Consider the following 56,220-nt stretch of genomic DNA (forward strand, 5'->3'; position numbering starts at 1 on the left):
TAAATTCCTACGCAACCGATGCTATGGCTCGGATCTGCAAACTGTAACCAAAATCGGTCAAGCGGTTGCACAGGGGCACTTGGATGCTGGTGTTTTGCCGGTGATGAAACATCTGCCCGGACATGGGTTAGCACAGCTTGATAGCCATCTCGATTTGCCACGAATTGCAGCGGATCGCGGTGCCTTGGACGCCGTTGACTTTGCCGCGTTCAAACCGTTTTCCGATTTGCCGCTAGGCATGACGGCGCATTTGGTCTTTGAGAAAATCGACCCGCAACCGGCGACCACATCGTCAAAAATGATCGACGTTATCCGGACGGATTTGGGTTTTGAAGGCTTCCTGATGACCGACGACATTTCCATGGAAGCCCTCTCCGGGAGCATCGAAGACCGAAGCTCTGCGTCGATTGCGGCTGGCTGTGATGCGGTTTTGCATTGCAACGGCAAACTGGCTGAAATGCAAGCCATCATGGAAAAAGTCGGCGCGATGACACCTCAGGCGCAAACCCGTGCTGATCAGGCTCTGACAGCACGTCAGGTGCCGCTTGATGTTGACATTAAGGCCCTTCACGCAGAGTTTGAGGCGCTTATACCATAAGAGTGCTTTGCTGAAACGGACATGACAGACACAGACAGCCCGGAACTTGCCCTTAACGTCAACGAACGCCTTGCAGCCGAGGCGTTGGTCGTTGACGTGGAAGGGTTTGAAGGCCCGCTGGACATGTTGCTGTCTATGGCGCGGACCCAAAAGGTTGATCTGCGCAAAATCTCGATCCTTGATTTGTCGCGTCAATATTTGGGCTTTGTCGAAAAGGCCAAGGCACTGCGGTTGGAACTGGCTGCTGATTATCTGGTGATGGCGGCGTGGTTGGCGTTTTTGAAATCCCGATTGCTCTTGCCGCCTGACCCGACCGAAGAAGGCCCCTCCGGCGAGGATTTGGCCGCGCATCTGGCGTTTCAATTGGAGCGTTTGCAGGCAATGCGTGATTGTGCGGCGCAGCTTATGGCGCGTGACCAAAAGGGCAGGGATTTCTTTGTGCGTGGCGTGCCTGAGCATCTCGAACGAGTGCGTCGGGTCAAATATACCGCTACGTTGATTGATCTGATGCAGGGCTATGCCCGTATACGAACCAAAGATGAATTTCGCCCGTTTGTCATGGACCGAGACAAGGTGTTTACCATGGAAATGGCGCTGGACCGGATGCGCGGAATGATTGGGTTCTCGGGGCAATGGACCGATATTTTGTCTTACCTTCCAGAAGGTTGGGATGATGACCCGGTCAAGTGGCGCTCGGCAACGGCGGCTACTTTTGCGGCTTCTTTGGAGTTGGTAAAAGAAGGCAAAGCCGAAATCCAGCAATCAGAAAACTTTGCGCCAATTCAATTGCGCCGAAGGGAGATTCCGCGTGAGTGAGGCCCCCGAAGTGACCCCAAACGATAGCCTGTTTGATGCCCCACCGATGGGCGAACAGGAACGTATGGTTGAAGCGATTTTATTCGCCAGTGCAGATCCGGTGACCGTCAAGGAGCTTGAGGATCGGATGCCGCATGGCTGTGATGCTGCGGAGGCATTGGTTTATTTGCGCAAGCGCTATGAGGGGAGGGGTATTCACGTCGTCAAGGTTGGGGATGCTTGGGCCATTCGCACCGCGCCCGACCTTGGTTTTCTCATGCAACGTGAAACTGTCGAAACCCGCAAGCTAAGTCGGGCTGCGATCGAAACCTTGGCGATTATTTCGTACCATCAACCGGTTACCCGCGCCGAGATCGAAGAAATCCGCGGTGTTGGGGTGTCGCGAGGCACGATTGATCAACTGCTCGAGATGGAGTGGATCAGGTTTGGCCGCCGTAGGATGACGCCAGGCCGCCCGGTGACCTTTGTCGTCACGCAGGAGTTTTTGGATCATTTCGGTCTTGAGAGCGCTCGGGATTTGCCTGGGCTGGCCGAGTTGCGCGCGGCAGGTTTGCTTGAAAGTCGCCCCTTGGCGGCGGGCATGCCGCAGATGGGGGACGGCGATCGGGATGCGGAAGAAGAAACCGACGAAGGCCAAAGTGAATTGTTTGAAGACTGACTTCGCCGGAAGATCGGCCCCTATAAATATCTGATAGATATGGTATTAAGGGCAAAAGAGTGGAGGGTATCCGAGCATGAATGCCAACCAAATTGTGACTATGGTCACCCGCATGTTTTTACGTAAAGCAGTGAAGACGGGCGTTGATGCCAGCTTCAAACATGCAGCAAAGCTGACACAAGCGCCCGCTCAAACGAAGCGTGACAACGAGAGAATGTCTTTGGCAGACGAGCCTTCGGAACCTGTTGTTCAAGAGGGGCCAAGCCGCGAAGAGGTGCGAAAAGCGCGGCGAGAAAGGCGCGCGATCCGGGAAAAGCGCCGCGAAAGACGCGCCCGAAAAGGGCAGGATCAAACAGAAATCTAAGTGTCTTAGGCTTTGAAATGCTTGGAGAGTTTCAAGCCTTGCCCTTGATAATTCGAAGCAATACCAGCCCCATAAAGGGTCTGGGGCACTTGGGACATACGCTCATACACCAATCGCCCGACAGTCTGTCCATGTTCGAGCACAAACGGCGCTTCATGGCAGCGCACTTCAAGCACACCGCGGGCCCCTGTTCCTCCGGCGGCGGCATGACCGAAACCGGGATCAAAAAAGCCTGCATAATGGACACGGAATTCGCCGACCATCGCCAAGTAGGGGGCCATTTCAGCTGCGTATTTGGGGGGAATATGAACCGCTTCACGGCTAACTAGGATATAGAACGCGCCGGGATCCAAAACCAATTGGCGGCTATCTGTACGCAGGTCATCCCAAAAATCCGCCGGATCATATTGCCCGATGCGATCGAGATCAATCACACCTGTATGCGGCTTGGCACGATAGCCCACCAGATTGCCTTCGCCGGGTTTCAGATCAACCGAAAAACCGAGTCCCTCACTGATGACTGCCGGTCCGCCCGCCACCAAAACATCAGAGGTGTGCAGGTCGCGAATTTCCTGATCGGTTAAAACGGATTGTCCTTGGCGAAAGCGGATCTGGTTGAGTCGCATGCCGGGCCGAACCAGTACGGAGAAAGATCTTGGGCAAATCTCAGCATAAAGAGGGCCAGTGTACCCAGCTGGAATACGATCAAATTCGACACCACCGTCGGTAATGACCCGCGTCAAAAGGTCGAGACGGCCTGTGGAACTTTTGGCGTTTGCAATCGCCTGGATATCGCCTTCAAGCGCCAACCTTTCCATCAGAGGCACAACATAGACACAGCCCTTCTCGAGCACAGCTCCCTCGGACAGGTCGATCCTGTGCATCTCGAACTCGGCAAGGCGATCTGTGACGCTCTGACCTGCGCCGGTCAGAAAAGACGCACGGACACGGAAAGCAACATGCCCCAATCGCAGGTCAAGGCTTGCCGGTTGTACCTGACCATCGACAAAGGGTTTTTCGGCGGCCAAGGCCCCGTTCTCAATCAGAGTTTCAATTTGCTGGCTGGCCAGAACACCGGTCATAAAACGCCTCCCTTTGACTTGCCGACATGAATAGCAAGCAAGGCATAAAAGGAACAGGCCAGATCAGCGCAGTTGCCTCGACTGTCTCAGCTGATCGTGGCCTTGTTTCCCAACTGGGTTATTTCCAACAGATTGGTTTTGGCCATCGCATCGCCGATGCAAAAGCGCAATGTCGCCTCGCCTTCTTTGTCATGATAGCGGAGCTGGATGTGATGATTGCCGGGGGCCAGATCAACCTGTTTGGTCATCTGTCCGTTGTCCCTGGATGCCTCATTGTCCAACAGAAGGGTGCCGTTAACCAAGACCCGAGCCAGTTTCGGGGCCTGCAAGGTGAAATCGTACGTCCCCCCTCCGGGACTTTGCAGCAAACGGTCGTATTGCGCTGTCAAATCTTGATAGCTGGGCGAGTCAGGCACGCCGGAGTTAAACTGAGTGACTGATTGGAACTCGGATGTCATACTAGCCTCGCACTTCGTCGGTTAAGAACGGGCCATTCATACAGGGACTCCCCCTGTGGAACTGCGAAAACAGCATTGATAGCCCCAAAGCTCAGATATTCTGAGCCACCCTTGTGGCAAATCATAGAAAATGGGTGGTTAACGTCAAGAATTAGCCAGCTAACACACTGTTTCCAAACAGCGCAAATGGTTAACGAAACGGTTTACAGGCCTGTGTCAAGATGTCTGCGTACGACTGCGCAAAGAGGCGAGCTCTTGTTCCTCTTCAGCAAGGAGCTTTCTGAACGCGTCCAGGGTGACAGGCTTGAAAATACTGCGTCCGACCGAAAGACTTCTGGCCGAGGCAATCATTTTTGCCGCCAACAAGGTGACGTCGCTACCGCCTGTGATAAACCTAATTCGCAAGGGGCGATTGATATCAACGATATCATCAATCACTTCGATGCCGTTCATTTCCGGCATATTGATATCAACGAGCGCAAAAGCCGCGCCGTCGTCAGATCTCAACTTTTCCAGCAGTTTCACACCGTTACTGCAAATTGTAACAGTCCAACCTTCTCGAATTGCGACTGTCGCAAGATAGTCCGCAAACTCTTCATTATCATCGGCAATATAGAGATGGCCCATATAGTGCATCGGCAATTTAACTGCCGCCTTTTGCTTTCAATTCCATCGCTTTAATTACCGACGATACAGGGTTTTACCATTCAATCAAGTTTGGGATGCACAACCATTCAAAGTTGAGGCGTTTTTTTTGCTCAGCTCAAAGATTCAGTCCAAACAGGAACGGTTTTGAGACAACAGGCTAGAGGACAATGAATTGCAAGTTCGTCCTCGCCTGGGTGGCGGAAATAGTAGTGAAGTGAAACGCTTTATGCGTTTCAATGGTCGGGCTAGCAGGACTCGAACCTGCGACCTTCCGTCCCCCAGACGGACGCGCTACCAGACTGCGCCATAGCCCGACGTGTCGGAGTTTCATAATGGATTTCATAGCAGGGGCAACCCCCTGCGTGAGAAAAATCCATTTTCCGACCAAGTTACTCTTGGGCGCGTTTTTGTTGAATGGCACGCAAGTCATCACAGTGGGCACGAAGCGCTGTTGTGTGATCAGCCGGGATGGTTTCGATGCGTGCCAAAATACTGAGTAGGGCAGGGCGTGCCAGCGGCTGTTCAACAATCAGATGGTCCGCCACTTGCGAGTCATCTTCTTCCACGAGAGGCACATCGTCGATCGCAATTTCATCTGTCGGGCTTTCCTCAACCCCATCGGCAGCGTGCTCGTCCAGCTCGGGCGCGACTTCAACGGTCTCAGATGGCGACATATCGGCCTCTGGGGCTTCGATGTCTTCAATCGGTTCATATGATTCAGATTCGTCACTGACATCGGGCTCTTGCGCTTCAGTGTCTTGGGCAAGATTTGCTGGTTCTGAAACAGCAGATTGATCGTCCTCTTCGGCGTCGTGTTCCTCAAACTCGGGTTCTTTAACGTCCGGCGCTTGGTCTGTTGTGATTTCAGGAGAAGTTTCCTCTGCCGGATCCGAATCGTTCTCTTCTACGACATTAGAATCGGCAGGTTCTTCAAGGGCATCGGCAGCAGGCTCGCCTGTCTCTTCAGGCTCGGCCTCTTGATCGTCTGGTTCGGACGTCCTGAGTTCCGAAACTCCGTCAGCCTCCAGGGCTGCGTCCAAATTCTCGTCGTCCTCTGCCGGAACGTCAGTTTCATCCTCAAGGATAGCAGGAGGTTCAAGGTCAGGTTCAGCAGCGTCTGAAAGCTCCTGTCCCTGCTCCGCAAACATATCGGCAGTACGCTCTGGTTCAGCCTTTTCCGTGCCGGGAAAGGCGACGACGGAGTCTGGAACGTCAACTTCGACAAACGGTGCGTCTTCGATCACTTCGCCTGACGCCGATGTCCCGTCGTCGTCGACTTGGATCGTGTTCAAAGACGACACATGGCGAACACCTTGTTCGCGCAGCACCTTTTGCACGCCCTTGATGGTCATCCCATCTTCGTGCAGCAACCGTTTGATTCCACCCAGCAATTCCATGTCGGCCGGTCGGTAATACCGTCGCCCGCCAGCCCGTTTTACGGGCTTGATCTGGGTGAATTTACTTTCCCAAAAACGCAATACATGCGCCGGCGTTTCCAACCACTCCGCAACTTCGGAAATGGTGCGAAACGCATCTCGGGACTTCGCCATAAGTCAGGCCTCAGTTCTTGTTACCAGCTGCCACGCGGTCTTTCATCAGGTGCGATGGGCGGAAGGTCAACACGCGGCGCGGTTGAATTGGGACTTCTTCGCCTGTTTTTGGATTGCGGCCAACGCGGGCCGCCTTGTCGCGTACTGAAAACGTACCAAAGGACGAGATTTTGACTTGCTCGCCTTCAACCAATGAATCCGACATATGCAAAAGCACAGCTTCTACCAAATCTGAGCTCTCGTTGCGTGACAGTCCCACTTCGCGAAAGACAGCTTCGCTGAGATCCATACGTGTCAGGGTCTTTTCACCCATGTTCATCCCTCCCGGTTTTCACAGGAGATTAGGCGAGGCACAAAAGCCAAGTCAATATCAATAGGTTGAAAGTGACGCTTTATCAAAGAAGTAAGGCGTTACCAGCGCAAAACGACGGCTCCCCAGGCCAATCCGCCGCCGATTGCCTCAGTAACGATCATGTCACCTTGCTTGATTTGGCCACGTTCTTTGCCCACCGACAGTGCTAGGGGAATCGATGCCGCAGAGGTGTTGCCATGATCTTGGACAGTCACAACGACTTTGTCGTGACCAAGCCCCAGCTTTTTGGCGGTGCCGTTGATGATACGGATATTAGCCTGATGGGGGACGATCCAGTCGATTTCGTCGGCGGTCATGCCGATTTTGCCCATGGCTGTATTGGCGGTCGACGCAAGTTTTTCCACCGCATGACGGAAGACTTCCTTGCCTTGCATACGCAAATGGCCGGTGCTGTGGGTGCTGACGCCGCCATCAACATATAGAATGTCTTTGTGGCGACCGTCCGAATTTAGATCCGTTGCCAGAATCCCGCGATCTTCTTTGGTGCCGGTCGCGTCTTGGGCTTCCAGAAGCAAAGCACCAGCGCCATCGCCAAACAACACGCAGGTGCCACGGTCTGTCCAGTCCATCAGACGTGAAAACGTCTCGGCCCCAATAACCAGCACCCGGTTTGCCTGACCTGATACGATCAAAGCGTTGGCATTGGCCAAAGCATAAACGAACCCGGCGCAAACGGCTTGCACGTCAAACGCAAACCCCTTGGTCATACCAAGCGCGGCCTGAACCATGGTCGCAGCAGAGGGGAAGGTGAGGTCGGCGGTTGACGTCGCCAATACAATGGCATCCACGTCATCAGCCGTTAGCCCAGCATCTGCCAAAGCGGCAGTTGCCGCGCGTGTCGCAAGGTCAGAGGTGGTTTGGCCTTCCGCGGCAAAATGACGGCGTTCAATTCCAGAGCGGGATTTGATCCATTCGTCCGACGTGTCCAAGGTTTTCTCAAATTCCGCATTTTCTACAATGCGGTCTGGCAAATAGTGCCCAACCCCGATCACGGTGGCGCGAATTGTCATGTCTTACTCTTGTCCTGTGTCTCGCGGTTTTCCGCCGCGTCATTTAGGGCCAGCTCAGTGGCAGACGCAACCCGTGCGGCCAGACGATCTGCAAAACCGGCATTGGCAAGCTCATAAGCCAACTTCACGGCAGCAGAAACACCCGTTTCATCTGCAGAACCGTGTGACTTTACAACCGTGCCGTTAAGGCCAAGGAATACGCCGCCATTGACGCGACGCGGGTCGACCTTCTTTTGAAACCGTTTGAGCGGGGACATGGCCATCAATCCGGCGAGACGTGCCAACATTGAATAGGTAAAGGCCCCTTTGAGGTGGTCGCCGATAAGCTTGGCCGTGCCTTCACCGGTTTTCAGCGCGATATTGCCGGTAAAGCCATCGGTGACGATCACGTCACAGCGTTTGCCAGGGATATCTCCACCTTCAACATAGCCAACGAACTCAAATTCGGCACGTTCTGCATTGGCCTCGATCAGGTCATATGCCTCTTTGAGTTCGGGAAACCCTTTGTTTTGCTCGGTCCCGACATTCAAAAGCCCAACCCGTGGGCGTTTGAGGTCAAGCCCGTTGCGCGCATAAGAGGTGCCCATCAAAGCGTATTGCAAAAGATCTTTGGCATCCGCGCGAATATCTGCCCCGACATCTAGCATCACGTTGAACCCCTGAGGGTTACGAGAGGGCCATAGGATGGCAATGGCCGGGCGATTCACCCCCGGCAGTTTGCGTAGGCGGATCATCGACAGCGCCATCAAAGCCCCTGTGTTTCCGCAGCTGACTGCGACAGTGGCTTCTTTGTTTTTAACTGATTCCAGAGCCGACCACATGGAGGTGCCCTTGCCATTTCTCATGACCTGGCTGGGTTTGTCTTCCATGCTGACAACGCCTTGGGCGCTTCGAATCTCACAGCGTCCATCAAGCGCGCGGCGCTTTTGGACAAGCTTTTTAAGCTCCGGCTCTGGACCATGTAGGATAAAGTCCAAAGTCGGATTTTTTTGTGCAGAACGCGCAATACCGGCGACAACAGCCGCCGGTCCTCTGTCACCGCCCATGGCGTCAACAGAAATCACGATCCGGTCAGAGCCAGCCCCGCTTTGCGTTTCACTATGATCCTTCAAAGAGGTCATACAGGCCGGCCTGACAGATTATTATGCTGCGTCTTCGTCCAGCTCGACTTCGTCAGCCTGAGCAATGACTTCGCGTTCTGCGTAATGACCGCAAGACGGGCAAACGTGGTGTGGGCGTTTCAGCTCACCACAGTTGTCACATTCATTGGGGTTTGCAGCAACCAGCGCATCATGCGCACGGCGGTTGTTGCGACGCGATTTGGATACTTTGTTCTGCTGGACAGCCATGTCTCAACCTTCTTTACGTATGAGGGAGGCTGCGGCCTGCCCAGTGTTATCCGATGTCTCCGGCCTCTTAACGCCAAGCGTAGGGCGGACACAAGCGTAGTGTTCTCATGAAGGCGCGAAAATACGCAGTACGCCCGAAAGAGCAAGATGATTCTCAGCTTTCTCCGTCATCTTTCTGCATTTTATTGCGCAACGCCGCCAGTCCAGCAAATGGGCGCATGTCTTCGTCATTCATAGGTGTGACCCCATCGGCGGAAAATTGCGCGGTTTCGATCTCGGCGCCATCAACGCGCGGATAGCTGGGAAGGGCCAGTGACAAGGCTTCGGCAAGAATCGCCTCAAGGTCGATTTCGTCTCCCAATTCTTCGATGTCATCGTCTTCTGACATTTCGGTTTCGGAGCCTTCTTCGGCGGACTTCAACTTGTGAGCAGGAACAAAACTGCGTGTAACATCGGTGTCGATGCGCGTTGTGACCGGCTCAAGCGTAACAATACAAGACTGCACGGCCGTGGCCCCAAGTTTTGCCTTGAGCCGCCAGTCATTGCGGCCTTGTGGGGTGATTTCGCCAATAAAGCGGATTTTACGCAAGGATTGGGCGTTTAGCTCTTGGGCCAAAGCGTTACGAAACTCGGCGTTCGGCTCCAACAAAAACGGTGTCGCCCCGGTTTGCCGAAGCTCAGAAACGGGGATTTGTGGGGCGGTAGGGTGCTTTGGCGGCATCTGGTCGGGTTTTCCTGTGCTTGAATGACGGGCATTCCTTATGTAAGTCGAATAGGAGGCGGAGCTGGCCAAAGCAAGGGGGCGCAATGCAGGGGACTATAGGAACAGCGAAACTCGCGGTTGCGGGGCTGGTGCTTTTGGCACTTGGGGCCTGTACATCGCAGTATCGGTCCCATGGCTACGTGCCTCCCGAGGAAGATTTGCAACAAATCGTTCCAGGGGTGGATACGCGGGCTTCTGTAGAGGATGTGATCGGCGTGCCCGCTGCATCCGGCGTTTTGCGTGACAGCGGTTATTACTACATCGAATCGGAAGTGCGCCATTTTGCTTGGAAACGCCCGACTGTGATCGACCGACAGGTTTTGGCCATCACTTTTGATGAAGCCGGAATTGTTGAGAACTTGGTCACCTATGGGTTGGAAGACGGCAAGGTTGTGCCACTCACGCGTCGGGTTACGGTGTCTGGTGACGGTGACATTGGCTTTATTCGCAAACTATTTGGCAATATCGGTGGGCTGAGCGTCGACCAGTTGGTCGGCGGCTGATCTGACCAGAGACAGTCATGACGCTTGTTCGAGTTGTCATGACATCGTCATTTCAGCGTCCTAACACGGGTCAAACATGAGGCGTAGCAGCGCATGATCCAACTGGCCAAGGGACGATATGTGGCGCGTGAAGCGACATGCGCCTCTGATATTGAGCGTGTGCAACAGCTTCGCGGACTGGCCTTTATGCGCCCCGGTGGCGTGGACGCGGATCAATTCGACGAGATTTGCGATCACATCATGATTGAAGATCACGAGACAGGTCACTTGGTCTGTTGTTTTCGGTTTCTGCCGCTCCCCAATGGTCGTGAAATAGGTCGCAGCTATTCAGCGCAGTATTACGAACTGGCAGGGCTACAAAGTTTTGCTGGGCGCATGGTCGAAATGGGGCGGTTTTGCAGTCATCCTGATTGGGTCGACCCGGACATCCTGCGCGTAGCTTGGGGGGCGATGACCGCCTATGTTGATGCACAAAAGGTTGAATTGCTCTTTGGGTGCGCGTCTTTTGCGGGGACGGATGCCGAAGAATATTACGACGCTTTTGCGATGCTAAGCGAGCGTCATTTGGCACCGCGCCGCTGGTTGCCGCAGATCAAAGCGCCCAAAGTGTTTCGGTTTGCAGACAAGTTGCGGCGAAAACCGGATGCCAAAAAGGCAATGCTTCGCATGCCACCGTTGCTACGGACCTATCTTATGATGGGCGGTTGGGTCAGCGACCACGCTGTGGTGGATGGTCAAATGAATACGCTGCACGTGTTCACCGGCGTTGAAATTTCGGCAATCCCTCCGGCTCGAAAAAGGCTCTTGAGAGCCGTTGCAGGATAGCCGCCACCAAAACCCCTGCATGGGTATTGCAAATTCGGTTATGGAATTTGGGGTGCCGCGTCTTGACGTTATGCCCGACACAGCCTAGCGCTCTGATCATGGCTGTATCTCCACTTCTCCAACTCTCCGCTGTTTCCCTGACCTTTGGGGGGGAACCGGTTTTTGATGACCTGTCTTTAAACGTGCAACCGGGCGATCGCGTCGCTTTGGTTGGTCGGAACGGTTCAGGAAAATCCACTCTTTTGAAGGTAATGGCGGGCATCGTTGAAGCGGATCGCGGTGATCGGGTTGTGCCAATGGGCACCTCGGTGGGTTACATGGAGCAAGACCCGGACTTGTCGGGATATACCACGCTGGGGGATTTCGCTGCTGCAAACCTTGACCCATCCGAGATGTACAAGGTGGAACGCGCCGGCGAAGGGTTGAAATTTGACCCCGCGCGTTTGGTTGAGGTTGCTTCGGGGGGCGAGCGTCGTCGGGCGGCTTTGGCGCGCCTGATGGCTGAGGAACCAGATTTGATGCTTCTGGACGAGCCAACAAACCATTTGGACATTGAAGCGATTGGATGGCTCGAAGACGAATTGAAGTCGACCCGCCGCGCCTTTGTTTTGATCAGCCACGATAGACGTTTCTTAGAAGAACTGACACGTGCGACGCTATGGATCGACCGGGGCCAAGTGCGCCGTCAGGAAAAGGGCTTTGCCGATTTTGAAGCTTGGCGTGACAAAGCCTGGGAAGACGAGGATATGCAGCGCCATAAGCTAGATCGCAAGATCAAGGCAGAAGCGCGTTGGGCTGTTGAGGGCATTAGCGCCCGCCGCACCCGGAACCAAGGCCGGGTGCGTGCGTTGCGTGATCTGCGCAAGGAACGCAGTAGTCAGATCAGGCGGCAGGGGCAGGCGGCGATGGCGCTGTCTGCGGGCCCGAAATCTGGCAAAAAGGTCATTGATGCCAAAGGTATTTCTCATTCCTTTGGTGAAAAAGAGATCGTGCGCAAACTGGATCTCACTGTGCAACGCGGGGATCGCATTGCCTTTGTTGGCCCCAATGGTGTTGGCAAAACCACCTTGATCAAAATCCTGACCGGCGACATCGCTGCGGATGAGGGCACCGTTAAACTTGGGACAAATCTCATCCCGGCGATTTTTGATCAATCTCGCGCCCAGCTTGATGGCGATGTTTCGCTCTGGGATAGTCTGGCGGGGGACAAAGAAATTGGCGTGTCGGGCAAGGCTGATCAGGTTATGGTACGCGGCGAGCCGCGCCATGTTGTTGGCTACCTCAAGGATTTCTTGTTCGACGAGCGCCAAGTGCGCGCGCCGGTTCGGTCGCTGTCGGGTGGTGAAAAAGCCCGGTTGTTGCTCGCCAAGCTTATGGCGCGCGAATCCAACATTCTGGTGCTCGACGAACCGACAAATGATCTGGATGTTGAGACGCTGGATTTGTTGCAAGAGCTTTTGGATGATTACGACGGGACGGTTTTGTTGATCAGCCACGATCGCGATTTTCTGGATCGGGTCGCCACGACCACAGTCGCCATGGAAGGGCGCGGTCAGGCTGTGGTTTATGCCGGTGGCTGGAGCGACTATCAGGCCCAAAAGGCCGGAGCGGGTGATCTTAAAACACCTGAAAAAGCCGCCGAAAAAACCAAACCCAAAAAGGAAAGCAGCCAGCCAGCCTCGCAATCAAACAAGTCGCAGGGGCTGTCTTTTACCGAACGGCATCGTCTTGAGGCGCTGCCAGCGGAGATTGACCGGCTGACGGCTGAGATTGCCAAGCTCGAAGAGTTTATGGCCGATCCAGATTTGTTCCACAAAGAGCCGGTGAAGTTCCAGAAAGCGACCGAGGCCTTGGTTGAAAGGCAAGCGGCCTTGGCGGCTGGGGAAGAAGAGTGGATGGAGCTTGAGGAAAAGGCAGAACAGGAGCGATAACGCCTATGTTTTGCTGCCGTCTGAAAGGCCCAATACCCGTGCCAAGATCGGCATCGTGATGATGGTCATGATAATGCGGGCGACGTGATGCAGGCTGACCAAAGCCGGGCTCGCGGCAAGGCTGAGCGCGATGACGGCCATTTCTGCCAATCCGCCCGGTGCATAGCTCACAAAGAGCGGGATAAACCCGATGCCGGTCAGCGTGTTTAACAACGCTGCAAACAACACGGTCAAAGCAAGCATCGTCGCGACAGACACATGGCTCAGCCATAAGGCGTTTTTCAAGAGGTGACGATCGACTCCTTTGAACCGCAATCCCAAGCTGACACCAATCACCATTTGCGCAGCCGCCACGAGCCAAAACGGCAAATGAATGCTTGTTAGACCGCTGAGGTTTAGTGCCGCCGTGATCAGCAATGGCCCGGTCAACGGAGCGGCGGGCAGGCGAAGTTTGGTTGCGCCCCACATGCCAACCAAGGCGATGGTCAGGATCACAACGATGTCGGCAAGGGTGTTGGGTTGTCCAGCTTGATCAAGGCTTTGACCTGCTGCACTGCCAACCGGGTGGCCCATCCACAGGGATAATCCAAGCGGAACCCAAATGATCACGACAATCACCCGCAAGAACTGTTGAACCACCAAGATTTCGATTCTCGCGCCAGCCGCTTCGCCGAGCAAAACGCTCTCAATGAGCCCACCAGGAGCCGATGCAAAGAGCGCGGTCGCCCGGTCATATCTGCCAAGATATTGAAAAATTGCCATATTTACCGCAAATGCGCACAGGATGTAGACCAAAAGAAGGCCCAGCGTCAGCGGCAACTGAGATGCAAGAGACATGAGCTCAGGGGTGACTTGTGTCCCAACCATCACCCCAATCAGCCCGACAAAGACAGTTCGAACAGGTGTTGGAAAGGCGTAGTCCGTCAAAACGGGCGGCATTTTGACCAAGACGATAAGCCCCGAGCTGAGCAAGGCACCAATCATCCAAGGCATGGGCAATGATAGAAAAGATGCCACCAGCCCACCGAGGAAACCAAGGCCCAAAAGACCAAGCGTTATCGCTGCTGAGCGTGACGAAAAACCAGAAAAGAAAGCCATAGCTTGCCATACGCCCAGCCATCATCAAGAGCAATCGCAAGGGCGGTTTTTGACAGAACAATCCAACTACGCTTGGTGGAGGATGCCGATTGTGACGGCTAAACTTGTGTCGCGACCCGTGCCGCAGCAACCGCGAGATGGGCCGATGCCGCGACACCATCCACCAAGACGACGTCAGTTCTCGTTGATAACGTGCGGTGATGCATGGCCATGCCTGCGCAGCCTAGAATGATCGTTCGACAATTGGTGTCGTGTTTGGCGTCGCGAATGGCACCGGACAGGTGTTCCAGCATGTCTTCGCCCCCATCTTCGATGTCCAAAACGGCCAATCCGCTGGCCCGAACACAGGCGCAGGTGTCATTGAAGCCAGACGCGACAAGATTGGCCTTGATCACCGGCACGGCTTGGGCGACCGAGGTGACAATGCCGAACTGGCCGCCGATCAACGACGCTACAGTAAAGGCGGATTGGCCAATGCCCAGAACCGGGCAGGTTGCGATGGCGCGTGCTTGGGGCAGGGCGGTGTCATCAAAACAGGCGATAACAATGATGTCCGCGCCCATGGTTTGGGCTTTGTTGACAAGGTTTAATACGCCGGGAACAGCCTTCTCCCCGTCGGTTGGTCCTTCGATGGCAGCCGGGCCATCGGTGTTGGTCAATCCGGTGATTTTGGCCTGAGGCACGGCGGTCTTGGCGACGGCAACAACACTGTCAGTCATGGCCTGCGTCGCATTTGGATTGATATAAACAAGGTGCATCAGACGGCCTTTCCGGCGTCCGAGCCAGCGCGGGTCCGGCGTTTGCCCAGGACCCAAACGATCACCAAAAAGACGGCGATAATTGCCAAGGAAAACAGAGTGGTCAGCGTCCCCAGCGCATATATGACAGGGGTGGTGACATTGGTGGTCATGCCGAAAATCTCAAGCGGAAGCGTGTTGTAGCTGCCAGCGGTCAACAGTGTCCGCGCGAATTCGTCATAAGACAGTGTGAAGCCAAACAAGGCGACCCCAATGAGGGACGGCGCAATAATCGGAAGGATCACATGGCGGATGATCTGCCAGGGCGTTGCGCCCTGATCGCGGGCCGCTTCTTCGTAAGATTTATCGAACCGGTTGAAGACCGCGAAGATAATCAACAACCCAAAGGGCAAGGTCCATGTGAGTTGGCTTCCATATCCAGACGTGGCCCAATGCACATCGAACCCCAATTGGTTAAAGATCAGACCAACCCCCAGCGAGATCAAGATCGAGGGGATCACCAGTGAGGTAATGGCCAGATAAAACAACACGGTAGATCCCGCGAATTTCTTGCGAAACGCCAATCCGGCGCTGACAGAAACCACCACGGTTGTGACCATCACCATTAGCCCAAGAGCAAGAGAACGACGGAAAGACCCCCAAATATCTCCAACGGCCTGTTGTTCAAAGAGTTCCCTGAACCAATTCAGCGACACGCCGCGCATGGGAAAGGTCAATCCGCCGGATTCGCCCTGGAAGGACAAAATGCCGATGGTGAGTGTGGGGCCGTACAAGAACATCAAGAAGACGCAAAAGAATGCCGCGAGAAGGTAGAAGGATCTGGGCCGATTTTCCAAGTCAAAGCTCCTTGCGAATATTGACAAAGCGCAACAGCACGCCGATGACGATCAAAACTGTGAAGAGCAAGACAACAGCCGTCGCCGCAGCAGATGGGTATTGCAGCAATGAAATATCGTTTGAAATTAACCGCCCGACATTGGCTTTTTGGCTGCCAGACATAAAACGCACCGTAATGAAGTCGCCCATGACCAAGGTCACCACAAAGATGGTTCCAATCATGATCCCCGGTTTGGTCAGCGGAATAATCACGTGCCAAAGCGTCTGCAAAGCGGTCGCTCCGTTGTCATAGGCGGCCTCAATCAGAGATTTGTCGATCCGCATCATCGTGTTGAATATCGGCACGACCATGAACAATGTGTAGAGATGAACAAAGGCCAGAATGACGGCGAAATCCGAGTAGAGCAGCCATTCCAGCGGTTCATCAATGACGCCCCAAGAAATCAGCGCCTGATTGGCGATCCCGTTGCGGCCCAAAAAGGGAATCCATGAGATCATTCGAATAATATTCGAGGTTAGAAATGGAATGGTGCACAGCAAAAACAGAGCGGTTTGCATGGTCTGGGTGCGGACATGAAACGCCAGGAAATAGGCGACGGTGAAACCGATCGAAAGGGTAAAGACCCAGGTGATAAAGGCGTATTTGAAAGTGGCGAAAAACACTTTGTAGGTGACCGGCGAGCTAAACAAAAACTCATAGTTTTCAAACTGAAACGCCGGGTAGATCGAAAACTCGGTGGCCCCCCAAAAGCTGACGACGACGATCATGCAGATCGGTAGCACAAGAAAGGCGAAGAGCACCGCCATCAAGGGCGCGGCTTGTAAATAAGCGATGATGTCGCGAGATCGGCCCATGCTGTCTTTCTTTTCTTGCTTCATTTCTATGCTGGGGACAAAGGGGCGGGCCAATAGGACCGCCCCGACTTGGATTAAGCTGCGATGAACTCGTTCCACTTGCGAACCATGTATTGGTTCTCGTCCATGACCGAGTTCCAGCAGGCAACGGCACCCATGCGTTCCGTGAAGGACCCGCCATCGCGCACGTCTCCGGCCTTGGCCAGCTGATCACCAGTTGGCGACGTGATCACGTCGGTTGCCGGTTTGCCCTCGAACCAATAGCCCCATTCGTTGTCGGTCATGAATTCTTTGGATGTTTCAGGAACCGCTGAATAATAGCCCTGACGCATCAGGTAGCCGCCGACCCAACCAGACAAATACCAGTTGATGTATTCATAGGCCGCGTCCAGCTCCAATCCAGACAGGTTGGAGGACAGGCCAAGACCGCCGCCCCAAGACCGATACCCCTCTTTGAGAGGCTGATAAACACATGGAATACCGCGCGATTTTACTGCCGTGATGGCCGGTGACCACATGGATTGGATCACAACTTCGCCCGACGCCATCAAGTTGACGGATTCATCGAATGATTTCCAGAAGGCGCGGAACTGGCCGTTTTTCTTGGCCTCAGTAAAGATCGCAAAGGTCTTGTCGATTTCCTCCTTGGTCATGTTGCCTTTGTCGCCATACTGGATTTCACCCATGGCTTCGCAGACCATTGCCATATCCATGATCCCAATGGACGAAATATCGAGGATAGAGGCTTTGCCCTTGAATTCCGGGTTCAAAAGCTCAGTCCAGCTTTCAATTGGCCGGCCGATCAAATCGGGGCGAATGCCCAATGTGTCCGCGTTATAGATTGTCGGGATGAGTGTCATCCAACCGGATTCATTCTGGGCAAAGGTCTTACTGCCTGGGCCATCAACAAAACCGACTGTGTGCGGCGCTGTACCCTGGGCAATGACGCTATCTGGGGTCAACTTACCTGACCGAAAGGTGCCTGCGATCTTATCGTAATTGGCGATTTTCGAGGTGTCCATCGCCTGAAGGTTGCCGGTTGGCCAAACCTTCTTACAAATCCAGTATTCGATATCCGCGATGTCAAAGCTGCCCGGCTGAGTGGCTGCACGCTGTGTGACGCTATCACTGTCGAGCGCGGTCATTTCCAGAGTAAAGCCGAGGTCTTCTTTGACCTTGGTTGCCACGTCATTGAGATTGGACACACCGGTACCGAATTGGCGTAGGGTGATATCTTTGATTTCCTGAGCCCAGACCATCGGCGCGGCCAAACTAGAGGCGGCAACGGCGGCACCACCCTTCAAAACAGCACGACGGCTATAACGCATTTTCGACATTGATTTCATCCCTTTTAGGTTGGTTTGACTACGATTGGAGGCGGTGCAGCCGCCCCTCATCCCAAGCGAGGTTCACAACATCGCCGGGGTTTTTTGGTGATTGGAAAAAGACGGCCTCGGGCACATGGGCAAGTACCTCGTCACCGGTCTCAATGCGGGTCGTCAGGGCGACATGACTGCCTTGGTATTCAACCGTCGTGACAGTTGCGGCCAGCCCTTGATCCCCCAAAAGCACGTCATCCGCCCGTAATGCCACTTTGCGGCCCTCCAGCAAAATGACGTTATGGCCGCCCATAAAACGGGCTACAAATTCGGTCTTGGGTGCCGTCCAAACATCCCGCGCGCTTCCAGCCTGTTCGATAACCGCGTTATTCATGACCACCAGCTCATCCCCAAGTGCAAGCGCTTCGTCCTGGCCGTGGGTGACGTGCAAAAAGATGATGCCAAGTTCGCGTTGCAGTTTTTTCAGTTCGGCCCGCATTCGAATGCGTAAAAATGGGTCCAGAGCGGAGAGCGGCTCATCCAGCAAAAGCACTTTTGGCTGCGTGACCAAGGCGCGTGCCAGTGCGACCCGCTGTTGCTGACCGCCCGATAGCTGGGCGGGCAAGCGATCTGCAAAGCCGGTCATGTCGACCAATTCCAGCAACTCGTTTGCCTTTGCATCGCGGGCGGTTTTGTCTTCGCCCTTCATCCGTAAGGAAAACGCGACGTTGTCGCGTACTGAGAGGTGAGGGAACAGGGCGTAGTTTTGAAACATCATTGCCGTGCCGCGTTTGGCTGGCGGTAAGTAAGAAACGTCGGCTCCCGCCAAAACGATGGCCCCCTCTGTGACGCTTTCATGGCCGGCGATCATTCGAAGGGTCGATGACTTGCCGCAGCCCGACGGCCCCAACAGGCAGACATAGGTGCCGGCCGAAAAGTGGTAATTGATCTGATCCACAGCGAGCGTGTCGCCATATTTCTTTGTCAGATTCACCAGCTGAAGATCGTATCCGCTGTTCATATCCATCCCAACACGCGTCTGAGTTCGCCAAAGTTCGGTTAAAGCTCACGACGGTCCTGGGATCTAAGCCAGTTATTCTGGCGGTTCTCGGGCGGGAAAGTCAGCGTTTGCCGAATCTTTGTGCAAGTGCAGCAAGAATGTCTTCATTTCTGCGCACAAAATTGTACACAATCCTGAAAACAAAAATCTAGGGCCTCATTGGTTGCCTATTCCCCAAGCCGATTCCATTGTGTCTTTAAAGGATGGGACATGACTGAAGTGACCGCGACACCTCTCACGACGCAGCAATTATTTGCTCAGCTGGAACTGGCTATTCATGAGCATCGCCTGACCCCAGGGACAAAACTGGGCGAGGACGAAATTGGCGATATATATGGTGTGAGCCGGACAACCGTTCGTTCTGCATTGCAGGCGCTTTCGCTTCAGCGTTTGGTCGAGCATAAACGCAATCGCGGTGCCTATGTGGCGCAGCCCAGCCTCAGAGAAGCCCGAGAAGTTTTTGAGGCGCGGGCACTTTTGGAACCACGGACTGCGCATTCCGCCGCCGAACGAACCACCGCCGAAGACATCGCCAAGCTTCAGCTTCATATTGATGCCGAACACCAAGCCTTGGCCGCGGGAGATCATGGTCGGGCGCTCTATTTGTCTGGCCAGTTTCATATTGAGATCGCTCGAATTGCTGATCAGGATACGATCGAGGCCTTTATCAAACAGTTGATTTCCCGGTCATCGTTGATTGTTGCGCTCTATTGGCAGCGCCGCGCCGCAATGTGTGAAAGCCATGCGCATGATGCATTGTTATCGGCTCTGGCTGATCAGGATGGCCCACGCGCGGATGAGTTGATGCGCAATCATCTTCTTGATCTCGTGACCTCCTTGGACCTGCGCAACAAGACGTCAGCGCCTTTGTCTCTTAAGGATGCTTTGGTCAAATGAAGGGCGTTAGTTTTGGCAACGCTGAGCTGAGCGAGCTGAAAACCGCCCTTGTTTGGGCGGGGCAAGAAGGCTGGAACCCGGGTCAGGATGACGCCGAAGCGTTCTTTGCCACGGATCCAGATGGAGTCTTTGTCGCGCGCAAGAACGGTGAGATTATCGCGGCGATCAGTGTGGTCAATCACGATGACACCATGGCGTTTCTTGGCCTCTACCTGTGTAAGCCGGACTTTCGTGGCCAAGGTGTGGGTTATGCGCTTTGGCAGCATGGCTTGCGACATGCGGGCGGGCGCAGCATCGGTCTGGATGGAGTTGCAGAGCAGGAAACGAACTATGCCAAATCCGGGTTTGTTCGGGTCGGGGCAACCACGCGGTTTCAAGGCAATATATCCAAGGATGCGGCCGAGGGTGTTCGCTCCTACGACCCAGAGCGCGATTTCGCGTCACTTGCCGCTATGGATCGGCAGAGCATTGGATACGGGCGTTCCCGGTTTCTACAGGCTTGGCTGACAGAAGACGTTCAGACACGTAAAACCGTGGTTCAGATGCACAACGGAAAGATTGCGGGATTCGCAACGATCCGCCTGTGCCAAAACGGTGCCAAAATCGGGCCGGTTACTGCCCAAGATCCGCGCGCCGCACTCTCTCTCATGCGCGCTGCAGCCGCATCGCTTGATGTTTCCGAAGTGATGGTGGACCTGCCCAATTCAGCTGTGCCATTTCGCACATCTTTGGAGATGCTAGGATTCGTCAAAACCTTTGAAACCGCCCGAATGTATCGCGGCAGGCCCGCGCAAACGTCGGAAATTTGTATGGCGGTTGCGACGATGGAACTTGGCTGAAGTCTTGCGTCAATACGCGCGATATCGGATTTTCACGCCGGGGGATGCCACTGATACCAAAGACACTGATACCAACATTCGCTCGTGTCTTTACGTGGTAAGCTGCCGTTTTTCCGGCGTTCGCATATGCGGGGTAGGGGGAAATATTTTATATTTTCAAAGGCTTGATCGCTAGGGCTTTAGTCCCATACATCATCGGTTTACCTGCGACATGAATGCCCTTTGGGCATGTGTCTGTCTCAAACACTTGTTCCTGTTCTTCTTTGATCTTGATTGCCGGATTTGAAGACAGGAATCAAATCTGGCCAACATCAGGCGTATCGCAGAGTTACATTTGCAGAAAGTTGGAGCGGGTAACGAGAATCGAACTCGTAACTAAAGCTTGGGAAGCTGCCGTGATACCTTTTCACCATACCCGCTCGGGTGAAAACCTAGCTACGCGTCGTGGCAAAAAGGGTCAAGAGGCGAGGGCACCCAAAACTGTGATTTTGTGCAAATTTTGGATGCCGTTTCACCATTGAATTGAGAGTATGAGGCCGAGCCTTTACCCCCGCCGCCGTCGACGACGGCGCCCACCCCCAGCGTCTTCATCGCCGCCACCGGTGTTAAAACTGACCTGCGGCAACGCCACCAGTTTCGACAATTCCGGGAATGTATCGGTGGCATGTGGGATCGCACTTGCGGCCACGAAATGCTCTTGGAACCTCGGCTCAATCGCCGTCTCCACTTTGGTAATCTCGCGCACAAGCCGTTCAACGTCTCGCCGGGCAGCCATATTGCAAAGAGCAATGCGCGCGCCGGTTCCAGCGGCATTGCCCGCCGATTGAACCTTGTCCAACGGCACATCGGGGATCATGCCCAAGACCATGGCGTGCAAAGGAGAAATATGTGCGCCAAATGCCCCTGCGAGCTCGATGCGGTCAACTTTGTCAGCCTTGCGTTTGTCCATCAACAAGCGGGCCCCGGCATAAAGTGCGGATTTCGCCAATTGGATTTCGCGAATGTCTTGTTGAGTTACGGTGATGCGCGGGCCACCGTCGGCACTGCCGTCGTGGATCAAATAGACATGGGTGCGTCCTTCGGCTTCGCAGCGCGTCGTGCCAGTTTGCTCGGCTGATCCGATAAGGCCCGAGCTGTCAACAAGCCCGGCAATGCGCATTTCGGCGACGGCTTCGATAATGCCTGACCCGCAAATGCCGGTAACGCCCGTCTGTGCAGTTTGTTCCCAAAATCCGTCATCATCTGACCAAAGATCACAGCCAATGACCTTAAAACGCGGTGTTTTTGACACTGGGTCAATTCGAATGGCTTCGATTGCTCCGGGGGCGGCGCGCTGGCCGGAACTGATTTGCGCACCTTCAAAGGCCGGTCCAGTGGGTGACGAACATGCCAAGACATGGCTGGTGTCCCCCAATAGGATTTCGGCGTTGGTGCCCACATCGACGATCAACACCAAATCATCCGATTTGTTTGGTTCTTCGCTCAGTGCGACGGCGGCGGCGTCGGCACCGACATGGCCGGCAATACATGGCAGGATGTAAATCCTTGCGGCGGCGGGCAGGGCGCTCAGCCCCAATTCAGTGGCCGATAGATTGAGCGGTTCGGACGTGGCGAGCGCAAAGGGGGCTTGCCCCAACTGAACCGGATCAATGCCCAACAAAAGGTGGTGCATGACCGGGTTGCACACAAACACCGTTTCCAGAATGAGAGAGGGGTCGATCTCGGCCTCTTCGGCAATATCCGTGGTCAGGGTGTCGATGGCTTCGCGCACGGCGCGGGTCATTTCCACATCGCCGCCGGGATTCATCATCGCATAGGAAACCCGGCTCATGAGGTCTTCGCCAAAGCGGATTTGCGGGTTCATGATCCCGGAAGAGGTGATGACCTCGCCGGTTTCCAGATGTGTCAGATGCGCGGCAATGGTGGTCGATCCAAGATCAACCGCCAGTCCAAAATGCCCGGTTTCATGCAGCCCAGGCCATGCCGCAATCACCCGTGGTCGTGCGTTTTCCGCCAGCGTGTTCAACGCAACGGTCACCTGCCATTTCCCTTTGCGTAGAACGGTTTGCAGCTGGCTTAGAACCGAGAAATCGATGTCGATCTCTGTGATTTCCCATTGCTCCTTGAGCGCGCGTTCCAGGCGTTCCAGATCCCCTGTCGGTTCGTGCATATCTGGCTCATCGACTTCCACGAAATACAGTCGCGTTGCCGGATCCATCTCGATGACACGGGCGCTTGCGGCCTTGCGCACCACCTGTTTGTGCACTTGGCTTTCTGCTGGCACATCAATCACAATGTCGCCCTGAACCGTGGCCTGACAGCCCAAACGCCGCCCCTGTTTCAGCCCGCGTTTGTCGTCATAGCGCTGCTCAACTGAATTCCAGTCCGACAACGCGCCTTCGGCCACGTTCACACCGTGTTTGGGAAAGTCGCCGTAACTGGGTGTGATCTGACACTTAGAGCAGATCCCGCGCCCACCACAGACCGAGTCCAGATCGACACCAAGTTGACGCGCCGCCGTGAGAACGGGCGTACCAACCGCAAAACGGCCGCGTTTACCCGACGGGGTGAAAATCACGAGGGGGTCTTGGGTCATAACTTTGGTCTTTCTGTTTCGCGCGCGGTCTTGAGGTATTGTCTGAGTGGCAAAATAGCGGCGCATTCAGAAAGGGAAAGCAGATGCACGACCTTGATCTGTTCAAAGGCGTCATATGGCCTTGTTTCAGGGGGAAGTCTTTGGTTGCAAAGCTCAGGACCTCAGCATCAAGCCACCATATCAGTGCGAAAACATCAGGCGATAGACATTGTTGAGATAGGATTGATCTTGAATGTCAAAGGTGGTTTCACCGATTTTTTCAAACCCATTTTTGAGGTAAAAGCCGATTGCCGGGCTGTTTTCGGCATTTGTGGTCAACCAGATGTCCTTAACCTGCAGGCTTTTGGCGTGCTTTATCGCTGCATTCAGCAGCGCTTGGCCTATTGCGCGGCCATGATGGCGCGGCTGGACGTAAAGCGAGCTGATTTCCACAGATCCACAGCCGGAAACCGGAGCTGTCCGATTGCGAGAGATTCGCACATACCCGTCAATCCCAACGGTGTTTTGCGACACTATGATGGTTTCATCGGGCTCTGCCAATACTCGGTTGAAATGTGATGGCGTAAAGGTCTCAAGCGCGTAGTCCGCGAAAAATGCGGAGACACCTTCGCGCAGATATGTGTTTAGCCAAACCTCAATTGACAGTGCTGCGAGGGGCGCGGCATCGGTGCCTTGCGCGGCACGAAGGGTCATGTGTCATCATCCAGCCAGCGCAGAATTTCGCCCCGGTTACCGTCGAGATCGGGGGCGGGGCCCCGCGTGCTTGGGTCTGGGTTGTCGGTCATCTTGATGGGGTTACCGGCCGCCGTATAGGCCGCACGCCCGTTTTTATCGAGCACATCAACGACCATGTTTCGGGCTTTGATTTGCGGGTCTTTCAAGACCTCAGAGACGTTTTGTATTGGTCCCGTCGGAATTCCTGCGGCGGTCAGTTTTGCAATCCAGCCGGCGCGGGTATCGCCCAGCGTGATCGCTTCGATCAGGCGTTTTAACAGGCGCGCGTTTTCGCAACGTGCTGGATTGGTGGAAAATCGCGGATCATCTGACAGCGGCAATTCCAACGCCACACAGAGTTTTTCAAACAGCCGATCATTGCCCGCCGCAATGACAAACAAGCCGTCGCTGGCGTGGAAGGTTTCAAAAGGCGTGATCGACGGATGCCGCGCACCGGAAGGGCCGGGGGCTTCGCCGTTGACCGCGGTCATCGCCACAGCATGTTCTAGCAAGGCCAATTGGCTGTCGAGCATCGACACGTCGATCTTGCGGCCTTTTCCCAACCGATCGCGGTCCAAAAGCGCGGCTAAAATGCCTTGGGCCAAAAACATGCCCGCCACAATATCTCCAATGGATGCGCCAACGCGCACCGGGTCGCGGTCTTTTTCTCCGGTGATAGACATCACGCCGCCACGCGCTTGGACCACCATGTCATACGCGGGGCGTTTGGCGTCAGGTCCGGTATGACCAAAGCCGCTGACGGCCCCATATACCAGTCGCGGAAAAGCTTCGTGCAGGGTATCCCAGCCATAGCCCAACCGCTCCATCACACCGGGGCGATAGTTTTCGACCAAAACATCCGCGCGCGACACCAATTGTTCAAAAATCACCCGGTCGTCGGGATCTTTGAGGTTCAAAGAAATGGATTTTTTGCCGTGATTGATCGTGGCAAAATAGGCAGATTTCCCGTCTTTGAACGGTGGAAAAGCGCGGGTGTCATCACCCGTTCCGGGCTGTTCAACCTTGATAACGTCCGCCCCGAGATCCGCGAGGGTCATCGTGCAATAGGGGCCTGCGAGAACATGAGTCAGGTCCAAGATTATGTACCCGGAAAGAGGGGCTGTCATCGCGCGTCTCCGTGCCGTGATGTTGTGCATTGCATGCGCCTGTTGCCAATTTGGTGCAACCTCCAATTGCCGGACAAGCAAAACCTCGCCAAAAACTGCGGCCCAATACCGGGTCACAAAACTGGATGGTTCCGGTTGTGGACCAGCCCATGGTCGCGCAACGCTTTTATGACATCCACATGACATTCCCACCCTTTGATCCGCTTTCCCCCTTTCCCCCGGATCAATCCCATGCAATAGGGACGTGCCATCCGATATCTGCCCAAGGAGTACCCCCCATGGAGATTCGCGAGGCCCTGACCTTCGACGATGTTCTGCTTGTTCCCAATGCATCCAGCGTGCTGCCCAGCACGGCTGATACGCGCACACAAGTGACCCAATCCATTGCGATGAATATCCCATTGCTCAGCTCTGCGATGGACACGGTGACCGAGGCGCGCATGGCGATTACCATGGCGCAGGCGGGCGGGATTGGGGTGATCCACAAGAACCTGAATGCCGAAGAACAGTCCCGAGAAGTGCGCCGGGTCAAACGGTTTGAATCAGGCATTGTTTATAACCCAGTGACGCTCACCATCGATCAAACGCTGGCCGAGGCCAAGGCGCTTGTTGAGCGCTACAATTTCACCGGCTTCCCGGTGGTGGACAAAGATGGCCGGGTGATGGGGATCCTTACAAACCGCGACATGCGATTTGCTCAAAGCGATGACGTGCCGGTCCATGCGATGATGACATCCGACAATCTGGCGATGTTGCAAGAGCCTGCAGATCTTGAAGAAGCCAAAAGCCTGATGCGCGCCCGACGGATCGAAAAATTGTTGGTGCATGATGGCACTGGAAAACTGACCGGGCTGTTGACACTCAAAGACACTGAAATGGCGGTTTTGAACCCAACGGCTTGCAAAGACGATCTTGGTCGTTTGCGGGTGGCTGCGGCTTCGTCGGTCGGTGATAGTGGTTTCGCCCGGTCCGAGATGTTGATTGATGCGGGTGTCGACATTTTGGTCGTCGACACGGCGCATGGTCATTCCGAAGGCGTGCTTGAGGCGGTGAAACGTATCAAGGCTGAATATGACGTTCAGGTGATTGCGGGCAACGTGGCAACTGGCGCTGCAACCAAAGCTCTTATTGACGCTGGTGCGGATGCGGTCAAAGTGGGCATTGGCCCCGGTTCAATCTGCACCACCCGGATGGTTGCGGGCGTGGGCGTCCCCCAGCTGACGGCGATTGATGATTGTGCGACCGCAGCCGGTGACGTGCCGGTGATCGCGGATGGCGGCATCAAGTTTTCCGGCGATTTCGCCAAGGCCATCGCAGCTGGCGCGTCTTGTGCCATGGTTGGCAGCATGATCGCTGGAACCGACGAAAGCCCCGGCGAAGTGATCTTGTATCAAGGCCGGAGTTTTAAGGCCTATCGCGGGATGGGTTCCTTGGGTGCCATGGCGCGTGGTTCTGCTGATCGCTATTTCCAAAAGGATGCAGCCAGCGACAAACTGGTGCCCGAAGGTATCGAAGGTCAGGTGCCCTACAAAGGCCCGGCCGGGACTGTGATCCACCAACTGGTTGGCGGTCTACGGGCTGCGATGGGGTATACAGGGTGTGCGACGGTTGCGTCGATGCGCAAGGATTGCAGCTTTGTCAAAATCACGGGTGCTGGCTTAAAAGAAAGCCATGTGCATGATGTGCAAATCACCCGCGAAAGCCCAAATTATCGGATAGGTTGATCCTCCGTATTCATTTTTAAACGCCGTAAGCCCGACCGCTTGCGGCGTTTTTTATTGTCTTGATCAATGTCTTGGCTCAATGGCTTGACGCAAAAGGTCGCCGCCTTTCAGACCCGACTTTGGCGTTGGCAAAAATGTTCGGAATCTGGTGCGAAAGTTTGCGCAGGCAGGGGATGGACAACACGATTGGGGGCCGCGTTTACGTTCTTGCTCCGTTCCGCGCCACATGGTCTAAGAGGACAAAAGGAGAGGCAGTTGCGCAGATTCTACGAATTCTTTGCAGGCGGAGGAATGGCGCGCGCCGGGCTTGGCACAGGGTGGGAATGTCTGCTTGCCAATGACTTTGATGCAAAGAAAGGGGCATCTTACGCACGAAACTGGGGCGACGATCATCTTATTGTGGATGATATTCGCAACCTCGCGCCCGACGACATGCCTGAAACCCCCGATTTGGTCTGGGGGAGTTTTCCATGCCAGGATCTGTCTCTGGCGGGGATGGGCGGCGGCCTCAAGGGGGCACGTTCTGGTACGTTTTGGCCTTTTGTGCATCATATTCGGTCTTTGAGGGACGAAAACCGTGCGCCAAGCGTCATCGCTTTGGAAAACGTGCTTGGCACTTTGACCTCTCACAAAGGTAAGGATTTCACCGCCATTTGCCGCGCGTTGCGCGATCTGGGCTATCGCTTTGGTGCAGTGGTCCTAGATGCCGCGCTATTTGTCCCGCAATCGCGCCCGCGCCTGATAATCGTGGCCATGCGAACCGATTTGCCTTTGCCCGCAGGCGTTGCCGGGCAGGGGGCGAAATCGCCCTGGCATACCAAAGCGCTCTGCAATGCGTACGAGTCTTTGCCAAAAGCGCTTCAGAAACACTGGCTCTGGTGGGATATGCCAACACCACCTGAGAGGGTTTTACGATTTGCCGATCTGGTTGAGGACAAGCCGAAATCGACCAAATGGCACAGCAAAACCGAAACGCGCGCTCTGCTTTCCATGATGTCCGAAGTCAATTTGGCCAAGGTTGAAACCGCCAAGGCCTCAGGTGTGCGCATGGTCGGCACGATTTACAAACGGACCCGCATTGAACACGGGATTAAGGTGCAGCGCGCCGAAGTGCGGTTTGACGAAATCGCCGGATGTTTGCGCACGCCCGCGGGTGGCTCATCGCGGCAACTGATCATGGTTGTTGAGAATGACAGCATTCGCTCGCGTTTGATTTCTACCCGTGAAACGGCGCGGTTGATGGGGTTGCCAGAGGATTATCAACTGCCTGAGCGCTATAACGAAGCCTATCATCTTACCGGTGATGGCGTTGCAGTGCCGGTGGTGCGGCACTTGTCTGAGCATCTGTTTGAACGCCTGATCCCGGCAAAACAAAGCGCGTCCGTATGAGCGAAATCCCATGCGAGAAAAACGCGCAATTGCGTCAAAAAATCGTTGAGTTTGCCGAGGTTCTGAAACGCGAGGCGCATCTGCTTGGTGATCACGGATTGGAAGAACAAGACTTTTACCAATCGGGTCTTTTCCGCGGAGCAATTGAGCGAATTCGCGGCCAGTATTCGGCCTCGATGAAAGAGAAACGCGGGTTTGTCGCGCAGGTTCTTGATCATATGCGCTTTGGCGGTTTCATCAAGGATTGGGCCAGTGCCGGGGAAGCCAACCGCCATGATTATGCGGTGACCTTGAACAATGATCGGGTCGCGATCATTGAGCTTAAGGGCTGTTTGGATGGTAACAACACCAACATTTTTGAACGCCCCCCTCATGCGGACGAATTTGTCATTTGGTCGGTATGTTCAAATCCCGGTGCCGACCCGCGCCACAATGTCTGGTCAGGCATTCACACCCGGCTGAGTGCCGAGATGATTGATCGCAACCAGCGGATTGATGGATTGGTTGTCTGGGATTGGATCTGTGGAACGGCGGCGCGCCCCTGTCCCAAATTGACATTGACACCCGAGCGCTTGACAGAGGTGGGCAAATATCGGTTACCGCCGCCTTGTTTTTATTTGTTTCCGGCGACTGTGCCGAGCCCGCGCAATAACCCACGGCCTCGGATCAATGACATTGATGATGTGGGTATCTTGCAGGCCATGCAGACCTGTTTTGGCGGTGACACCAAGGAACTGCATCAGGTTGAAATCGAGGTGGCCCATCAAGGCGCTGACACGGTGCGCACCACCCGTATTCTGCAGGCAGGGCAGGTTCAGAAATCCTCTGACCCGACTCCGATCCGCCGATCCTAACCGGGCGACGCATCAGCCGGTCTCATCCCGGAACTTCACTTTTTTAGGTGCTATGTGACCACACAGGTTTGGGCCTTAAACTGGGGCATCTGTATTGGGTCTGAACAGCTCACTTTCGATCTGCACTCCTGTGACTGTGGGCTGTTGTGAGCGCTTTGGGCTTGCCCCTGCCGCTCTGGCTCGCTTATGGCGAGGGAAACCAAAGCATGAGGCCCCCATGACCCCAGCCGCCCGCCTGCAAGCCGCAGCCGAAATCATTGACCGTATTTCGTCAGGTGTTCCAGCCGAAAAAGCCCTCACCAATTGGGCGCGCAATTCGCGGTTTGCCGGAAGCAAAGACCGCAGGGCCGTGCGCGACCATGTGTTTGACTGTCTGCGAAAATGGCGCAGCACCGCTGCCTTGGGGGGCGGCGAAACGGGGCGCGCGCGGATTCTGGGGCTGTTGCGTGACACAAAGGGGGATCTGGAAACGGCATTTACCGGGCATGGGCATGGGCCTGCTCCTTTGACGGACGAAGAAATGTTGGCTGGCGATACCCCGACGGGGCCCGATGCCTGGGATCTTCCTGATTGGATTGCTGCTCTTTTTGAAGAAGGGCTTGGTGATCAGGCCGAAGCCACGGCCTTGGCGTTGCGTCATCGCGCGCCGGTGTTTTTGCGGATCAACACTTTGAAGGCCAATGTGACCTCGGCCCAAGCCTCTCTGACGGAGGAGGGCATAGAAACCCTTGCTCATGGCTTGTCACCCACTGCATTGCTGGTCGTCGAAGGTGCCCGCAAGATTGCCCAATCAAAGCCCTACCTTGAGGGTCTCGTTGAGTTACAAGATGCTGCGTCGCAGGCGGTTATTGACATGTTGCCCTTGGAAACAGGCATGCGGGTGCTGGACTATTGCGCCGGTGGCGGCGGCAAGACACTGGCTATGGCCGCCAAAGTGAACGGAACAATTGTCGCGCATGATGCGGATACACGGCGGATGAAAGATTTGCCCTCCCGCGCCGAACGCGCCGGAGCATCTGTTAAAACGGTGGCGCAGCCAGAGGGGCATTTCGATCTTGTTCTATGTGATGTGCCTTGTTCTGGGTCGGGGGCATGGCGGCGATCCCCGGAAGGCAAGTGGCGCTTAACGCAGGATGACTTGAAGGCATTGCTGACCGTCCAAGCCGAGATTCTTGAAACAACCAAAGAGCGTGTGACACCCAACGGCGTATTGGCCTATGCCACGTGTTCCGTCCTTCCCGATGAGAATTCAAAACAGGTATCTCAGTTTCTCAACCGCAATCCAAACTGGCGTTTACAGGAGCAAAAACAGTTTTTGCCAGACGATGGCGGGGACGGTTTTTTTGTGGCAACGTTCAAAAAGAGTTGAGTTTTCAAATAGCACTACCTAGGGTTGTTTTGAGTGAGGGTTAACCGGTAATTAACGACGAGAGGGTGATATCCTTCTAAAAGAATCGGCAAGATAGGGGCTGAAATTTGGCTATGACAGCTCAAAATGACGTGCAACGACCTTGGATCATGACACCACGCGGCGGCAGTTTCCTGATGGCTTTTTTGGCAGTGTGTTGTGTGTGCAGTGTGTTCTTCATGGCGCTTCCCCCCTATTTTGATGCTGGCTTATTGGCCGGTGCTGGTGCACTTGGAGCCATGGCTTTGGGCTGGTTTTGCTATGATTTACTCAAACAAGCGCGGTCAAAGCGTCAGGCGGTCATGTTGATCGAGTTGGTCGAAGAAGAGCCGGTTTTTTGCTTTGTCTGTGATCTGGAAGGCAATCTCGTCCACGCCAATTTCGCCGCCCGAGACCGTTTCACAACCGATATCGGTACGTCCTTGGCCGAGGTTTTGCGCGATGTTTTCGCAAGTTCCGAAGGGGTTGTGTATCGCTTGTATCACAAGGTGCAAGCCAATGGGTCCGCGACCGAAGATATCACCAGCCACTCCGAGGGTTTCCGCATTCACGTGCGCAGCGTGCCGCCTGGTATGGTGTTATGGCGCCTTGAACCGGATGCGGCCCACGGAAGCACACCCGCGCATGGGGATTCTCCTGTCATGACTTTGGGGCGCAACGGTGCGGTGCTCTTTATGAACGCGGCCGCGCGTGAGTTGATGGGACATCGCGCAAAGCGCTTGGACGACGTCTTTGAGGATCTGCCGTTACGACCGGGCGGTGTTCACGAACTCTCCACGGATTCGGGAACCAAACGGGTTTTGGTCCACAGTGCCGAAACCGGCGCGGGGCGCATGGAACTCACCATGTCCCCCATTGCCGAAGAGGAAGAGCGCCAAGACACTGCCGGTAGCTTTGACAGCCTCCCTGTGCCTTTGATCAAAGTGGCACCGGATGGGAAAATGCTCCGTGCCAATCCCGAAGCACGTCGGATGCTTGATCTCGGGCAAGGTGACCCCGGCAATTTGACCGAGCACATGGAAGGGTTAGGGCGTGCCTTGACCGATTGGTTGCATGAAGCTGCGTCGGGCAGGGGGTTGCACCGATCTGAATTCCTGCGCCTAACGCGGGCTGACCAAGAGGTATTTGTGCAAGTCACACTGAACCGCGTCGTCGAAAACGGAGAACCGGTTCTGGTCGCGGTTTTGAACGACGCAACAGAGCTCAAGACGCTCGAAGCGCAGTTCGTTCAGAGCCAGAAAATGCAAGCCATTGGTCAATTGGCTGGCGGTGTTGCCCATGATTTCAACAACTTGCTAACTGCAATTTCGGGGCATTGTGATTTGCTGCTGTTGCGTCATGATCAAGGTGATCCAGATTACGGCGATTTGGTGCAGATCAACCAGAACGCCAATCGTGCTGCGGCTTTGGTTGGTCAGCTCTTGGCCTTTTCGCGCAAGCAAACCATGCAGCCAGAAGTCTTGGATTTGCGCGATACGATGTCGGACCTTGCCCATTTGTTGAACCGATTGGTGGGCGAAAAGGTACAGCTGAGCCTCCATCATGATCCGGTTTTACCCGCTGTTCGAGGGGATCGCCGGCAGCTGGAACAGGTAATGATGAATCTCGTGGTGAATGCGCGTGATGCTATGGTGGATGGCGGTGAAATCGCGATCGAAACGGAGCGTCGGGTGCTGCGCGAACCGCTGAAACGTGACCGAGCCGTTGTGCCTCCGGGGACATATGTGTCGGTGCGGGTGAGCGACGTTGGAGCGGGTATTCCACAAGACAAGCTGCAAAAGGTCTTTGAACCGTTTTTCACCACCAAGCGGACCGGCGAAGGTACGGGGTTGGGGCTCTCCACCGTTTACGGGATCGTCAAACAAACAGGCGGCTACATCTTTGTCGACAGCGTTGTCGGGCAGGGAACCTGTTTCACGCTGCTCTTTCCCGCCCATGAAGCGAGCGCCGAAGCCACCCCGAAACCCAAGAAAGAAGAGGCGAAAAAGCTCCCTCAAAAAGGATCGGGCGTGGTCCTTTTGGTCGAAGACGAGGCCCCAGTGCGCGCCTTCGCCGCCCGTGCCTTGCGTTTACGTGGATATACGGTGATCGAGGCCGAAACGGCCGAAGAGGCGCTGAAGCTTCTGGAAGATGACACTTTGGCGGTCGACGTGTTTGTGACAGATGTGGTCATGCCGGGTATGGATGGGCCAAGTTGGGTGCGGATTGCGCTGGTGGATCGTCCAGACACGCGGGTCGTTTTTGTCTCCGGCTATGCCGAAGACGCATTTGGCGAAGGCAGTCAGGAAATCCCGAATTCGGTCTTCCTCCCCAAACCGTTTTCATTGTCAGAGCTGACCGAAACGGTTCACGACCAGTTCCACTAAGCGTCTAGAGCGCCTTGTTCCACACGTCAAAATCGTCTGAGTATTTGCGGCGCAGCTTGGCCTCGGTCTCAGCGGACAGCTCCAGATCACGTTGCGGCGATACATTGGTTCTGGGTAGTTCCAGGGCAACGCCAAGCCGATCTTCGAGAAACCCAATCAAACCTGCTTGGTTTTCATATTTATACAAATGGGTGACGGCGGTTCCGTTTGGCTGCGCCTCGATAAACTTGGCTTGGCTGCCGACATTGGCAAAGGCGGGCCGATCGCCACGGCAATAGGCCTGCACAAACTCATCAAAGCTAATGTCCTTTGTGGACGTCGGTCGCCCTACAAGGAAGGGCCGCTGCCTGTACCTGTACCACGATCCAAGCCAACTGATTGGTTCACGGACCACCGCAAGCAAATCCATATGTTCCTCGCCCATCTTTTTATACATGGGCCGAAAGAATCGATTATAGCGATAAACCGGCGCGTGTTTGAGCTCGGGCGGATCGGTCACAATCATAGAGGCCATCGGGCCAAGAGCCTTTGCATAAGCCGACGTCCCGGTTTTGGGCACCGCCAAAAACACCAATTTTTGCTTCCAGAACACCAACATCGATAGTCACCCTTGATTTGCTAACCTTCCTTTAACCATCCTGTACCACGGTTAGGAAGGAAAGATTTTACTTGTAATGTTCTCTTTTTGATCTCATTAAGATTAAGAACAACACGAGAACAAAACAGCCAATTGCCGCGCATCGCGGCCTATGGGATAAGGGTTGAAACTGATGGCAACGGCAGATCTCCTCACAATGAATAAGAAAAACGCGGATAAGCAAAAAGCGCTCGATAGCGCACTGGCCCAAATCGAACGTCAGTTCGGCAAAGGGTCGATCATGAAACTGGGCGGCGAAAACGCCATCCAAGAAATCGAAGCGACATCGACCGGGTCGCTTGGGCTTGATATCGCTCTTGGTATTGGTGGCCTGCCCAAGGGGCGGATCGTTGAAATTTACGGTCCCGAAAGCTCAGGGAAAACCACCTTGACGCTGCATTGTATCGCAGAAGAGCAGAAAAAGGGTGGGGTTTGCGCCTTTGTGGATGCTGAGCACGCGCTTGACCCACAATATGCAAGAAAGCTGGGTGTTGATCTGGATGAGCTGCTGATTTCGCAGCCTGACACCGGTGAGCAATCACTTGAGATTGTCGACACATTGGTACGTTCCGGGGCCGTCAACATGGTTGTTGTCGATTCGGTTGCGGCTTTGACGCCGAAATCTGAGCTCGAAGGCGATATGGGGGACAGCAGCGTTGGCGTCCAAGCCCGCCTTATGAGCCAGGCGATGCGCAAACTGACCGGTTCGATCAGCCGATCCAATTGTATGGTGATTTTCATCAACCAAATTCGGATGAAAATCGGGGTTATGTTCGGGTCTCCCGAAACCACAACTGGCGGCAATGCGCTGAAATTCTATAGCTCTGTTCGTCTGGATATTCGTCGTGTTGGGGCGATTAAGGATCGTGACGAGGTGGTTGGTAACCAAACCCGCGTTAAGGTTGTGAAGAATAAAGTCGCGCCACCTTTCAAACAGGTGGAATTTGACATCATGTACGGGGAAGGCATCTCTAAGATGGGCGAACTCCTTGACCTTGGCGCTAAAGCCGGTGTGATCGAAAAATCTGGTGCCTGGTATTCTTACGGGGATGAGCGGATCGGTCAGGGACGTGAAAACGCCAAGAACTATTTGCGTGAAAACTCTCGGATTTCATATGAAATCGAAGACAAGATTCGCGCGGCTCATGGTCTTGATTTTGACATGCCAGCGGAAGATTCCGACCTCGTCGAAGATTGATATGGTTTTAAGGGCACCGTTTCAGGTGTCCTTTTTTCTTGCCTTGGCATTTTACCTGACTTAAGTCAGGCAAAATGACGCAAGATGATATTTCCCGCTTTCGCCGCCTCAGCCGCGCTGTCACCACCCAATCGGGCGCATTGGATACATCCTTTTTGGGACTAGGTAGACCACTTGGGTCAGCCCGAGTTCTCAACGCAATAGGGCATGGCAAGAGCGATGTTGCCGAACTCCGGGATTACCTTGGACTCGATTCAGGGTTGATGAGCCGACTGTTGCGTGGATTGGAAACCGAAGGCCTTATTGAAACCAAATCCGCGGCCAAGGATGCCCGTCGTCGGGTCGCGATTTTGACGACAGACGGGGAACAGGCGTTTGAACGCTATGAAGCTCTGTCCAACCGCGCAGCAGAAGACGTTCTGTTGAGGTATTCCAATCCAACGGCGCTTTTGGAAGCCATGGATTTGGTGGCCACGGTTTTGGGCCGTGATCAGATCAATATCATCGTAGCAGATCCCGAGGATGCGCGGATTCAAACCTGTGTTCAGGCCTATTGTGATGAATTGAGTGGTATCTTGGGGGTGGTGTTTGATCGCCAAACATCGGGAGACCCAGAGGCCGAGAGCCTTCGCTCCCCCAAGGGCATCTTTTTGTTGGCCCTGTCAGATGGTTTGCCAATAGGGTGTTGCGGCCTAAAGGGGCAAGGAGGGGGATTGGGGGAAGTCAAAAGGCTTTGGGTTTCGCCAGCGGCACGGGGGCTTGGCCTTTCGAAAACCTTGATGACCAAGATCGAAGACCACGCGCGCCGCTTGGGGATGTCGCGTTTACAGCTTGATACCAACGGGCGTCTCACTGCGGCGCTGGCCTTGTATCGCAATGACGGATGGCACGAGATCGAGCGGTACAATGACAATCCCTACGCCGAACATTTTTTCGAAAAGAGCTTGAGCGCCGCAACAGACGGGTCTTGAGCCGCCTTGCCCCATGGACAGTGCCCGGGCAGGCGGGTACATCTTCGTGAAAATACCTATCTGTGGGACGCAATATCATGGCGACGCTGAACGACATCCGGTCGACCTTTTTGAACTATTTCGCAAAACAGGGGCATGAGATCGTTGATTCCAGCCCGCTGGTGCCGCGCAATGACCCGACGTTGATGTTCGTCAACTCGGGCATGGTTCAGTTTAAGAACCTGTTCACAGGGGTTGAAACCCGTGACTACCAACGCGCCACCACCGCCCAGAAATGTGTGCGGGCGGGCGGCAAGCACAATGACCTTGATAACGTCGGCTATACCGCGCGCCACCACACGTTTTTCGAGATGCTCGGCAACTTTTCCTTTGGGGATTACTTCAAGGAAGAGGCCATTCCATTCGCTTGGGAGCTGATCACCAAAGAATACGGCATCCCCAAGGACAAGCTCTATACCACCGTTTATCACACCGATGACGAAGCCTTTGAAATTTGGAAAAAGATGGGTGTGCCCGAGGATCGGATCATTCGCATCGCAACCTCGGACAACTTTTGGCAGATGGGGCCAACCGGCCCTTGCGGTCCTTGTACTGAGATTTTCTATGATCACGGCGATCATATTTGGGGCGGCCCTCCCGGCTCACCCGAGGAAGATGGTGACCGGTTTATCGAAATCTGGAACGTCGTTTTCATGCAGAACGAACAGTTCGAAGATGGCTCGATGAAGGCGCTCGACATGCAGTCGATCGATACTGGCATGGGGCTGGAACGGATCGGCGCGCTGTTGCAGGGCAGCCATGATAACTATGACACCGATCTGTTCAAAACGCTGATCGAGGCCTCGGCCAATGCCACGTCGGTTGATCCGTATGGCGACAAAAACGTCCATCACCGGGTGATCGCTGATCACCTGCGCTCGACCTCGTTCTTGATTGCTGATGGTGTGATGCCGTCCAATGATGGCCGTGGTTATGTACTGCGCCGCATTATGCGCCGCGCCATGCGTCACGCGCATCTGCTTGGGGCCAAAGATCCGGTGATGCACCAGTTGGTTCCGGCTCTGGTTGGGCAAATGGGGCAGGCTTATCCTGAATTGGGTCAGGCACAGTCCATGATTGAAGAGACATTGTTGCTTGAGGAAACCCGCTTCAAACAGACCTTGGACCGGGGCCTGAAACTTCTCGATGACGAACTCGACGGGCTGGACGAGGGCGCGCAACTGTCCGGTGCTGCTGCGTTCAAACTGTACGATACGTATGGCTTCCCTTTGGATCTCACCCAAGACGCCCTGCGTGAAAAGGGCCGCGAAGTTGATACCGATGGGTTCGATGCCGCAATGGAAGAGCAAAAAGCCAAGGCGCGCGCGGCGTGGTCTGGCTCGGGTGACGCTGCTGACAATGCGGTTTGGTTTGACGTGCTTGATGGGGCCGAGGCCACTGATTTCTTGGGCTATGACACCGAAAAAGCCGAAGGTCAGGTTTTGGCCTTGGTGGCTGATGGTAAACTGGTCGACACATTGGCCGACGGGGCCGAGGGCTGGGTTGTAACCAACCAGACGCCATTTTACGCCGAGAGCGGTGGTCAGGTTGGCGATGAAGGCGTGATCCGCCGTCTTGAAAACCGCGATGACGCGGCGACGGTGACCGATACCCGCAAATTTGCGGATGGCAAAATCATCGCGCACAAGGTGAGCGTCTCCAAAGGCACCTTTGCAAAAGGGGAAGCGGTGGAACTTGAGGTTGATCATGTCCGTCGTGGTACGATCCGTGCCAATCACTCCGCCACGCACCTGCTTCACGAAGCCCTGCGCAATGCGCTTGGTGATCATGTGGCGCAGCGTGGGTCGCTAAACGCGCCCGATCGCCTGCGGTTTGATTTCAGCCACGGCAAAGCCCTGAGCGCTGATGAGCTTTCTCAGGTTGAGGCCGAGGTGAACGCGTATATCCGTCAAAATACGGCGGTCAGCACCCGGATTATGACGCCCGATGATGCCCGTGCCATTGGCGCGCAGGCGTTGTTTGGCGAAAAATACGGCGACGAGGTGCGTGTTGTGTCGATGGGCCAACTGGTCGGATCGGGCAAAGGCAGCGATGGGGCGACCTATTCCTTGGAACTCTGCGGCGGGACGCATGTACGTCAAACCGGTGACATCGGGGCCTTTGTCTCTCTGGGTGATAGTGCATCATCTGCTGGCGTGCGCCGGATCGAAGCACTGACGGGGCAGGCGGCGATGGACCATCTTGCTGAGCAATCGGCGGCATTGAGCACCGTTGCAGGCGAGCTCAAATCCCCAGTGGCCGAGGTTCCTGCGCGTGTCAAAGCGCTGATGGACGAACGCAAAGCATTAACCAATGAGGTCGCTCAGCTTCGGCGGGAACTTGCCATGGCCGGTGGTGCCGGTCAGGGCGGGGCTGCTGAGCCGCAGGATGTCAATGGGGTGCCCTTTGTTGCGCAGGTTCTTACCGGTGTGTCGGGCAAAGATTTGCCTGCGCTGATTGATGAGCACAAAACTCGGATTGGATCAGGCGCTGTTTTGTTGATTGCAGATGCGGGTGGCAAGGCGGCTGTGGCCGCTGGCGTGACCCAAGACATGACCGGCAAGGTCTCGGCTGTTGATCTCGTCAAGGCTGCTGTTGTTGAGCTTGGCGGCAAGGGCGGCGGCGGTCGTCCTGATATGGCGCAGGGCGGTGCCAAGGATGTCGCAAATGCAGATGCCGCCATCACCGCGGCACAAGCCGCTATCAAAGGATAAGATATGCCCGCACTCTGGATCGCACACGTCACCGTCACAGACACCGAAGCCTATGGCAAATATGCCGAACTTGCCGGGCCAGCAATCGCGGCACATGGCGGTTCGTTTATTGCCCGTGGTGGCCGCTATGTTCAGCTCGAAGGCAAGGAACGTCCCCGCAATGTGGTGGCGAAATTTCCAAGCGTTGAGGCCGCCGAAGAATGCTATCATTCGGACGCTTACCAAGAGGCGCTCAGCCATGCGCGCGGTGCCTCAGAGCGAGAGCTTTTGGTGGTCGAAATTACCGACTGAACCCGGCTGAACTGATCAGGTTTGTCGCCAAAAAAATCTCAAAAATTGCGTGCAGGCGGCGGGTTTTTCCGCCGTCTGTTTTCGTCTTGCTCGGCCAGATATTGCTGGTAGCCAATGGTACCCGTCACCATATGGCACTCTTCCGCTGAAGGAGAGTGCTAGGTGGCAGGCTCTTGCCTAGGCCGAATCCGGTGCTTTTTGGCCCAGTGATTCGCCGAAAATGAAGGTTAATTGTTTCCATTCAAGCGACGAATTTTTCGTTGTCAGGAATTGTTTCCGAATTGGAAAATTTTATCAGCCTTCGAGCTGTGGATAAAACCGGTTGATTATGGCTTCGTAGGCACAGATTCCCGAAAAAGTTGCCCAAATATGCGGGAATGTTGGGAATTAGCCAGGCAAGTAAGGAATTCCTGTCGCGCCTTCGTCGGCAACTTGGCTAGACTTTCCTTACCTTTAATTTTTTCTTGGGAGAAAGACTATGAAAAAGGTTCTTGCAGTCGCAATTTTGGCGGCATCTACTCTGGCGGCACCTGCCTTTGCTTGGGAAGGCAAAGTCGTAGCGTGCTATGATAAAATCTGGGTACCGGCAAAATACAGCACGTCGAAAACTCTGATTATGGCGGCTCACACTGAGTGGGAATACCGCAATGGCCAGATGGTCAAGATCCATTACCCGGCTGTTTACAAAGAGAGCAAGCACATGAAAGCTGCGGGTCACTATGTGGCGCGCAAGGCTCCTTGCCACTAAGATAAGGGTCAACTGATCCAAAGAAGAGGCGCGGGGACTGCCACCCCGCGCCTTTTTTTGTTCCGCGCCATTTTTCCGGCGATTTTCTACCGCGCCGGTACAGAAGCTGTGCACCGTGCAATAAAAAGCCCCGGAAAATTCCGGGGCTTTTGAGGTCTTGAAAGGTGTTTAGTCTCTCTTGGACATCCGCTTGCGCTCATGTGGGTCAAGGTAGCGCTTGCGCAGTCGAACTGCGTTCGGCGTCACTTCAACCAGCTCATCATCGTTGATATAGGCGATGGCTTCTTCGAGGCTCAGAGTGATCGGAGTTGTGAGGCGCACGGCTTCGTCCGTACCCGAGGCACGCACGTTGGTTAGCTTTTTGCCTTTCAAAGGGTTCACTTCGAGGTCGTTTTCGCGGCTGTGCTCACCAATGATCATGCCCTGATACACCTTGGCTTGGGCACCAATCATCATCTTGCCGCGATCTTCGAGGTTCCACAGCGCATAGGCAACCGCATCACCATTTTCCATTGAGATCAAAACACCGGCGCGACGCCCAGGGATTGAGCCTTTATGCTCGGTCCAACCATGGAAAACACGGTTCAAAACACCTGTGCCGCGCGTGTCGGTCAGGAATTCGCCGTGATAGCCGATCAAGCCGCGTGAAGGCACATGGGCCACGATGCGGGTTTTGCCGGCTCCGGCTGGCTTCATCTCAACCAATTCACCTTTGCGGGTGCTGGTCAGTTTTTCGATCACGACGCCGGAATAATCGTCATCCACGTCGATTGTGGCCTCTTCGACGGGTTCCATACGCTTGCCGTCTTCTTCACGCATGATCACCTGTGGGCGCGAAATCGACAGCTCAAACCCTTCGCGGCGCATGTTTTCGATCAAAACACCCATCTGCAATTCGCCACGACCGGAAACTTCAAAGGCTTCACCACCGGGTGTGTCGGCGATTTTGATCGCAACGTTGGTTTCGGCCTCTTTCATCAGACGGTCACGGATGACGCGCGACTGAACCTTCTTGCCATCGCGGCCAGCCAAGGGGCTGTCGTTGATGCCAAAGGTCACGGTGATGGTGGGCGGGTCAATGGGCTGCGCTTCGAGCGGCTCGTCGACGGCCAATGCACAGAGCGTATCGGCAACCGTTGCTTTGGTCATACCGGCAAGCGAAACGATGTCGCCTGCTTCGGCCTCTTCGATGTCTTGCATCTGCAAACCACGGAACGCCTGAATTTTCGTCACGCGGAACTGTTCGATTTTCTGGCCAATGCGCGACAAGGCCTGCAAGGTTGCTCCTACCTTGATCGATCCAGATTCAACACGGCCGGTCAGGACACGGCCAACAAAGGCGTCGGCACCAAGTGTGGTAGCCAACATGCGGAAATCGTCGTCGCGATGTTTGATCTGCTTGGGTGCAGGCACGTGGTTGACGATCAGGTTAAACAGCGCATCAAGATTTTCGCGCGGGCCGTCCAATTCTGGATCGCACCAGCCATTGCGACCGGAGGCATAGAGATGCGGGAAGTCGAGCTGATCTTCGTCCGCATCAAGGCTTGAGAAGAGGTCAAAGCATTCGTCCAACGCGCGGTCGGGCTCACCATCTGGTTTGTCGACTTTGTTCAGCACAACGATGGGACGCAGGCCAAGTGCAAGCGCCTTGGAGGTCACAAACTTGGTCTGTGGCATCGGGCCTTCGGCCGCATCGACCAGAAGCACAACACCGTCAACCATCGACAGGATCCGCTCAACCTCGCCGCCAAAATCGGCGTGGCCGGGAGTGTCAACGATGTTGATCCGGGTGTTTTTCCATTCAACCGATGTCGGCTTGGCGAAAATGGTGATGCCACGCTCGCGTTCGAGATCGTTGCTGTCCATGGCGCGTTCCGCCACGGCCTGGTTGGCACGGAATGCGCCCGATTGTTTCAGAAGCTCGTCAACCAGTGTCGTTTTGCCGTGGTCAACGTGCGCGATGATCGCAATATTGCGCATGTCCATGATAGGAAGCCTTGTTCAGGAGAGTTGCGCAGCCCGTAACGGGCCTTGGCGCAAAAGGCCAGAGGCTTTGATGAGATGTGGTGAAAATGCGCCTTTTTCGGCGGGCTGTGGCGCAGATTAGTGGGTTGCGGTGCTTGAAAACAGGTTAATGACCAAGATGCCGGCCAAGATCAGGGCCATGCCAAGGATCGCCGGCAGATCCAGTTTTTGACCAAACACCGCAAATCCTATGGCCGCGATAAAGACAATGCCAAGTCCTGACCAGATCGCATAGGCGATGCCGACCGGAAAGGTTCTGAGCGCTACAGACAGCAAATAGAATGCTGCGGCATAGCCGATTACGGTGATCAGCGCGGGCAGGGGTTTGGTAAACTGCTGGCTGGCCTGCAGCGCGGTTGTGCCAATGGTTTCAGCCAGTATTGCCAGTGCGAGGATCAAATAGGGCATTGTGGTCTCCTTGACGCAATGACGGTCTTCTTGGCGGTGATAATGGAATGGCGGGGTTGCGCCCCGGCATACACATCCCGCCATACACATCATACACATAATGACGTTTGCATGGGTTTTGACCACAGGGTACGGCCACAGTTTAGTGTAGATGTTAGCCCAAATGGATTTTGAACCGATCCCTGAGTTTGGCATCCAACTCTGGGTCAAACCGAGCCGCCGAAGGTTGGCTCAGAATCGCCTCTTTTCGGGCAACCGCATTTTTCAGCAGGTTTGGTTTGGCTTTTTCTTCCCATTCCTTTGGTGAAGAACGATCCCCAAGTGCCGGATAGACATGGTCTTTTTGCATGCGGCCAAGGGTTTCATCCGTTCCGAGGTAATGCCCAGGACCAGAGAGGCAAACCTGGCGCATTTGGTCTAGGGCGAGGGTCTCGTCATCCACTTCTATGCCGCGCACACAGCGCTGAGCCTGTCCAATCAGGTCATCTCCGAGGATCAGGCTTTCATGGCAAAACCCAAGCAAGGATGCATGCATACCAGCGGCTTCGTAAACCATGTTCAGGCCCGACAACCCCGCCATCACAGCCGAACACATCTGTTCCCAACCCGCTTGCATATCGGGCAGTTTGCTGTCGGATGCCCCCGCAGCAGCGCCGCCGGGAAGGCCGTAAAAGGCATGCATCTGCGCACATCCTGCGGATAGCAATGCTTGTTCACCGCTGCCCACCGACATCGCGCCAGTCCGTAGATCGAGCCCAAAAGGCCATGTGCCAAAAATCGCCGGGTGCCCGGGTTTCACGGCGTTGACATACACCAACCCGGCCAAACACTCGGCTACGGTTTGTGCGATGGCTCCGGCAATCGTAGATGGTGCCGTTGCGCCGGCCATACAGGCGGCAAGCAGCAAAACCGGTACGCCACCACGAATACAAGCCTCCATCGCTTGGCAGCTCTCGGTGGCAAATTTCAACGGGGGGACCACAAAGCAATTGGTGTTCGAGACAAAGGGCCTTTCGCGGAATTTGTCTTCTCCTCCGGCAATCATATACAGCATCTCAAGCCCATCTGCGACATGAGACGGGTCTGAAAACGATGTGCCGATATGTTTGGTTGTCCCTGAGGTGCAAGCGTAGATGGTATTGAGGTCCATCTGCAAATTATCGGTGATGTCGCGCGCGACCATGGGGCGTTGAACAAAGTGGATATTGTCCAAAGTGTTCGCGATACGCGCAGCATCGTGCAGGTCCTGGAGCTTACTGTCGCGATAATTTGACCCGTCAAGGTCGATCATGTGAACCGCTGCGCCTGCTGTGCCATAGTGGACTTTTGAGCCACTTAGATCAAGATCAAGCCGGCCATCCCGACTGTGCAAAGTCAAGCTTTTACAAGCCTTTGCGAGCGTATCTTCAACAAGAGCGCGCGGAAATCTTAGGCGACCATCCTCGCCCAATATGGCCCCGGCCTTGACCATAATGTCGATCCCGGTGTGTGGGGCATCCGCAAGACCGATTTGCTCCAAAGCGTTTAGCGCGGTGTTGTGAATGCGTTGCATGTCCTTGTCTGACAGGGGGCGGTATTGCCCCCCTGACATTCCGGGACGGATTGGGCGCATGTCTTCGGATAAGGCAGAGGCTCGGGCGGCGACGCGGGCCGCACGTCCTCCGGACCGTCCGCTGGCGCGACGGGGCATAGATGTCATTGGCTTTTCCTGATAGTGGCGGTTTTGGGTACAGCGACTGGCCTATTCAGGACGACCGCGTGCTGCCCGCCCACGCCGTGCGCCGATCACCATTTCAATGCGCAAGACGCGAGGGCGTTTCATATCCATACCTCCATGATTGGCGCTGAAACCGTACTCGTCTCGGTCAAAAACGACATCGTCAGTGTTTTTTAGCGACGAGCGCGGGCTTTTGGCGACCTTGGTCGACAAGGACCTTGGGACGAAATCCGGGGCGCGACAAATAGCATGGCGGTGACCGAAACCATTGTGGGGGCCACAATGTTGTATGTTTGTATGCGTCGTTTGGCTTGCGATCCATCGAACAAGTCGCAAACGGCCCATCGGTGCGAACCGGTCTCCTTTTGGTTGTGCCAAGGCAAAGCTGGCACGGCTGTCTACTGAGCGTTCCAAATCTTGGGCGAGAGCCTGTCCGAAATGGTCTCTTGAAGATGCTCAGATTACGCGGCGTAAAGGGCGACTCTCTTCCAGATTGACGTTCCAAACGGGCGGTTTGTCGGGGCATATGCCCAATTTTTCAGCGGAAATTTTCAAAATTTTACGGTCTTCATCACGTTTGTGAATGGCTGCAAAAACGAAATTTCATTCGATTTAACAATATCCTAAACTTTTAGCTCCTGCGTCACTATCCCGATGAGATCGGGTTTTGACGACAAACTGTCGTCAAGCTGGATTTACAGAATGGGATCAAGTGGCTACCGTCCACTTCTATGCTGAATGCAATACCGAATCTCTGGGCTAGGCCAAACCCCATGACGGACCACTCGGACGTCAAGGGATCGGTGTTGGGCGCAGCATGGGACAATGGCAGAACAACTGCCCTAGCGGCACCCGCAATAGGCCAAACAAAAGGGTGCTATGTTTTTTACCAACTGGAGAGAACCAAATGAAATCCACTATGCTGACAATTGCAGCCGCAGCGACACTCGCCGCTGGTGCTGCTGCCGCTGGCACACTTGACGACGTCAAGGCCGCAGGCAAATTGAAGTGTGGCGTGAGCCAAGGCCTGCCTGGCTTCTCAAACCCTGACGATTCCGGCAAATGGACTGGCTTGGATGTCGACATGTGCCGCGCCGTTGCCGCTGCCGTTCTGGGCGACGCAGAAGCCGTAGAATATGTTTCGCTGTCCGCGAAAGACCGTTTCACAGCGCTGTCTTCGGGTGAAATCGACATTCTGTCGCGCAACACCACTTGGACAATCACACGTGACACGGATCTGGGGATTTCCTTCGCGGGTGTGAACTATTACGACGGTCAGGGCATGATGGTTCCGGCGTCTTTGGGCGTGTCAAGCGCGACTGAGCTGGATGGCGCAACAATCTGCACCAACACCGGTACCACAACCGAGCTGAACATCACCGACTACTTCAAACAGCACGGCATGACTTTTGAACTGGTTGCTCTGGAAAACTCCAACGAAGTTGTTGCCGCTTATGGCGCAGGTCGTTGTGACGTCTTCACCACCGACCGTTCCGGTCTGGCGGCTGAGCGCCTGAAGCTGGCCGATCCTGACGCACACGTTGTTCTGCCTGAAACAATCTCCAAAGAGCCGCTTGGCCCATCGACACGTGCCGGTGACGAGCAGTGGAACAAAATTGTTCGCTGGACTCTGAACGCGCTGATCGAAGCCGAAGAGTATGGCATCACAGCTGCCAACACCGATGAAATGATGAGCTCGGACAACCCATCGGTCAAACGTATCTTGGGCGCTGGCGACAATGATTACGGTGCTGCTCTTGGTCTGGACAAAGACTGGGCCGCAAAAGCAATCAAAGCTGTTGGCAACTATGGCGAAAGCTATGAGCGCAACGTTGGTGTAAACACCCCGCTGAAACTGGACCGTGGCGTTAACTCGCTCTGGAATGCCGGCGGCTTCCTCTATGCTGCGCCGATCCGCTAAGCAGACCTGACTACCGCATAATCATAATAATGCGGGAAAGGGGCGAAGTTAACGCTTCGCCCCTTTTTCCATAGCGGGGAGACCTCCATGACTACGACCAACGACGTCGACCAAGAACCCGAACGCACGGGTTTGGCGGCACTTGTCTATGACAGCAAGGCAAGGTCGCTTTTCTTCCAAGGTGTGCTAGCGGTTCTCATTCTGTTCATGATTTACATGGCAGTACAGAACGCCGGGCAGAACCTTGCAGATCAGGGCAAAGAATTCGGTTTCGACTTTTTCGACCGCCCATCTGATGTTCAAATTCTAACAACCTTTGGCACCTGGCTGATTGGCTATGTTCCGGGCGAAAGCACCATCTTGGATGTGCTGAAACTGTCGGTTGCCAACACTCTTATTCTGGCTGTGGTTGGCATTTTCTTTGCCACCATTCTTGGTTTCCTGATGGGCATAATGCGCCTGTCGAGCAACTTTGTTATCAGAAGTTTCGCGACGATCTATATTGAGCTGATGCGCAATATCCCGTTGCTATTGCAGATTTTCTTCTGGAACGCGGCGCTTCGGCTTGTCGCACCGGGGCCACGCGACTCCGGGACCTTCGTACCAGGGATTTTGCAGTTCAACACCAAGGGCATATATGGCCCATTCCCGGTCACTCATGACGGTTTTTACCTGACAATGATGGCGGTTATCATCGCGATCGGCGGCGTGATCGCATATGGGAAATACGCCAAAAAGATACAGGAAAATACCGGCAAGCAAAGCCCGGTCTTACTCGTGTCTCTTGGTCTTTTAATCGGCCTGCCCACCTTGGTTTTCCTGATCACGGGGCGTCCTCTGACCATCGAATGGCCGAATTTCGTTACCGAAGGTCCGGTTCTGCGTCGTGGTTTTGAACGGGGCGTTGGGTCATACATTGCGCCTGAATTCATGGCGCTGTTCCTCGCTTTGACCACCTATACGGCCGCCTTTATTGGTGAAATCGTACGGGCTGGTATTCAGGCGGTTCCCAAAGGGCAATCTGAGGCTGCGGAAGCCTTGGGGCTTTCGGGTGGTTTGACGATGCGCAAGGTCATCTTGCCGCAAGCGTTCCGGGTGATCATCCCGCCGCTGACCTCGCAATATCTGAACCTGACCAAAAACTCGTCTCTGGCCGCCGCGATTGGCTATCCAGAATTGGTTGCCGTTTTTGCTGGGACCATCCTCAACCAGGTCGGTCGTGCCATTGAAATCGTTGCGGTTGTGATCATCGTTTATCTGACGATCTCGCTGCTGACATCCTTCTTCATGAACTGGTTTAACAACCGCGTTAAACTGGTTGAGCGGTAAGGGAGAGAAAAGATGACAGATAAAAACATCGCATATCTCCGCATATCCGAGGCCCCAACATTGCCGCCCCCCGCGAGCGAAGTTGGGATCCAAGGTTGGCTGTCGAAAAACATCTTTTCTTCGATGGCGGACTATTCCTCGCCATCCAAGGCAATCAACTCGGTCCTGATGACCATCCTGACGTTGGGATCGGTGTATGTCCTGTATTGGATGATCAGCGGCATGTTGGATTTCTCGCTGTTCTCAGCGACTTTCAGCGACCCGGAAGGGCAAAAGCGCGAAGCTTGCGTCGTCAATACCGGCGCGTGTTGGCCCTATGTTCAGGCCAAATGGTATCAGTTCATGTATGGGTTCTACCCCAAGGAAGAAGTCTGGCGTGTTAACGTTTCGATGTTCCTTCTTGCGGTGGGTATTGCCTGGCTGGTCTTCCCAATGCCGCGTCGCGGTTTGGTGGCGACATTGATGCTCACAGCGTTTCCTGTTGTGTCCTTCGTGTTGCTCAACGGGATGCCTATCGAACATGACGGCGATTTGAGCCATGTGTTCTCTGGTGTTTGGTTTCCCTTGATCGTGGCAGGTGTCACTGGTGCGGGTTGGTGGCTGGCGCGTGATGGCAAAATGGGTGAAGTGGCGGCGGCTATGTCTCCGATCATGCTCATGGTTGCGGCGTTGTTTGGCTTGTTTGCCTTCTTGCCCTTGATCACGGCTGGTCTGGACATTGCGCTTGGCACCGAGGTGGTTGAAACCAACCTTTGGGGCGGTTTGACGATCACATTGGTTGTGGCCATTGCTGGTATCGTTGCCTCGCTTCCTTTGGGGATGTTATTGGCCTTGGGACGTCAGTCCAACGCCCCGATCCTCAAATACAGTTCGGTGATCTTTATTGAGGTTGTCCGTGGCATCCCGTTGATTTCGGTCTTGTTCTTTGCGTCGGCCATGTTGCCGTATTTCTTGGAACCGGGTGTTGATTTCAATAAGCTGCTGCGCGCCATGATTGGTGTGATGCTGTTCTCGTCTGCCTATATGGCAGAGGTGATCCGTGGCGGTCTGCAAGCCATGCCAAAAGGACAGTACGAAGGCGGCATGTCGCTGGGTCTGTCTTACTGGCAGCAGATGCAACTGATCATCATGCCCCAGGCTTTGACCACGGTTATTCCGGGCATTGTGAACACGTTTATCGGTCTGTTCAAAGATACCACGCTGGTTCTGATCATCTCGATCTTTGACCTGCTGGGTATGATGAACGCGACTCTGACTGACCCAACCTGGGCGACCCCAACCACGGCCTATACTGGCTATCTTGTTATCGCGTTGATCTACTGGGTCTTCTGTTTCGGGATGTCACGTTACTCGGTCTATATGGAAAACAAACTCCACCGCGGACACCGGTGAGGGAGGGACTAAAAATGTCTGATACGACACAACAAAACCCCGCACGCGCAGCCATGACCGTCTCGGATGAGGTGGCCATTGAAATCAACGATATGAACAAGTGGTATGGTTCGTTTCACGTTCTGCGTGACATCGACCTGACCGTATATCAGGGGGAGCGGATTGTTATCTGTGGCCCGTCTGGGTCGGGGAAATCTACGCTCATTCGCTGTATCAATGCGCTTGAGGAACATCAGGCTGGTTCGATTACGGTTGACGGAACCAAGCTTACCTCGGACCTCAAAAACATCGACAAGATCCGCTCAGAAGTTGGCATGTGCTTTCAGCACTTCAACCTGTTCCCGCATCTGACCATTCTTGAGAATTGTACGCTGGCCCCGATCTGGGTTCGCAAGACTCCCAAGAAAGAGGCAATTGAGACGGCGATGCATTACCTTGAAAAGGTGAAAATCCCGGATCAAGCCAACAAGTATCCTGGTCAGCTTTCAGGTGGTCAGCAACAGCGTGTGGCGATTGCACGGTCATTGTGCATGAAGCCTCGGATCATGTTGTTTGACGAACCAACCTCGGCGCTTGACCCGGAGATGATCAAGGAAGTTCTCGATACGATGATCGAGCTGGCCGAAGAAGGCATGACCATGCTGTGCGTCACCCACGAGATGGGCTTTGCCCGCCAGGTCGCGAACCGTGTGATCTTTATGGCCGACGGTCAGATCGTTGAACAGAACGAACCAGAAGAGTTCTTTGGCAATCCACAGTCGGAGCGCACCCAGCAGTTCCTGAGCCAGATTTTGGGTCACTAACACACCGACCGGTTTTCAACGGCTGGACAGTGCTTTTAAGCGGGCAGGGTGCAAGCCTTGCCCGCTTTGCTGTGGATGGCCTGTCAGAGCCTGCCCACTTGGTTCATTCCATTTGCAAACACTGCAATACTCGCCCTAAGCTTTGGACAAGATTTGCACACAGGTTATTTAGGAACGAAAAATGTGTTGGAGTGGTGAAGCCTCAATCGGGCTGGCAGCGGTTGGTATGGCTGCGACCAGTTTTGCGATCTATAAGAAAGAAAGCCCGCTCTTATGGTCGCCTTTACTCTACTTCTCACTTATGGAGCTTCTCCAAGGGTATACGTATTCTGTCATTGACCAATGCGGTTTGCCAGAAAACCAGATTGCGACCTTCCTCGGCTATTTGCACATCTGTTTCCAACCGTTTTTCGGGCTTTTGATCGCGCTGTATTTCATACCCGAAACCGTGCGCCGGGCGGTGCTTCCCTATGGTTTGGTGCTGTGTTCCGTCTCCGCTATCGTGATGTTGATCCAAGTCTTTCCATTTGAATGGGCCGGGGCCTGCATGCCGGGATCTATCCTATGTGGCCCCCAAATGTGTTCGGTCACTGGCAGTTGGCATATTGCATGGCATGTGCCGATCAATGACATCGGCGATGGTATTCTCGCTTTGACAGGCGGCCCGGAACTATTTGGGGGGCTGCTCCGCATAGATTTTCCGACCTACCCATTGGCGATGTTCCTTTTTCCACTGCTCTTTGGATCATGGCGTTTTGTGCTGTATCATGTGATGCTTGGGCCGTTTTTGGCCCGGATGACCACGTCAGATTTGAATGAAATGCCAGCGGTTTGGTGCCTCTTGTCGATTGGGTTCTTGTTGCTCGTTGTCAAAACCCCTCTTCGGCAGGTGCTCCACGTGCGCTATTGGCCGCTTTGGGCATTGATACCGGGTTTGGATAGCCGGGGGCAAAGGACCGTTGGGTCAGACAAAATGCCCGATGCCGAGGCGACGTCTAAATAGGGACGTTGCATTTGGAGACAATCGCCGACGGCTTTTTTGCCCCTTGCTTGAGAAATCTGAGTTTTTGGTGATCCATCTGTTCAGGTCACCCGTACTGGGTATATGGTCAATCAAGCGATACTACTCGAGCCTGCTGTCTCAAACCCTACAGCCGGGACGCAATACAAGGGCATGCCTGTGTCGGAAAAACAAGACGCGATGTCTGACCTGACCGTTTGGCTCCTTGCTGTACGCGATCATCGTGATCGCGTGGCCTTTGGGAAGATGTTCGATTTTCTCGGACCGCGTCTCAAGGGTTTTGTGATGCGCAATGGGACGGGGTCGGCGCAGGCTGAAGAGATTGTTCAAGACGTTATGTTGACGGTCTGGCGAAAGGCAGCAATGTTTGATCCGCACAAGGCCCAAGCGTCTGCATGGATCTATCAGATCGCGCGGAACCGGCATATCGACATCGTTCGAAAAGAAAACCGCCCGGTGCCTGATGAACTTGGGGAAGACCCTGGGATGGAACCAGATGCGGCCCAAATTCTAGCCCTTGAACAAGAAGCGACCCACCTAAAGCAAGCGTTGCGCCAGCTACAACCGGATCAACGCGATATGATTGAAAAAGCCTATATGGGCGATCTCACTCACCAAGAAATCAGCAGTCAAACCGGCCTTCCGCTCGGAACCGTTAAATCCCGCATCCGTCTTGGTCTTGGACGATTGCGAAAAGAATTGAGAGGGTTGCGCTGATGCCTGCCATCACACACCACATCCCTGACGCCATGATCGCGGCCTATGCATCTGGCAATCTGCCTCATCCTTTTGCCTTGGTTGTCGCCAGCCACCTGTCACTCTGCAAAGACTGCCGTGCAGCGCTTGGCGCTCATCAGGCCGTTGGCGGAGCCTTGCTTGAAAACACTGACGGGGTAGACGTGTCCGCTGGTTTGAAAGCTTCCATTATGGATTTGCTGGATGCCCCTGCGGCACCGCAGCCAGTTTTTGAACCCAAGGGCATTTACCCCGGTGCGATCATGGAAGAACTAAAGGGCAAGCCGCTGCGGTGGAAAACCCTTGGCATGGGGGTCAAGCAAAGCATTTTGTCCGAAAGCGATGCTGGCTCTGCAAGGTTGCTGTACATCCCCGCAGGACAGGCAGTCCCCGATCACACCCATAATGGTTTGGAACTCACCTTGGTGCTTCAGGGAAGTTTCAGCGATGAGACCGGCCGTTTTGGTGTCGGTGACGTTGAGATTGGGGATCAGGATCTGGAACACACGCCTGTGGCGGATGCGGGGGACGCATGCATTTGTCTTGCGGCAACGGATGCGCCATTGCGCTTTAACGCGCTTGTGCCGCGTCTGTTACAGCCGTTTTTCCGAATTTAAGGAACGTCTAGTCATCAACGAATATGGGGCTGCATTTCGGTGCGGACTTTTCATTTTATTCCGCTTTTACAGACTCTTAATGACGTTTTCGTGATGTCGAAATCCACACCATCCCCGCCTTCGTATCCCTAATACCTACACCAAATGGGACGGGCGACATGCCCAGATAAATGGAGACGATATCATGAATGCAACTTTCAAAACGGTCCTAACGGCCCTTGCGATTACCTCCGCCGCCAGCACCGCGCACGCCAACACAATCGTGGAAATTGCCGCCGCTGACGACCGGTTTTCCACCCTTGTAGCTGCCGTTGGAGCGGCAGGTCTTGCGGATGCCTTGTCTGGTCCGGGTCCATTCACCGTTTACGCCCCGATTAATGACGCGTTTGCTGCCTTGCCTGAGGGAACCGTTGAAACATTGCTTAAGCCTGAGAATAAGGGGCAGTTGAGCGATGTTCTTTTGTATCATGTCGACGATCGAAAACTGTCGGCTGATATGATCCCCGCGGGCTCAACCTATTTCAAGCCAATGCTGACGACTGAGCGCCTATGCATTACCTCTGGTGCAGATGGGGTTAAGATCGCGGATGGGACCGGCGCCATGGCCAATGTCGTCATTGCCGATATTCAGGCCGATAACGGTGTTATCCATGTGATCGACAAGGTGCTATTGCCCGGAAATCGCCCCGCCTGTCACTAAAGTAATCCTCCCTCGGCCTCTCAGAAATATGAGAGGCCGAGGGGCAAGAACACTCACTTACCGCGGTAGACCACTACGTCAGGTAGAAGATGCAACGCTTTGATAACCCATGAGAAGGGGCGCGGAAAATCGGTTCTAAAACGGGTCGATTGCATTGCCTTTAACACATGATCAGCGGCTTTTTCGGCCTCCATCAGCTGCGGCATCGAAAAGCTGTTTTTCTGGGTGAGCCGGGTTTTGATAAAGCCTGGGTTTACGATCCGAACCGTGACACCGCTGTCTTTGAGATCAAAACGCATGGTTTCGGCCAAATTGATCAGCGCCGCTTTGCTAGCCCCATACCCAATGGCCGCTGGCAGGCCACGATAGCCCGCCAAAGATCCGATCAAGGTGATGTCGCCCCGACCTGATTTTACAAAGGTTGGCACCACATGCCCAAGCACCCGAAGGGCACCGTTGAAATTCACCTCAACCATTCGAAGGGCTGCGTTGCTGTCCCAAGCCTGGGTGGGCATTGGGTCATAGGCCCCGGCATTATAGATGACACCGTCGATGGCGCCGATGTGCTCGGCGGCGCGTCTCACCGAATCCGCGTCGGTCACATCGGTTTCAACCACCCGAGCACGTTGCAATTCGCGTGCCAAATCCTGCAATCGCCTAACCGAGCGCGCCGATAAAATCACGTTGGCACCTTGGCGGTCCAACCCCTTTGCGATCTCTCGGCCAAGCCCTTCGCTTGCCCCAACCAACCAATAGGTTCTGCCTTGGAAACGGCTCATGTTCCGGTCCGTTTTGCCGGGGGCGTTGAAAAGCTGGTGCTGTCAGACACGAGTGGCTTTGGCGGCTTGGGTTTGCGCAAAAAAGGGGCCCGTTTTAACCACAGTTTTAGCGCCTGCCAATAAATCAACGCAACAACCCGAACAGCGCCAAGTGGGCGGCGCAGTGCGGCCCCCAAGAGTGACACTGTGCTGGCAGGTTCGCGCATGCCATTTAATGTTGCCAATACGCCCTGATCGCCGTTTTCATAAGAAATCCTGATATTGAACGCCTGTTTGGTCATTTCAAAGTTGAAGCGGTAGGTGCCAGCAACCGTTTGGAACGGCGACACATGCATCAGTTTGTCTGCGTCCAAGCTGTCTTGCCAAACGATGGGACGAAAACCCGGATGGGCACAAAAGTAACAATGCCTGTGCCCAAATGTATTGTTCACCTCGGCAATAAAAGCGCGCGGCGTGCCATCAATCACCGCGATCCAAAAGCTGACTGGATTGAAGTGAAACCACAAAAAGCTGGGCTGCGTTAAGAGATATAATTGCGCCTTCTCAACAGGAAATCCGCGCTGCTCGAGCTGATCGCGAAACCATGCGACACCGGTTCCCTTGCCACGTGGGCCGCCGTGGTGACGATCGTGGATCGAAAACAAATTGAACCGATTGCGCGACAAGAGTGGCGCAATACCAGAGGTCAAATCGGTCAGCACATAATCAACACCATAGCGAAAGGCGTTTTTTGTCTGGCCGCGTCGGGCATGAAATGTTTGAGCTTGGATATGTTCGATCATGTCAATGATACGGCTGCGTTGGGCGAACAGATCACCAGCCCGGGTCTAAATTTCAATAAAAATGTGATCTGCGTTCCACCCGGCCACGTATCCTCATCAAACAACGCAAAAAAACGAGGAACGCATGCTGGATCAAAGTCGTGGACCCCGCCGCAAGATTGCCATCGTCGGAGGCGGCATTTCCGGAATGTCCGCCGCGTATTACCTATCTCCAAATCACGATGTGACAGTGTTCGAATCCGCGCAGCGTCTGGGTGGGCATGCCCGTACAGTGATGGCTGGCAAGCGGGGTGATCAACCGGTGGATACGGGGTTTATTGTGTTCAACTACGCCACATACCCGTTTTTGACCCGGCTGTTTCGCGACCTGAATGTGCCCGCAATCAAGAGCGAGATGAGCTTTTGTGCAAGCATTGATGACGGGCGAATTGAATACGGTTTGAACAGTCTGCGCGCGATTTCCGCCCAGAAACGCAATTTGATACGGCCGCAGTTCTACAAAATGGTGGCCGATATCCTGCGGTTTGGAAAAGAAGCCGAGGCTGCTGCAACAGATGATGACATCACCATCGGTGAACTGGTCACCAAATTGGGGCTGGGCATGTGGTTTCGGGACAATTATCTGATGCCGATGTGTGCGGCGATCTGGTCAACCCCGACCGAAGACGTCAACGCCTTTCCGGCCAAATCCTTGATCCAGTTCTTTCGCAACCACGCCTTGCTTGCGGGGAGCGGTCAACACCAATGGTGGACTGTCAAAGGCGGCAGCATTGAATATGTCCGCAGATTGGAAGCTGCGCTTGTGGCCCGCGGGTGCTCTGTTCACATCAACTCCGCAATACAACGTGTTGATCGTACAGCATTTGGAGCAACGGTCCATGCCAAGGGGAGGGACGCGCAAGACTTTGATGACGTCGTCTTTGCCTGTCATTCAGATCAGGCGCTGAGCATCTTGGGCGATGGTGCAACACCGGCTGAAACCGCAGCCTTGAGTGCGATCCGCTATCAGCCAAACACAGCCGTTTTGCATTGTGATCAAAATCAAATGCCCAAGCGGCGCGGGTGTTGGTCCAGTTGGGCCTATCGCTCTCAAGAGGGTTGTGTTGGCATCACATATTGGATGAACCGGCTGCAAAACATCCCCGAAACGGATCCGCTTTTTGTCACGCTCAACCCGAGCCATCCCATCGCCACTGACAAGGTCTACGACCGAGTGGAATTCTCTCATCCGGTTTTTGACAAAGCGGCGTTACAGGCGCAACGAGAGATCCGCGATATGCAGGGGCTCAACAATACATGGTTTGCCGGGGCTTATAACCGCCACGGCTTTCATGAAGACGGCATTGCCAGTGCCATGCGAATTGTCCGCAAAATTGAAGAAACAACCGGTTACGCGACCAAAGGAACCCACCATGATGTTGACCAACAAAGCCCTGAAGTCGCAATTCTTGAAAACCTGCGAACACCTGCATGACGGTCAGCTGACACTACGAACCCCAGAAGGTGAACGGTATCAATTTGGAAATCGCGGGCCCGAAGCCGAAATGCGCATCAATGATTGGTCCGCTGTCTCTGCCATGGCCGCGCATGGTCAGGTCGGGCTCGGAGAGGCCTATGTCCAGGGGTTGTGGGATACGCCATCTGTCGAAGGGTTGATGTCGGTCGCGATGCTGAACCGCGACCGTTTGGGCGGATATGATCATGCCAACCGGTTCAATCGCGCCAAGTTTCGGCTCGTTGATACTGTTTTGAGGGCGAATACAAAACGGGGGTCGCGCAAGAATATTGGGGCCCATTACGATGTCGGGAATGAATTCTACCAGCTTTGGCTGGACGAAGGCATGACCTATTCCTCTGGCATTTTTGGAACAGATGGCAACGACCTTGCCCAAGCTCAGACCCGTAAAAATGCGCGCGTGTTATCCCGATTGGGACAGGGCGAACGGGTTTTGGAAATCGGCTGCGGTTGGGGGGGCTTTGCAGAGCATGCCAGCTCCGAGGGGCGTGCGGTCACGGGCGTTACAATTTCTCGGAACCAACATAGCTATGCCGATTGTCGTCTGGATGGCCGTGCAGACATCCAATTGCGCGACTATCGGGATGTCTCGGGCAAGTTTGACAACATTGTCTCAATCGAAATGATTGAGGCGGTCGGAGAACGCTATTGGCCGAGCTATTTCGCCGCCCTCAAAAGCAATTTGGCCGAAGGTGGACGGGTTGTGTTGCAGGCGATTACCGTGCGTGACGCGTTCTTTGACACCTATCGCAATTCGTCCGATTTTATCCGTCAGTATGTTTTCCCCGGAGGAATGCTACTGTCTGATCAGGTGATTGCGCATCAAGCGAAATCTGCCGGTTTGGTTGTCAAAGACAATTTCGCCTTTGGTCAGGATTACGGAAAAACTTGCCGCATTTGGGCACAACGTTTGGCAGATCAAAAACGTAGAATCCTTGAGCAAGGCTATGGAGAGGCGTTTTTTCGCAACTGGCAATACTATCTCGAAATTTGCGCTGCATCGTTTGCCATTGGGCATACTGATGTGGTTCAGGTCGAGCTGGCTCATGCTTAGCGCGATAATCGGCACCCTGCTTGTGGCCTTGCCAATGACGGTCTTGGCCGATCC

Annotated in this window: 54 protein-coding genes and 2 tRNA genes (2 of these 56 running past the window's edge); 30 read left to right on the forward strand and 26 right to left on the reverse strand. The window is 54.5% G+C overall.

The genetic code is table 11. The features are described from left to right. From ACRBB0_RS13460 to ACRBB0_RS13475, 4 genes are all read left to right on the forward strand, one after another. On the forward strand, positions 1-598 hold the 3' portion of the coding sequence (locus ACRBB0_RS13460) for a glycoside hydrolase family 3 N-terminal domain-containing protein (RefSeq protein WP_431374957.1). 395 nt of this gene lie to the left of the window's left edge; only the last 598 of its 993 coding nucleotides appear in the window; its start codon lies beyond the left edge, outside the window; its stop codon occupies positions 596-598. A 21-nt stretch (positions 599-619) separates the two neighbouring features. Then, the gene (locus tag ACRBB0_RS13465) at positions 620-1,414 is read left to right on the forward strand and encodes a segregation and condensation protein A (RefSeq protein WP_431374958.1); all 795 of its coding nucleotides are present in this window, start codon (positions 620-622) and stop codon (positions 1,412-1,414) included. A 46-nt stretch (positions 1,415-1,460) separates the two neighbouring features. Beyond that, on the forward strand, positions 1,461-2,072 hold the full coding sequence (gene scpB, locus ACRBB0_RS13470; RefSeq protein ID WP_431375283.1) for an SMC-Scp complex subunit ScpB: 612 nt from the start codon (positions 1,461-1,463) through the stop codon (positions 2,070-2,072). Positions 2,073-2,148: 76 nt separating this feature from the next. Further along, positions 2,149-2,436: a hypothetical protein gene (locus ACRBB0_RS13475; protein ID WP_431374959.1), complete on the forward strand. Its 288-nt coding sequence runs from the start codon at positions 2,149-2,151 to the stop codon at positions 2,434-2,436. Between the two features lie 5 nt (positions 2,437-2,441). Here ACRBB0_RS13475 and ACRBB0_RS13480 read toward each other — a convergent pair whose 3' ends face one another. The 10 genes from ACRBB0_RS13480 to ACRBB0_RS13525 all read right to left on the reverse strand — a co-directional run bounded on the left by ACRBB0_RS13480 (position 2,442) and on the right by ACRBB0_RS13525 (position 9,627). Beyond that, positions 2,442-3,518 carry a 2'-deoxycytidine 5'-triphosphate deaminase gene (locus ACRBB0_RS13480; RefSeq protein WP_431374960.1) on the reverse strand — a complete coding sequence of 359 codons (1,077 nt, stop codon included), beginning with the start codon at positions 3,516-3,518 and terminating at the stop codon, positions 2,442-2,444. An 86-nt stretch (positions 3,519-3,604) separates the two neighbouring features. After that, positions 3,605-3,976 carry a hypothetical protein gene (locus tag ACRBB0_RS13485; protein WP_431374961.1) on the reverse strand — a complete coding sequence of 124 codons (372 nt, stop codon included), beginning with the start codon at positions 3,974-3,976 and terminating at the stop codon, positions 3,605-3,607. Positions 3,977-4,192: 216 nt separating this feature from the next. Continuing rightward, positions 4,193-4,603 carry a response regulator gene (locus ACRBB0_RS13490; protein WP_431374962.1) on the reverse strand — a complete coding sequence of 137 codons (411 nt, stop codon included), beginning with the start codon at positions 4,601-4,603 and terminating at the stop codon, positions 4,193-4,195. Between the two features lie 258 nt (positions 4,604-4,861). Then, positions 4,862-4,938: transfer RNA gene (locus ACRBB0_RS13495), tRNA-Pro, on the reverse strand. Positions 4,939-5,013: 75 nt separating this feature from the next. After that, a complete protein-coding gene (locus ACRBB0_RS13500; protein WP_431374963.1) occupies positions 5,014-6,174 on the reverse strand; it encodes a MerR family transcriptional regulator in 1,161 nt (386 codons plus the stop codon). 10 nt (positions 6,175-6,184) lie between these two features. Then, positions 6,185-6,487: an integration host factor subunit alpha gene (gene ihfA, locus ACRBB0_RS13505; RefSeq protein ID WP_431374964.1), complete on the reverse strand. Its 303-nt coding sequence runs from the start codon at positions 6,485-6,487 to the stop codon at positions 6,185-6,187. Positions 6,488-6,585: 98 nt separating this feature from the next. Beyond that, positions 6,586-7,557: a beta-ketoacyl-ACP synthase III gene (locus ACRBB0_RS13510; protein WP_431374965.1), complete on the reverse strand. Its 972-nt coding sequence runs from the start codon at positions 7,555-7,557 to the stop codon at positions 6,586-6,588. After that, entirely contained in the window at positions 7,554-8,678 is a 1,125-nt protein-coding gene (plsX, locus tag ACRBB0_RS13515; RefSeq protein ID WP_431374966.1) for a phosphate acyltransferase PlsX, read from the reverse strand. The genes ACRBB0_RS13510 and plsX overlap by 4 nt, the downstream gene beginning before the upstream one ends. A gap of 21 nt (positions 8,679-8,699) precedes the next feature. Then, positions 8,700-8,906 carry a 50S ribosomal protein L32 gene (gene rpmF, locus ACRBB0_RS13520; RefSeq protein WP_097804076.1) on the reverse strand — a complete coding sequence of 69 codons (207 nt, stop codon included), beginning with the start codon at positions 8,904-8,906 and terminating at the stop codon, positions 8,700-8,702. A 154-nt stretch (positions 8,907-9,060) separates the two neighbouring features. Continuing rightward, a complete protein-coding gene (locus ACRBB0_RS13525; RefSeq protein ID WP_431374967.1) occupies positions 9,061-9,627 on the reverse strand; it encodes a YceD family protein in 567 nt (188 codons plus the stop codon). Positions 9,628-9,713: 86 nt separating this feature from the next. Between ACRBB0_RS13525 and ACRBB0_RS13530 the strand changes: the two genes are divergently transcribed. The 3 genes from ACRBB0_RS13530 (at position 9,714) to ACRBB0_RS13540 (ending at position 12,928) form a co-directional block, all read left to right on the forward strand. Continuing rightward, entirely contained in the window at positions 9,714-10,172 is a 459-nt protein-coding gene (locus ACRBB0_RS13530; RefSeq protein WP_431374968.1) for an outer membrane protein assembly factor BamE, read from the forward strand. A 93-nt stretch (positions 10,173-10,265) separates the two neighbouring features. Continuing rightward, entirely contained in the window at positions 10,266-10,997 is a 732-nt protein-coding gene (locus tag ACRBB0_RS13535) for a GNAT family N-acetyltransferase (protein WP_431374969.1), read from the forward strand. A gap of 98 nt (positions 10,998-11,095) precedes the next feature. Continuing rightward, positions 11,096-12,928, forward strand: a complete 1,833-nt coding sequence (locus tag ACRBB0_RS13540; protein ID WP_431374970.1) for an ABC-F family ATP-binding cassette domain-containing protein — start codon at positions 11,096-11,098, stop codon at positions 12,926-12,928. A 3-nt stretch (positions 12,929-12,931) separates the two neighbouring features. Here the strand turns inward: ACRBB0_RS13540 and ACRBB0_RS13545 are convergent, their stop codons facing one another. From ACRBB0_RS13545 to ACRBB0_RS13570, 6 genes are all read right to left on the reverse strand, one after another. Continuing rightward, positions 12,932-14,026 carry an AbrB family transcriptional regulator gene (locus tag ACRBB0_RS13545; protein ID WP_431374971.1) on the reverse strand — a complete coding sequence of 365 codons (1,095 nt, stop codon included), beginning with the start codon at positions 14,024-14,026 and terminating at the stop codon, positions 12,932-12,934. A 98-nt stretch (positions 14,027-14,124) separates the two neighbouring features. Then, positions 14,125-14,784 carry an aspartate/glutamate racemase family protein gene (locus ACRBB0_RS13550; protein WP_431374972.1) on the reverse strand — a complete coding sequence of 220 codons (660 nt, stop codon included), beginning with the start codon at positions 14,782-14,784 and terminating at the stop codon, positions 14,125-14,127. After that, entirely contained in the window at positions 14,784-15,620 is an 837-nt protein-coding gene (locus tag ACRBB0_RS13555; RefSeq protein WP_431374973.1) for an ABC transporter permease, read from the reverse strand. Before ACRBB0_RS13555 ends, ACRBB0_RS13550 begins: the two co-directional genes overlap by 1 nt. A 1-nt stretch (position 15,621) precedes the next feature. Beyond that, positions 15,622-16,476, reverse strand: coding sequence for an ABC transporter permease (locus ACRBB0_RS13560; protein ID WP_431374974.1), 855 nt, complete (start codon positions 16,474-16,476; stop codon positions 15,622-15,624). Between the two features lie 74 nt (positions 16,477-16,550). After that, the gene (locus ACRBB0_RS13565) at positions 16,551-17,813 is read right to left on the reverse strand and encodes an ABC transporter substrate-binding protein (protein ID WP_431374975.1); all 1,263 of its coding nucleotides are present in this window, start codon (positions 17,811-17,813) and stop codon (positions 16,551-16,553) included. A 28-nt stretch (positions 17,814-17,841) separates the two neighbouring features. Beyond that, positions 17,842-18,816 (reverse strand): ABC transporter ATP-binding protein, encoded by a 975-nt coding sequence (locus ACRBB0_RS13570; protein WP_431374976.1) that lies wholly within the window; start codon positions 18,814-18,816, stop codon positions 17,842-17,844. Positions 18,817-19,065: 249 nt separating this feature from the next. Between ACRBB0_RS13570 and ACRBB0_RS13575 the strand changes: the two genes are divergently transcribed. Both ACRBB0_RS13575 and ACRBB0_RS13580 read left to right on the forward strand, forming a co-directional pair. Beyond that, positions 19,066-19,752 carry a GntR family transcriptional regulator gene (locus ACRBB0_RS13575; protein ID WP_431374977.1) on the forward strand — a complete coding sequence of 229 codons (687 nt, stop codon included), beginning with the start codon at positions 19,066-19,068 and terminating at the stop codon, positions 19,750-19,752. After that, a complete protein-coding gene (locus ACRBB0_RS13580) occupies positions 19,749-20,591 on the forward strand; it encodes a GNAT family N-acetyltransferase (protein WP_431374978.1) in 843 nt (280 codons plus the stop codon). Before ACRBB0_RS13575 ends, ACRBB0_RS13580 begins: the two co-directional genes overlap by 4 nt. A gap of 345 nt (positions 20,592-20,936) precedes the next feature. Here the strand turns inward: ACRBB0_RS13580 and ACRBB0_RS13585 are convergent. From ACRBB0_RS13585 to ACRBB0_RS13600, 4 genes are all read right to left on the reverse strand, one after another. Further along, positions 20,937-21,010: transfer RNA gene (locus ACRBB0_RS13585), tRNA-Gly, on the reverse strand. Between the two features lie 125 nt (positions 21,011-21,135). Next, positions 21,136-23,187: an ASKHA domain-containing protein gene (locus ACRBB0_RS13590; protein ID WP_431374979.1), complete on the reverse strand. Its 2,052-nt coding sequence runs from the start codon at positions 23,185-23,187 to the stop codon at positions 21,136-21,138. A gap of 180 nt (positions 23,188-23,367) precedes the next feature. Then, positions 23,368-23,880, reverse strand: a complete 513-nt coding sequence (locus tag ACRBB0_RS13595; protein WP_431374980.1) for an N-acetyltransferase family protein — start codon at positions 23,878-23,880, stop codon at positions 23,368-23,370. Continuing rightward, positions 23,877-25,028, reverse strand: coding sequence for a CaiB/BaiF CoA transferase family protein (locus ACRBB0_RS13600; protein WP_431374981.1), 1,152 nt, complete (start codon positions 25,026-25,028; stop codon positions 23,877-23,879). Before ACRBB0_RS13600 ends, ACRBB0_RS13595 begins: the two co-directional genes overlap by 4 nt. Before the next feature lie 278 nt (positions 25,029-25,306). On the opposite strand from ACRBB0_RS13600, the gene guaB reads away from it, so the two are divergent. The 5 genes from guaB to ACRBB0_RS13625 all read left to right on the forward strand — a co-directional run bounded on the left by guaB (position 25,307) and on the right by ACRBB0_RS13625 (position 32,769). Further along, positions 25,307-26,752 carry an IMP dehydrogenase gene (guaB, locus tag ACRBB0_RS13605; protein ID WP_431374982.1) on the forward strand — a complete coding sequence of 482 codons (1,446 nt, stop codon included), beginning with the start codon at positions 25,307-25,309 and terminating at the stop codon, positions 26,750-26,752. Positions 26,753-27,007: 255 nt separating this feature from the next. Then, positions 27,008-28,141 (forward strand): DNA cytosine methyltransferase, encoded by a 1,134-nt coding sequence (locus ACRBB0_RS13610; protein WP_431374983.1) that lies wholly within the window; start codon positions 27,008-27,010, stop codon positions 28,139-28,141. Further along, entirely contained in the window at positions 28,138-28,995 is an 858-nt protein-coding gene (locus tag ACRBB0_RS13615) for a hypothetical protein (RefSeq protein ID WP_431374984.1), read from the forward strand. Before ACRBB0_RS13610 ends, ACRBB0_RS13615 begins: the two co-directional genes overlap by 4 nt. 217 nt (positions 28,996-29,212) lie before the next feature. Further along, positions 29,213-30,364, forward strand: coding sequence for an RsmB/NOP family class I SAM-dependent RNA methyltransferase (locus tag ACRBB0_RS13620; RefSeq protein WP_431374985.1), 1,152 nt, complete (start codon positions 29,213-29,215; stop codon positions 30,362-30,364). 113 nt (positions 30,365-30,477) lie between these two features. Further along, a complete protein-coding gene (locus tag ACRBB0_RS13625) occupies positions 30,478-32,769 on the forward strand; it encodes an ATP-binding protein (protein ID WP_431374986.1) in 2,292 nt (763 codons plus the stop codon). 4 nt (positions 32,770-32,773) lie between these two features. Here ACRBB0_RS13625 and ACRBB0_RS13630 read toward each other — a convergent pair whose 3' ends face one another. Continuing rightward, a complete protein-coding gene (locus tag ACRBB0_RS13630) occupies positions 32,774-33,367 on the reverse strand; it encodes a gamma-glutamyl kinase (protein ID WP_431374987.1) in 594 nt (197 codons plus the stop codon). 172 nt (positions 33,368-33,539) lie between these two features. Between ACRBB0_RS13630 and recA the strand changes: the two genes are divergently transcribed. The 5 genes from recA (at position 33,540) to ACRBB0_RS13655 (ending at position 39,367) form a co-directional block, all read left to right on the forward strand. Continuing rightward, positions 33,540-34,604 carry a recombinase RecA gene (recA, locus tag ACRBB0_RS13635; protein WP_431374988.1) on the forward strand — a complete coding sequence of 355 codons (1,065 nt, stop codon included), beginning with the start codon at positions 33,540-33,542 and terminating at the stop codon, positions 34,602-34,604. 74 nt (positions 34,605-34,678) lie between these two features. Continuing rightward, a complete protein-coding gene (locus ACRBB0_RS13640; protein ID WP_431374989.1) occupies positions 34,679-35,575 on the forward strand; it encodes a bifunctional helix-turn-helix transcriptional regulator/GNAT family N-acetyltransferase in 897 nt (298 codons plus the stop codon). A gap of 77 nt (positions 35,576-35,652) precedes the next feature. Further along, the gene (gene alaS, locus ACRBB0_RS13645; RefSeq protein ID WP_431374990.1) at positions 35,653-38,328 is read left to right on the forward strand and encodes an alanine--tRNA ligase; all 2,676 of its coding nucleotides are present in this window, start codon (positions 35,653-35,655) and stop codon (positions 38,326-38,328) included. A 3-nt stretch (positions 38,329-38,331) separates the two neighbouring features. Next, entirely contained in the window at positions 38,332-38,619 is a 288-nt protein-coding gene (locus ACRBB0_RS13650; RefSeq protein WP_431374991.1) for a DUF1330 domain-containing protein, read from the forward strand. A gap of 478 nt (positions 38,620-39,097) precedes the next feature. Beyond that, on the forward strand, positions 39,098-39,367 hold the full coding sequence (locus ACRBB0_RS13655; RefSeq protein WP_431374992.1) for a hypothetical protein: 270 nt from the start codon (positions 39,098-39,100) through the stop codon (positions 39,365-39,367). 168 nt (positions 39,368-39,535) lie between these two features. On the opposite strand, the gene typA is transcribed toward ACRBB0_RS13655, so the two are convergent. From typA to ACRBB0_RS13670, 3 genes are all read right to left on the reverse strand, one after another. Next, on the reverse strand, positions 39,536-41,353 hold the full coding sequence (typA, locus tag ACRBB0_RS13660; RefSeq protein ID WP_431374993.1) for a translational GTPase TypA: 1,818 nt from the start codon (positions 41,351-41,353) through the stop codon (positions 39,536-39,538). Positions 41,354-41,470: 117 nt separating this feature from the next. Further along, positions 41,471-41,995, reverse strand: coding sequence for a DMT family transporter (locus tag ACRBB0_RS13665; protein WP_431375284.1), 525 nt, complete (start codon positions 41,993-41,995; stop codon positions 41,471-41,473). Further along, positions 41,955-43,499 carry a trimethylamine methyltransferase family protein gene (locus ACRBB0_RS13670; RefSeq protein WP_431374994.1) on the reverse strand — a complete coding sequence of 515 codons (1,545 nt, stop codon included), beginning with the start codon at positions 43,497-43,499 and terminating at the stop codon, positions 41,955-41,957. The genes ACRBB0_RS13665 and ACRBB0_RS13670 overlap by 41 nt, the downstream gene beginning before the upstream one ends. A 925-nt stretch (positions 43,500-44,424) precedes the next feature. Here ACRBB0_RS13670 and ACRBB0_RS13675 point away from each other — a divergent pair. The 8 genes from ACRBB0_RS13675 (at position 44,425) to ACRBB0_RS13710 (ending at position 52,035) form a co-directional block, all read left to right on the forward strand. Next, positions 44,425-45,438, forward strand: coding sequence for an amino acid ABC transporter substrate-binding protein (locus tag ACRBB0_RS13675; RefSeq protein WP_431374995.1), 1,014 nt, complete (start codon positions 44,425-44,427; stop codon positions 45,436-45,438). Positions 45,439-45,525: 87 nt separating this feature from the next. Then, on the forward strand, positions 45,526-46,767 hold the full coding sequence (locus ACRBB0_RS13680) for an amino acid ABC transporter permease (protein WP_431374996.1): 1,242 nt from the start codon (positions 45,526-45,528) through the stop codon (positions 46,765-46,767). Positions 46,768-46,779: 12 nt separating this feature from the next. Next, positions 46,780-48,159 carry an amino acid ABC transporter permease gene (locus ACRBB0_RS13685; RefSeq protein ID WP_431374997.1) on the forward strand — a complete coding sequence of 460 codons (1,380 nt, stop codon included), beginning with the start codon at positions 46,780-46,782 and terminating at the stop codon, positions 48,157-48,159. Positions 48,160-48,173: 14 nt separating this feature from the next. Further along, positions 48,174-48,962 (forward strand): amino acid ABC transporter ATP-binding protein, encoded by a 789-nt coding sequence (locus ACRBB0_RS13690; protein WP_431374998.1) that lies wholly within the window; start codon positions 48,174-48,176, stop codon positions 48,960-48,962. Between the two features lie 181 nt (positions 48,963-49,143). Then, positions 49,144-49,965 (forward strand): DUF5765 domain-containing protein, encoded by an 822-nt coding sequence (locus tag ACRBB0_RS13695; RefSeq protein ID WP_431374999.1) that lies wholly within the window; start codon positions 49,144-49,146, stop codon positions 49,963-49,965. 198 nt (positions 49,966-50,163) lie between these two features. Continuing rightward, positions 50,164-50,700 (forward strand): sigma-70 family RNA polymerase sigma factor, encoded by a 537-nt coding sequence (locus ACRBB0_RS13700; protein ID WP_431375285.1) that lies wholly within the window; start codon positions 50,164-50,166, stop codon positions 50,698-50,700. Next, complete coding sequence (locus tag ACRBB0_RS13705) at positions 50,700-51,335, forward strand: ChrR family anti-sigma-E factor (RefSeq protein ID WP_431375000.1); 636 nt, start codon at positions 50,700-50,702, stop codon at positions 51,333-51,335. The genes ACRBB0_RS13700 and ACRBB0_RS13705 overlap by 1 nt, the downstream gene beginning before the upstream one ends. Positions 51,336-51,519: 184 nt before the next feature. After that, on the forward strand, positions 51,520-52,035 hold the full coding sequence (locus ACRBB0_RS13710; RefSeq protein WP_431375001.1) for a fasciclin domain-containing protein: 516 nt from the start codon (positions 51,520-51,522) through the stop codon (positions 52,033-52,035). A 53-nt stretch (positions 52,036-52,088) separates the two neighbouring features. Here the strand turns inward: ACRBB0_RS13710 and ACRBB0_RS13715 are convergent, their stop codons facing one another. Beyond that, positions 52,089-52,814: an SDR family NAD(P)-dependent oxidoreductase gene (locus ACRBB0_RS13715; protein WP_431375002.1), complete on the reverse strand. Its 726-nt coding sequence runs from the start codon at positions 52,812-52,814 to the stop codon at positions 52,089-52,091. Beyond that, positions 52,811-53,596 (reverse strand): DUF1365 domain-containing protein, encoded by a 786-nt coding sequence (locus tag ACRBB0_RS13720; RefSeq protein ID WP_431375003.1) that lies wholly within the window; start codon positions 53,594-53,596, stop codon positions 52,811-52,813. Before ACRBB0_RS13720 ends, ACRBB0_RS13715 begins: the two co-directional genes overlap by 4 nt. A gap of 124 nt (positions 53,597-53,720) precedes the next feature. On the opposite strand from ACRBB0_RS13720, the gene ACRBB0_RS13725 reads away from it, so the two are divergent. The 3 genes in view from ACRBB0_RS13725 to ACRBB0_RS13735 are tightly spaced (each overlapping or abutting the next) and all read left to right on the forward strand, a layout consistent with a single transcriptional unit that may run on beyond the window. Beyond that, positions 53,721-55,070, forward strand: a complete 1,350-nt coding sequence (locus ACRBB0_RS13725) for an NAD(P)/FAD-dependent oxidoreductase (protein ID WP_431375004.1) — start codon at positions 53,721-53,723, stop codon at positions 55,068-55,070. After that, positions 55,009-56,166 carry a class I SAM-dependent methyltransferase gene (locus tag ACRBB0_RS13730; RefSeq protein WP_431375005.1) on the forward strand — a complete coding sequence of 386 codons (1,158 nt, stop codon included), beginning with the start codon at positions 55,009-55,011 and terminating at the stop codon, positions 56,164-56,166. Before ACRBB0_RS13725 ends, ACRBB0_RS13730 begins: the two co-directional genes overlap by 62 nt. Then, positions 56,159-56,220 carry the beginning of a hypothetical protein gene (locus tag ACRBB0_RS13735; protein ID WP_431375006.1) on the forward strand. The gene runs 433 nt beyond the window's last position, so only the first 62 of its 495 coding nucleotides appear in the window; it begins with the start codon at positions 56,159-56,161; its stop codon lies beyond the right edge, outside the window. The genes ACRBB0_RS13730 and ACRBB0_RS13735 overlap by 8 nt, the downstream gene beginning before the upstream one ends.

Origin of the sequence: Pelagimonas sp. (assembly GCF_050633425.1) — a bacterium.
Taxonomy (GTDB): Bacteria; Pseudomonadota; Alphaproteobacteria; order Rhodobacterales; family Rhodobacteraceae; genus Pelagimonas.

Excerpts from the sequence above, each read along its gene's own strand:
- ACRBB0_RS13575 (WP_431374977.1), top strand. The coding sequence starts at position 19,066 with ATGACTGAAGTGACCGCGACACCTCTCACGACGCAGCAATTATTTGCT.
- scpB (WP_431375283.1), top strand. The coding sequence starts at position 1,461 with ATGGGCGAACAGGAACGTATGGTTGAAGCGATTTTATTCGCCAGTGCA.
- ACRBB0_RS13545 (WP_431374971.1), bottom strand. The coding sequence starts at position 14,026 with ATGGCTTTCTTTTCTGGTTTTTCGTCACGCTCAGCAGCGATAACGCTT.
- ACRBB0_RS13720 (WP_431375003.1), bottom strand. The coding sequence starts at position 53,596 with ATGATCGAACATATCCAAGCTCAAACATTTCATGCCCGACGCGGCCAG.
- ACRBB0_RS13525 (WP_431374967.1), bottom strand. The coding sequence starts at position 9,627 with ATGCCGCCAAAGCACCCTACCGCCCCACAAATCCCCGTTTCTGAGCTT.
- ACRBB0_RS13630 (WP_431374987.1), bottom strand. The coding sequence starts at position 33,367 with ATGTTGGTGTTCTGGAAGCAAAAATTGGTGTTTTTGGCGGTGCCCAAA.
- ACRBB0_RS13535 (WP_431374969.1), top strand. The coding sequence starts at position 10,266 with ATGATCCAACTGGCCAAGGGACGATATGTGGCGCGTGAAGCGACATGC.
- ACRBB0_RS13590 (WP_431374979.1), bottom strand. The coding sequence starts at position 23,187 with ATGACCCAAGACCCCCTCGTGATTTTCACCCCGTCGGGTAAACGCGGC.
- ACRBB0_RS13500 (WP_431374963.1), bottom strand. The coding sequence starts at position 6,174 with ATGGCGAAGTCCCGAGATGCGTTTCGCACCATTTCCGAAGTTGCGGAG.
- guaB (WP_431374982.1), top strand. The coding sequence starts at position 25,307 with ATGGAGATTCGCGAGGCCCTGACCTTCGACGATGTTCTGCTTGTTCCC.
- ACRBB0_RS13710 (WP_431375001.1), top strand. The coding sequence starts at position 51,520 with ATGAATGCAACTTTCAAAACGGTCCTAACGGCCCTTGCGATTACCTCC.
- ACRBB0_RS13625 (WP_431374986.1), top strand. The coding sequence starts at position 30,478 with ATGACAGCTCAAAATGACGTGCAACGACCTTGGATCATGACACCACGC.
- ACRBB0_RS13655 (WP_431374992.1), top strand. The coding sequence starts at position 39,098 with ATGAAAAAGGTTCTTGCAGTCGCAATTTTGGCGGCATCTACTCTGGCG.
- ACRBB0_RS13510 (WP_431374965.1), bottom strand. The coding sequence starts at position 7,557 with ATGACAATTCGCGCCACCGTGATCGGGGTTGGGCACTATTTGCCAGAC.
- ACRBB0_RS13475 (WP_431374959.1), top strand. The coding sequence starts at position 2,149 with ATGAATGCCAACCAAATTGTGACTATGGTCACCCGCATGTTTTTACGT.
- ACRBB0_RS13530 (WP_431374968.1), top strand. The coding sequence starts at position 9,714 with ATGCAGGGGACTATAGGAACAGCGAAACTCGCGGTTGCGGGGCTGGTG.
- ACRBB0_RS13695 (WP_431374999.1), top strand. The coding sequence starts at position 49,144 with ATGTGTTGGAGTGGTGAAGCCTCAATCGGGCTGGCAGCGGTTGGTATG.
- ACRBB0_RS13465 (WP_431374958.1), top strand. The coding sequence starts at position 620 with ATGACAGACACAGACAGCCCGGAACTTGCCCTTAACGTCAACGAACGC.
- ACRBB0_RS13540 (WP_431374970.1), top strand. The coding sequence starts at position 11,096 with ATGGCTGTATCTCCACTTCTCCAACTCTCCGCTGTTTCCCTGACCTTT.
- plsX (WP_431374966.1), bottom strand. The coding sequence starts at position 8,678 with ATGACCTCTTTGAAGGATCATAGTGAAACGCAAAGCGGGGCTGGCTCT.
- ACRBB0_RS13665 (WP_431375284.1), bottom strand. The coding sequence starts at position 41,995 with ATGCCAAACTCAGGGATCGGTTCAAAATCCATTTGGGCTAACATCTAC.
- ACRBB0_RS13550 (WP_431374972.1), bottom strand. The coding sequence starts at position 14,784 with ATGCACCTTGTTTATATCAATCCAAATGCGACGCAGGCCATGACTGAC.
- rpmF (WP_097804076.1), bottom strand. The coding sequence starts at position 8,906 with ATGGCTGTCCAGCAGAACAAAGTATCCAAATCGCGTCGCAACAACCGC.
- ACRBB0_RS13715 (WP_431375002.1), bottom strand. The coding sequence starts at position 52,814 with ATGAGCCGTTTCCAAGGCAGAACCTATTGGTTGGTTGGGGCAAGCGAA.
- ACRBB0_RS13620 (WP_431374985.1), top strand. The coding sequence starts at position 29,213 with ATGACCCCAGCCGCCCGCCTGCAAGCCGCAGCCGAAATCATTGACCGT.
- ACRBB0_RS13700 (WP_431375285.1), top strand. The coding sequence starts at position 50,164 with ATGTCTGACCTGACCGTTTGGCTCCTTGCTGTACGCGATCATCGTGAT.
- ACRBB0_RS13615 (WP_431374984.1), top strand. The coding sequence starts at position 28,138 with ATGAGCGAAATCCCATGCGAGAAAAACGCGCAATTGCGTCAAAAAATC.
- ACRBB0_RS13595 (WP_431374980.1), bottom strand. The coding sequence starts at position 23,880 with ATGACCCTTCGTGCCGCGCAAGGCACCGATGCCGCGCCCCTCGCAGCA.
- ACRBB0_RS13560 (WP_431374974.1), bottom strand. The coding sequence starts at position 16,476 with ATGGGCCGATCTCGCGACATCATCGCTTATTTACAAGCCGCGCCCTTG.
- alaS (WP_431374990.1), top strand. The coding sequence starts at position 35,653 with ATGGCGACGCTGAACGACATCCGGTCGACCTTTTTGAACTATTTCGCA.
- ACRBB0_RS13690 (WP_431374998.1), top strand. The coding sequence starts at position 48,174 with ATGTCTGATACGACACAACAAAACCCCGCACGCGCAGCCATGACCGTC.
- ACRBB0_RS13640 (WP_431374989.1), top strand. The coding sequence starts at position 34,679 with ATGACGCAAGATGATATTTCCCGCTTTCGCCGCCTCAGCCGCGCTGTC.
- typA (WP_431374993.1), bottom strand. The coding sequence starts at position 41,353 with ATGGACATGCGCAATATTGCGATCATCGCGCACGTTGACCACGGCAAA.
- ihfA (WP_431374964.1), bottom strand. The coding sequence starts at position 6,487 with ATGGGTGAAAAGACCCTGACACGTATGGATCTCAGCGAAGCTGTCTTT.
- ACRBB0_RS13725 (WP_431375004.1), top strand. The coding sequence starts at position 53,721 with ATGCTGGATCAAAGTCGTGGACCCCGCCGCAAGATTGCCATCGTCGGA.
- recA (WP_431374988.1), top strand. The coding sequence starts at position 33,540 with ATGGCAACGGCAGATCTCCTCACAATGAATAAGAAAAACGCGGATAAG.
- ACRBB0_RS13730 (WP_431375005.1), top strand. The coding sequence starts at position 55,009 with ATGATGTTGACCAACAAAGCCCTGAAGTCGCAATTCTTGAAAACCTGC.
- ACRBB0_RS13565 (WP_431374975.1), bottom strand. The coding sequence starts at position 17,813 with ATGTCGAAAATGCGTTATAGCCGTCGTGCTGTTTTGAAGGGTGGTGCC.
- ACRBB0_RS13480 (WP_431374960.1), bottom strand. The coding sequence starts at position 3,518 with ATGACCGGTGTTCTGGCCAGCCAGCAAATTGAAACTCTGATTGAGAAC.
- ACRBB0_RS13650 (WP_431374991.1), top strand. The coding sequence starts at position 38,332 with ATGCCCGCACTCTGGATCGCACACGTCACCGTCACAGACACCGAAGCC.
- ACRBB0_RS13670 (WP_431374994.1), bottom strand. The coding sequence starts at position 43,499 with ATGACATCTATGCCCCGTCGCGCCAGCGGACGGTCCGGAGGACGTGCG.
- ACRBB0_RS13580 (WP_431374978.1), top strand. The coding sequence starts at position 19,749 with ATGAAGGGCGTTAGTTTTGGCAACGCTGAGCTGAGCGAGCTGAAAACC.
- ACRBB0_RS13600 (WP_431374981.1), bottom strand. The coding sequence starts at position 25,028 with ATGACAGCCCCTCTTTCCGGGTACATAATCTTGGACCTGACTCATGTT.
- ACRBB0_RS13680 (WP_431374996.1), top strand. The coding sequence starts at position 45,526 with ATGACTACGACCAACGACGTCGACCAAGAACCCGAACGCACGGGTTTG.
- ACRBB0_RS13570 (WP_431374976.1), bottom strand. The coding sequence starts at position 18,816 with ATGAACAGCGGATACGATCTTCAGCTGGTGAATCTGACAAAGAAATAT.
- ACRBB0_RS13490 (WP_431374962.1), bottom strand. The coding sequence starts at position 4,603 with ATGGGCCATCTCTATATTGCCGATGATAATGAAGAGTTTGCGGACTAT.
- ACRBB0_RS13485 (WP_431374961.1), bottom strand. The coding sequence starts at position 3,976 with ATGACATCCGAGTTCCAATCAGTCACTCAGTTTAACTCCGGCGTGCCT.
- ACRBB0_RS13675 (WP_431374995.1), top strand. The coding sequence starts at position 44,425 with ATGAAATCCACTATGCTGACAATTGCAGCCGCAGCGACACTCGCCGCT.
- ACRBB0_RS13685 (WP_431374997.1), top strand. The coding sequence starts at position 46,780 with ATGACAGATAAAAACATCGCATATCTCCGCATATCCGAGGCCCCAACA.
- ACRBB0_RS13705 (WP_431375000.1), top strand. The coding sequence starts at position 50,700 with ATGCCTGCCATCACACACCACATCCCTGACGCCATGATCGCGGCCTAT.